Annotated in this window: 60 protein-coding genes, 2 tRNA genes, 1 other RNA gene and 1 other annotated feature (1 of these 64 running past the window's edge); of the genes, 53 read left to right on the plus strand and 10 right to left on the minus strand. The window is 38.3% G+C overall.

Features of this window, described 5'->3' with window-relative positions; translation table 11 throughout:
* Positions 1–139 precede the first annotated feature (139 nt).
* From yaaA to CWR45_RS19890, 7 genes are all read left to right on the plus strand, one after another.
* Positions 140–361, plus strand: a complete 222-nt coding sequence (gene yaaA / locus CWR45_RS14405) for a S4 domain-containing protein YaaA (RefSeq protein ID WP_114914789.1) — start codon at positions 140–142, stop codon at positions 359–361.
* 5 nt (positions 362–366) lie between these two features.
* The gene (recF, locus tag CWR45_RS14410) at positions 367–1,479 is read left to right on the plus strand and encodes a DNA replication/repair protein RecF (protein ID WP_115750555.1); all 1,113 of its coding nucleotides are present in this window, start codon (positions 367–369) and stop codon (positions 1,477–1,479) included.
* 23 nt (positions 1,480–1,502) lie between these two features.
* On the plus strand, positions 1,503–1,784 hold the full coding sequence (gene remB / locus CWR45_RS14415) for an extracellular matrix regulator RemB (RefSeq protein ID WP_115750556.1): 282 nt from the start codon (positions 1,503–1,505) through the stop codon (positions 1,782–1,784).
* A gap of 143 nt (positions 1,785–1,927) precedes the next feature.
* On the plus strand, positions 1,928–3,853 hold the full coding sequence (gene gyrB, locus CWR45_RS14420) for a DNA topoisomerase (ATP-hydrolyzing) subunit B (RefSeq protein ID WP_115750557.1): 1,926 nt from the start codon (positions 1,928–1,930) through the stop codon (positions 3,851–3,853).
* A 336-nt stretch (positions 3,854–4,189) separates the two neighbouring features.
* On the plus strand, positions 4,190–6,700 hold the full coding sequence (gene gyrA, locus CWR45_RS14425) for a DNA gyrase subunit A (protein ID WP_115750558.1): 2,511 nt from the start codon (positions 4,190–4,192) through the stop codon (positions 6,698–6,700).
* Between the two features lie 207 nt (positions 6,701–6,907).
* Positions 6,908–8,002 (plus strand): HD-GYP domain-containing protein, encoded by a 1,095-nt coding sequence (locus tag CWR45_RS14430; protein ID WP_115750559.1) that lies wholly within the window; start codon positions 6,908–6,910, stop codon positions 8,000–8,002.
* A gap of 284 nt (positions 8,003–8,286) precedes the next feature.
* On the plus strand, positions 8,287–8,445 hold the full coding sequence (locus tag CWR45_RS19890) for a hypothetical protein (protein WP_170138874.1): 159 nt from the start codon (positions 8,287–8,289) through the stop codon (positions 8,443–8,445).
* Here the strand turns inward: CWR45_RS19890 and CWR45_RS14440 are convergent.
* Positions 8,431–9,375 (minus strand): YaaC family protein, encoded by a 945-nt coding sequence (locus CWR45_RS14440; RefSeq protein WP_115750561.1) that lies wholly within the window; start codon positions 9,373–9,375, stop codon positions 8,431–8,433. The two genes, CWR45_RS19890 and CWR45_RS14440, sit on opposite strands and share 15 nt — an antisense overlap.
* Positions 9,376–9,625: 250 nt before the next feature.
* Here CWR45_RS14440 and guaB point away from each other — a divergent pair, with 250 nt between their 5' ends.
* The 4 genes from guaB to CWR45_RS14460 all read left to right on the plus strand — a co-directional run bounded on the left by guaB (position 9,626) and on the right by CWR45_RS14460 (position 15,143).
* Positions 9,626–11,098 carry an IMP dehydrogenase gene (gene guaB / locus CWR45_RS14445; RefSeq protein WP_115750562.1) on the plus strand — a complete coding sequence of 491 codons (1,473 nt, stop codon included), beginning with the start codon at positions 9,626–9,628 and terminating at the stop codon, positions 11,096–11,098.
* Between the two features lie 258 nt (positions 11,099–11,356).
* Positions 11,357–12,694: a serine hydrolase gene (locus CWR45_RS14450; RefSeq protein WP_245975428.1), complete on the plus strand. Its 1,338-nt coding sequence runs from the start codon at positions 11,357–11,359 to the stop codon at positions 12,692–12,694.
* Positions 12,695–12,947: 253 nt separating this feature from the next.
* Positions 12,948–13,173: a binding site (T-box leader), on the plus strand.
* Positions 13,174–13,225: 52 nt separating this feature from the next.
* On the plus strand, positions 13,226–14,500 hold the full coding sequence (serS, locus tag CWR45_RS14455) for a serine--tRNA ligase (RefSeq protein ID WP_115750563.1): 1,275 nt from the start codon (positions 13,226–13,228) through the stop codon (positions 14,498–14,500).
* Positions 14,501–15,050: 550 nt separating this feature from the next.
* Positions 15,051–15,143 (plus strand) — tRNA-Ser (locus tag CWR45_RS14460).
* 57 nt (positions 15,144–15,200) lie between these two features.
* Here CWR45_RS14460 and CWR45_RS14465 read toward each other — a convergent pair.
* Positions 15,201–15,932, minus strand: a complete 732-nt coding sequence (locus tag CWR45_RS14465; protein ID WP_115750564.1) for a GTP pyrophosphokinase — start codon at positions 15,930–15,932, stop codon at positions 15,201–15,203.
* A gap of 239 nt (positions 15,933–16,171) precedes the next feature.
* Between CWR45_RS14465 and proC the strand changes: the two genes are divergently transcribed.
* Complete coding sequence (gene proC, locus CWR45_RS14470; protein WP_115750565.1) at positions 16,172–16,984, plus strand: pyrroline-5-carboxylate reductase; 813 nt, start codon at positions 16,172–16,174, stop codon at positions 16,982–16,984.
* 101 nt (positions 16,985–17,085) lie between these two features.
* On the opposite strand, the gene CWR45_RS14475 is transcribed toward proC, so the two are convergent.
* Entirely contained in the window at positions 17,086–17,766 is a 681-nt protein-coding gene (locus CWR45_RS14475) for a deoxynucleoside kinase (RefSeq protein ID WP_115750566.1), read from the minus strand.
* Positions 17,767–18,017: 251 nt separating this feature from the next.
* A complete protein-coding gene (locus tag CWR45_RS14480; RefSeq protein ID WP_115750567.1) occupies positions 18,018–18,638 on the minus strand; it encodes a deoxynucleoside kinase in 621 nt (206 codons plus the stop codon).
* Positions 18,639–18,781: 143 nt separating this feature from the next.
* Between CWR45_RS14480 and CWR45_RS14485 the strand changes: the two genes are divergently transcribed.
* The 4 genes from CWR45_RS14485 (at position 18,782) to CWR45_RS14500 (ending at position 23,430) form a co-directional block, all read left to right on the plus strand.
* Positions 18,782–18,854: transfer RNA gene (locus CWR45_RS14485), tRNA-Arg, on the plus strand.
* 155 nt (positions 18,855–19,009) lie between these two features.
* Positions 19,010–20,239: a dicarboxylate/amino acid:cation symporter gene (locus tag CWR45_RS14490; protein ID WP_115750568.1), complete on the plus strand. Its 1,230-nt coding sequence runs from the start codon at positions 19,010–19,012 to the stop codon at positions 20,237–20,239.
* Between the two features lie 653 nt (positions 20,240–20,892).
* Positions 20,893–22,608, plus strand: a complete 1,716-nt coding sequence (gene acsA / locus CWR45_RS14495; protein WP_115750569.1) for an acetate--CoA ligase — start codon at positions 20,893–20,895, stop codon at positions 22,606–22,608.
* A 315-nt stretch (positions 22,609–22,923) separates the two neighbouring features.
* Positions 22,924–23,430 (plus strand): hypothetical protein, encoded by a 507-nt coding sequence (locus CWR45_RS14500; RefSeq protein WP_115750570.1) that lies wholly within the window; start codon positions 22,924–22,926, stop codon positions 23,428–23,430.
* A gap of 33 nt (positions 23,431–23,463) precedes the next feature.
* Here CWR45_RS14500 and CWR45_RS14505 read toward each other — a convergent pair whose 3' ends face one another.
* Complete coding sequence (locus tag CWR45_RS14505; RefSeq protein ID WP_115750571.1) at positions 23,464–23,787, minus strand: DUF4870 domain-containing protein; 324 nt, start codon at positions 23,785–23,787, stop codon at positions 23,464–23,466.
* 77 nt (positions 23,788–23,864) lie between these two features.
* On the opposite strand from CWR45_RS14505, the gene CWR45_RS20340 reads away from it, so the two are divergent.
* Both CWR45_RS20340 and CWR45_RS14515 read left to right on the plus strand, forming a co-directional pair.
* Entirely contained in the window at positions 23,865–24,080 is a 216-nt protein-coding gene (locus CWR45_RS20340) for a hypothetical protein (protein WP_281271859.1), read from the plus strand.
* Positions 24,081–24,152: 72 nt separating this feature from the next.
* The gene (locus CWR45_RS14515) at positions 24,153–24,668 is read left to right on the plus strand and encodes a type 1 glutamine amidotransferase domain-containing protein (protein ID WP_115750572.1); all 516 of its coding nucleotides are present in this window, start codon (positions 24,153–24,155) and stop codon (positions 24,666–24,668) included.
* A 241-nt stretch (positions 24,669–24,909) separates the two neighbouring features.
* Here the strand turns inward: CWR45_RS14515 and CWR45_RS14520 are convergent, their stop codons facing one another.
* Complete coding sequence (locus CWR45_RS14520) at positions 24,910–26,196, minus strand: glycoside hydrolase family 18 protein (RefSeq protein ID WP_115750573.1); 1,287 nt, start codon at positions 26,194–26,196, stop codon at positions 24,910–24,912.
* A 67-nt stretch (positions 26,197–26,263) separates the two neighbouring features.
* On the minus strand, positions 26,264–26,797 hold the full coding sequence (locus tag CWR45_RS14525) for a cysteine hydrolase family protein (RefSeq protein ID WP_115750574.1): 534 nt from the start codon (positions 26,795–26,797) through the stop codon (positions 26,264–26,266).
* Positions 26,798–26,986: 189 nt separating this feature from the next.
* On the opposite strand from CWR45_RS14525, the gene tadA reads away from it, so the two are divergent.
* From tadA to rsmI, 18 genes are all read left to right on the plus strand, one after another.
* Positions 26,987–27,445: a tRNA adenosine(34) deaminase TadA gene (gene tadA / locus CWR45_RS14530; protein ID WP_115750575.1), complete on the plus strand. Its 459-nt coding sequence runs from the start codon at positions 26,987–26,989 to the stop codon at positions 27,443–27,445.
* A 57-nt stretch (positions 27,446–27,502) separates the two neighbouring features.
* Positions 27,503–27,768, plus strand: an RNA gene (gene ffs, locus CWR45_RS14535) — signal recognition particle sRNA large type.
* A gap of 450 nt (positions 27,769–28,218) precedes the next feature.
* Positions 28,219–29,907, plus strand: a complete 1,689-nt coding sequence (gene dnaX / locus CWR45_RS14540) for a DNA polymerase III subunit gamma/tau (protein WP_115750576.1) — start codon at positions 28,219–28,221, stop codon at positions 29,905–29,907.
* A 106-nt stretch (positions 29,908–30,013) separates the two neighbouring features.
* Complete coding sequence (locus CWR45_RS14545) at positions 30,014–30,328, plus strand: YbaB/EbfC family nucleoid-associated protein (RefSeq protein ID WP_115750577.1); 315 nt, start codon at positions 30,014–30,016, stop codon at positions 30,326–30,328.
* Positions 30,329–30,468: 140 nt separating this feature from the next.
* A complete protein-coding gene (recR, locus tag CWR45_RS14550) occupies positions 30,469–31,065 on the plus strand; it encodes a recombination mediator RecR (protein WP_115750578.1) in 597 nt (198 codons plus the stop codon).
* A 78-nt stretch (positions 31,066–31,143) separates the two neighbouring features.
* Complete coding sequence (locus CWR45_RS14555; protein ID WP_115750579.1) at positions 31,144–31,356, plus strand: YaaL family protein; 213 nt, start codon at positions 31,144–31,146, stop codon at positions 31,354–31,356.
* A gap of 385 nt (positions 31,357–31,741) precedes the next feature.
* Positions 31,742–32,005: a pro-sigmaK processing inhibitor BofA family protein gene (locus tag CWR45_RS14560; RefSeq protein WP_115750580.1), complete on the plus strand. Its 264-nt coding sequence runs from the start codon at positions 31,742–31,744 to the stop codon at positions 32,003–32,005.
* Between the two features lie 67 nt (positions 32,006–32,072).
* Positions 32,073–32,264: a sigma factor G inhibitor Gin gene (locus CWR45_RS14565; RefSeq protein ID WP_115750581.1), complete on the plus strand. Its 192-nt coding sequence runs from the start codon at positions 32,073–32,075 to the stop codon at positions 32,262–32,264.
* Between the two features lie 136 nt (positions 32,265–32,400).
* A complete protein-coding gene (locus tag CWR45_RS14570) occupies positions 32,401–33,903 on the plus strand; it encodes an aminotransferase class I/II-fold pyridoxal phosphate-dependent enzyme (protein WP_115750582.1) in 1,503 nt (500 codons plus the stop codon).
* Positions 33,904–33,916: 13 nt separating this feature from the next.
* Complete coding sequence (gene tmk, locus CWR45_RS14575) at positions 33,917–34,546, plus strand: dTMP kinase (protein WP_115750583.1); 630 nt, start codon at positions 33,917–33,919, stop codon at positions 34,544–34,546.
* Positions 34,547–34,604: 58 nt separating this feature from the next.
* Entirely contained in the window at positions 34,605–34,934 is a 330-nt protein-coding gene (locus tag CWR45_RS14580) for a cyclic-di-AMP receptor (protein WP_115750584.1), read from the plus strand.
* A gap of 103 nt (positions 34,935–35,037) precedes the next feature.
* Positions 35,038–35,472, plus strand: coding sequence for a YaaR family protein (locus CWR45_RS14585; RefSeq protein ID WP_115750585.1), 435 nt, complete (start codon positions 35,038–35,040; stop codon positions 35,470–35,472).
* Between the two features lie 67 nt (positions 35,473–35,539).
* Positions 35,540–36,529 (plus strand): DNA polymerase III subunit delta', encoded by a 990-nt coding sequence (gene holB / locus CWR45_RS14590; RefSeq protein WP_115750586.1) that lies wholly within the window; start codon positions 35,540–35,542, stop codon positions 36,527–36,529.
* A 7-nt stretch (positions 36,530–36,536) separates the two neighbouring features.
* Positions 36,537–37,370, plus strand: coding sequence for a PSP1 domain-containing protein (locus CWR45_RS14595; RefSeq protein ID WP_115750587.1), 834 nt, complete (start codon positions 36,537–36,539; stop codon positions 37,368–37,370).
* A 6-nt stretch (positions 37,371–37,376) separates the two neighbouring features.
* A complete protein-coding gene (yabA, locus tag CWR45_RS14600) occupies positions 37,377–37,733 on the plus strand; it encodes a DNA replication initiation control protein YabA (protein WP_115750588.1) in 357 nt (118 codons plus the stop codon).
* A 262-nt stretch (positions 37,734–37,995) separates the two neighbouring features.
* Positions 37,996–38,742: a tRNA1(Val) (adenine(37)-N6)-methyltransferase gene (locus CWR45_RS14605; RefSeq protein ID WP_115750589.1), complete on the plus strand. Its 747-nt coding sequence runs from the start codon at positions 37,996–37,998 to the stop codon at positions 38,740–38,742.
* Entirely contained in the window at positions 38,729–39,022 is a 294-nt protein-coding gene (locus tag CWR45_RS14610) for a GIY-YIG nuclease family protein (protein WP_115750590.1), read from the plus strand. Before CWR45_RS14605 ends, CWR45_RS14610 begins: the two co-directional genes overlap by 14 nt.
* Positions 39,000–39,872 (plus strand): 16S rRNA (cytidine(1402)-2'-O)-methyltransferase, encoded by an 873-nt coding sequence (gene rsmI, locus CWR45_RS14615; protein ID WP_115750591.1) that lies wholly within the window; start codon positions 39,000–39,002, stop codon positions 39,870–39,872. Before CWR45_RS14610 ends, rsmI begins: the two co-directional genes overlap by 23 nt.
* A gap of 249 nt (positions 39,873–40,121) precedes the next feature.
* Here rsmI and CWR45_RS14620 read toward each other — a convergent pair whose 3' ends face one another.
* Positions 40,122–40,397 (minus strand): AbrB/MazE/SpoVT family DNA-binding domain-containing protein, encoded by a 276-nt coding sequence (locus tag CWR45_RS14620; protein WP_115750592.1) that lies wholly within the window; start codon positions 40,395–40,397, stop codon positions 40,122–40,124.
* A 451-nt stretch (positions 40,398–40,848) separates the two neighbouring features.
* Between CWR45_RS14620 and metG the strand changes: the two genes are divergently transcribed.
* The 8 genes from metG (at position 40,849) to CWR45_RS14660 (ending at position 49,297) form a co-directional block, all read left to right on the plus strand.
* Entirely contained in the window at positions 40,849–42,876 is a 2,028-nt protein-coding gene (gene metG / locus CWR45_RS14625) for a methionine--tRNA ligase (protein ID WP_115750593.1), read from the plus strand.
* Positions 42,877–42,970: 94 nt separating this feature from the next.
* On the plus strand, positions 42,971–43,753 hold the full coding sequence (locus CWR45_RS14630; RefSeq protein WP_115750594.1) for a TatD family hydrolase: 783 nt from the start codon (positions 42,971–42,973) through the stop codon (positions 43,751–43,753).
* A gap of 255 nt (positions 43,754–44,008) precedes the next feature.
* Positions 44,009–45,241: a resuscitation-promoting factor gene (locus tag CWR45_RS14635; protein ID WP_115750595.1), complete on the plus strand. Its 1,233-nt coding sequence runs from the start codon at positions 44,009–44,011 to the stop codon at positions 45,239–45,241.
* A gap of 424 nt (positions 45,242–45,665) precedes the next feature.
* Complete coding sequence (rnmV, locus tag CWR45_RS14640) at positions 45,666–46,235, plus strand: ribonuclease M5 (RefSeq protein ID WP_115750596.1); 570 nt, start codon at positions 45,666–45,668, stop codon at positions 46,233–46,235.
* On the plus strand, positions 46,225–47,106 hold the full coding sequence (gene rsmA / locus CWR45_RS14645; protein ID WP_115750597.1) for a 16S rRNA (adenine(1518)-N(6)/adenine(1519)-N(6))-dimethyltransferase RsmA: 882 nt from the start codon (positions 46,225–46,227) through the stop codon (positions 47,104–47,106). Before rnmV ends, rsmA begins: the two co-directional genes overlap by 11 nt.
* 441 nt (positions 47,107–47,547) lie before the next feature.
* The gene (gene yabG / locus CWR45_RS14650; RefSeq protein WP_115750598.1) at positions 47,548–48,417 is read left to right on the plus strand and encodes a sporulation peptidase YabG; all 870 of its coding nucleotides are present in this window, start codon (positions 47,548–47,550) and stop codon (positions 48,415–48,417) included.
* 277 nt (positions 48,418–48,694) lie between these two features.
* Entirely contained in the window at positions 48,695–48,961 is a 267-nt protein-coding gene (gene veg / locus CWR45_RS14655) for a biofilm formation stimulator Veg (RefSeq protein WP_114914833.1), read from the plus strand.
* Between the two features lie 153 nt (positions 48,962–49,114).
* Positions 49,115–49,297, plus strand: coding sequence for a small, acid-soluble spore protein, alpha/beta type (locus CWR45_RS14660; RefSeq protein ID WP_115750599.1), 183 nt, complete (start codon positions 49,115–49,117; stop codon positions 49,295–49,297).
* A gap of 94 nt (positions 49,298–49,391) precedes the next feature.
* Here CWR45_RS14660 and CWR45_RS14665 read toward each other — a convergent pair whose 3' ends face one another.
* Together CWR45_RS14665 and CWR45_RS14670 are read right to left on the minus strand one after the other, a co-directional pair.
* Positions 49,392–49,670 (minus strand): hypothetical protein, encoded by a 279-nt coding sequence (locus CWR45_RS14665; protein ID WP_115750600.1) that lies wholly within the window; start codon positions 49,668–49,670, stop codon positions 49,392–49,394.
* Positions 49,671–49,889, minus strand: coding sequence for a helix-turn-helix transcriptional regulator (locus tag CWR45_RS14670; RefSeq protein ID WP_115750601.1), 219 nt, complete (start codon positions 49,887–49,889; stop codon positions 49,671–49,673).
* A 290-nt stretch (positions 49,890–50,179) separates the two neighbouring features.
* Between CWR45_RS14670 and ispE the strand changes: the two genes are divergently transcribed.
* The 9 genes from ispE to mfd form a co-directional block, all read left to right on the plus strand.
* Positions 50,180–51,031, plus strand: coding sequence for a 4-(cytidine 5'-diphospho)-2-C-methyl-D-erythritol kinase (gene ispE, locus CWR45_RS14675; RefSeq protein ID WP_115750602.1), 852 nt, complete (start codon positions 50,180–50,182; stop codon positions 51,029–51,031).
* A gap of 65 nt (positions 51,032–51,096) precedes the next feature.
* Positions 51,097–51,912 (plus strand): pur operon repressor, encoded by an 816-nt coding sequence (purR, locus tag CWR45_RS14680; protein WP_115750603.1) that lies wholly within the window; start codon positions 51,097–51,099, stop codon positions 51,910–51,912.
* 161 nt (positions 51,913–52,073) lie between these two features.
* Positions 52,074–52,367: a septation regulator SpoVG gene (gene spoVG / locus CWR45_RS14685; RefSeq protein WP_114914837.1), complete on the plus strand. Its 294-nt coding sequence runs from the start codon at positions 52,074–52,076 to the stop codon at positions 52,365–52,367.
* Between the two features lie 255 nt (positions 52,368–52,622).
* Positions 52,623–54,002, plus strand: coding sequence for a bifunctional UDP-N-acetylglucosamine diphosphorylase/glucosamine-1-phosphate N-acetyltransferase GlmU (gene glmU / locus CWR45_RS14690; protein ID WP_115750604.1), 1,380 nt, complete (start codon positions 52,623–52,625; stop codon positions 54,000–54,002).
* 16 nt (positions 54,003–54,018) lie between these two features.
* Positions 54,019–54,972, plus strand: a complete 954-nt coding sequence (locus CWR45_RS14695) for a ribose-phosphate diphosphokinase (protein ID WP_115750605.1) — start codon at positions 54,019–54,021, stop codon at positions 54,970–54,972.
* Positions 54,973–55,117: 145 nt separating this feature from the next.
* Positions 55,118–55,732, plus strand: a complete 615-nt coding sequence (locus CWR45_RS14700; protein ID WP_115750606.1) for a 50S ribosomal protein L25/general stress protein Ctc — start codon at positions 55,118–55,120, stop codon at positions 55,730–55,732.
* A gap of 376 nt (positions 55,733–56,108) precedes the next feature.
* Entirely contained in the window at positions 56,109–56,669 is a 561-nt protein-coding gene (gene pth, locus CWR45_RS14705; RefSeq protein ID WP_115750607.1) for an aminoacyl-tRNA hydrolase, read from the plus strand.
* Positions 56,670–56,845: 176 nt separating this feature from the next.
* Positions 56,846–57,076 carry an anti-sigma-F factor Fin gene (gene fin, locus CWR45_RS14710; RefSeq protein ID WP_115750608.1) on the plus strand — a complete coding sequence of 77 codons (231 nt, stop codon included), beginning with the start codon at positions 56,846–56,848 and terminating at the stop codon, positions 57,074–57,076.
* A gap of 75 nt (positions 57,077–57,151) precedes the next feature.
* Positions 57,152–57,671, plus strand: the 5' portion of a protein-coding gene (gene mfd, locus CWR45_RS14715) for a transcription-repair coupling factor (protein ID WP_115750609.1). 3,008 nt of this gene lie beyond the right edge of the window; 520 of the gene's 3,528 nt are visible here — the first part of the coding sequence; its start codon is at positions 57,152–57,154; the stop codon falls past the right edge of the window.

A 57,671-nucleotide genomic window follows, 5' to 3' on the forward strand; every position in this document is an offset into this window, starting at 1 on the left:
AAGAGGGTAATCCTTCCCTAAACGTAAAATCTTTAGTAAAATAGGTATATATAACTTTTAAAGGTTAATTACTTTAAAATAAAGTTCAAGCCAAAAAATAATATTCTCTTTAAAAATCAAACAGAATCTGGTGATAAAAATGCAAGAAGAAGTGAAGATCAATACGGATTACATTACATTGGGACAATTTGTGAAATTGTTAAACATATTGGAGTCAGGTGGAATGGTGAAATCTTACCTACAGGATGTTGGCGTAATCGTAAATGGAGAATTAGAACATCGCCGTGGAAGAAAACTCTATACAAATGACGTGGTAGAGATAGAGGATGTAGGTTCTTACGTTGTTAAAAAAGAGGATTAATCTGCATGCACATTGAACAATTGAATTTAAAAAACTACCGAAACTATGAGCAACTCGAAGTTTCATTCGATGATAAGATAAATGTGATTATTGGTGAAAATGCTCAAGGTAAAACAAACCTAATGGAAGCAATCCATGTTTTAGCTTTTACAAAGTCCCATCGAACGACACATGAAAAAGAACTTATCCAATGGGACAAAGAATATGCTAAAATAGAAGGTAGGGTAACTAAACGACAGCAAACGATTCCGTTAGAAATCGTCATCTCTAACAAAGGGAAAAAAGCGAAATTAAACAGATTGGAACAAGGCCGCCTCAGCGACTATATTGGTGCGGTCAATGTAGTCATGTTTGCTCCTGAAGATTTGAACCTAGTGAAAGGTGCGCCACAGATCAGAAGAAGGTTTATCGATATGGAGCTTGGGCAAATTCAACCAACCTATATCTATCACTTAGGACAATATCAAAAGGTATTGAAACAGAGGAATCATTTATTAAAGCAAATGCAACGAAGTGGTAAGCCGGATAAAGTCATGCTCCAAGTATTAACGGATCAATTAGTTGAACATGCTGCAATCATATTAGAAAAACGGTTTACATTCTTAAAATTACTGCGTACTTGGGCAAGTCCTATTCATTTCGAAATTAGTCGAGAACGAGAAGAGTTAGAAATTAAGTATCAAGCTACGATTGAAGTATCAGAAGAAGTAACAAAAGAAAAAATAGAAACGATCTATTTAACTAAATTTGAAGAGATGCAAACAAAGGAAATAGAACGTGGCACCACGCTTATCGGCCCCCACCGTGATGATCTGCTTTTTTCAGTGAATAAGAAGGATGTACAAACCTTTGGATCCCAAGGACAACAGCGAACAACTGCCTTATCGGTCAAACTGGCTGAAATTGAACTTATCCATAAAGAAATAGGCGAATATCCAATTTTACTTTTAGATGATGTATTAAGTGAACTGGATGATCATCGTCAATCTCATTTATTAAATACCATTCAAGGAAGAGTGCAAACCTTTGTCTCTACTACGAGTGTGGATGGAATTAACCATGAAACCTTAAAAAAGGCTGAGTTAATTCGTATTAGTAATGGAGAAATCGTGAATTAGTCCAAATTCCAAGGGGGTCCAAGATGTTTATTCATATCGGCAATGCCAACGTTATTCGATCCCAAGATATTATTGCAATTATTGATTATCAAATGATTGCCGAATCCGCCATTATGGATGAAATGATTGAAACATCTTCAACTAGAAATAATATTGTAGGACCGACTGTAAATGCGAAATCAATTGTGATCACTGAAGATATGATTTATTACACTACGATATCGGTAGCGACATTACAGAAGCGGGCTAATATGATGTCGACAATTAGCAAGCTAGAAGATTATTCGGATCAAATGTCCCCCTAATCGGTAAAATACCCTTTTTAAGGTTAAATATATTGTTTGATAAACAGATAAAAATCTTGTCTGTATAAGTAAGGTGGAGACCGTCTAGTCATAATAAATGCTGGGCGAATCCTAAGTTTTCTAAAAGAAATGAGTGTGAGAAAATGTCAATGGATGACAAAGTTTCAAATAATGCAGCATATGATGCAGACCAGATTCAGGTTCTTGAAGGATTGGAAGCGGTTCGTAAACGTCCAGGGATGTACATTGGATCAACGAGCGAAAAGGGATTGCATCATCTTGTCTGGGAAATCGTTGATAATAGTATTGATGAAGCACTAGCGGGGTATTGCGATCGAATCGATATCATTATCGAGAAAGATAATAGTATTACAGTGAAGGATAATGGACGTGGTATTCCAGTTGATATCCAGAAAAAGACAGGAAGACCAGCAGTAGAAGTTATTATGACCGTTCTCCATGCAGGAGGAAAATTCGGTGGTGGCGGATATAAAGTTTCAGGTGGACTCCATGGTGTTGGGGCATCTGTTGTGAATGCCTTGTCTAGTAGCTTAGAAGTATATGTACATCGAGATCAGAAGGTCCATTTCTTAGGTTTCCAACGAGGAAAAGTAACTGAAGAACTTAAAGTTGTTGGTGAAACGGAAATAACTGGAACAATCACCCATTTCTCTCCAGACCCAGAAATATTCACAGAAACAATAGTGTATGACTATGACACATTAGTTAAGCGCGTTCGTGAATTAGCCTTTTTAAATAAAGGATTAACACTTACTCTAGAAGATAAACGGACGGATGAAGAGATGGATACATTTCACTATGAAGGTGGAATAAAATCATACGTAGAGTACATTAATCGAACGAGAGAAGTATTACATGAACCATTCTACGCAGAAGGTGAAGATCAACAAATTTCAGTAGAGGTTTCCATTCAATATAATGATGGATTTGCTAGTAACCTTCTTTCATTTGCTAATAATATTCATACGTATGAGGGTGGAACCCATGAGGTCGGTTTTAGAACAGGGTTAACTCGAGTAATTAATGATTATGCAAGAAAAAGTAATTTAATTAAAGAAAATGAAACGAATTTATCGGGTGATGACGTACGTGAGGGGATGACTGCAATTGTCTCCATCAAGCATCCTGACCCACAATTTGAAGGACAAACGAAAACAAAGCTTGGAAATAGTGAAGTACGTACAATAACGGATTCTATTTTTAGTGATTTACTTTCAAAATTCCTATATGAAAATCCAGCTGTTGCTAAAATTATTGTTGAAAAAGGCTTAATGGCATCAAGAGCGAGAATGGCTGCTAAAAAGGCTCGAGAGCTTACGCGAAGAAAAGGTGCTTTAGAGATTTCAAGCTTACCTGGGAAACTTGCTGACTGTTCATCTCGAGATGCATCTATAAGTGAACTTTATATTGTTGAGGGAGACTCTGCAGGTGGTTCTGCGAAATCTGGACGAGATCGTCATTTCCAAGCAATCCTTCCATTACGTGGGAAAATTTTAAACGTTGAGAAGGCTCGTCTTGACCGAATTTTATCCAATACAGAAATACGCTCGATGATTACAGCACTTGGTACTGGTATTGGAGAAGACTTCGATATAACGAAGGCACGTTATCATAAAGTTGTTATTATGACAGATGCCGATGTTGATGGTGCGCATATTCGTACCTTACTATTAACATTTTTCTTCCGCTATATGCGTCCATTAATTGAGCATGGTTATATTTATATTGCACAGCCACCACTTTACCAAGTGAAGCAAGGGAAAACCGTGCATTATGTTTATGATGACAAACAATTAGATGCGTTATTAGCAGAGATACCTAAGGCGCCGAAGCCTGGTATTCAACGCTATAAAGGTCTAGGGGAAATGGATGCGACACAGCTATGGGATACGACAATGGATCCAGATCAACGAACATTGCTTCAAGTTGAATTAACCGACATGGTTGACGCGGATCAGGTCTTCGATATGCTGATGGGCGATAAAGTGGAGCCGAGAAGAATCTTTATTGAAGATAATGCACAATACGTTCAAAATTTAGATATATAATCAAAATTTCAGGAACGGCCGTCAGAATTAGATGATTTTATCTAATATAATAGGAATTTATAAAAATTTCCTATTCCATTTATGTAACAAGAGAGGCCACGGCCAGCTCCAGCGCCCAACGACTAGCGAGACTTCCTTCACCTACGTACGATAAGTCAACATCGATTCGCTTACGCTTATCGTGTTTCCTTTATCTCCTACGAAGGTATGTTCGACACGTCGAACCACCCCAAACTGCGGGGCGCAGTCCGTACGTCGCTAAACGGGCGCTTGCGCTTTTGTTCATTTGACATCTAGAAAAGCACAGATAGTGATTTTCTTTTAGGAGGTATCAGGATGGCAGAGGAAGAACGCCAAAGTGTTCAAGAAATAAATATTAGTAAAGAAATGCGTACATCTTTTCTTGATTATTCCATGAGTGTTATTGTCTCAAGGGCATTACCAGATGTACGTGATGGTATGAAGCCAGTACATCGGAGAATATTATATGCAATGAATGATTTGGGAATGCACTCTGATAAAGCACATAAGAAATCAGCACGTATTGTCGGAGAAGTAATTGGTAAGTATCACCCACATGGTGATTCAGCGGTATATGAGACAATGGTTCGGATGGCTCAAGATTTTAGTTATCGCTATATGCTTGTCGATGGTCATGGTAACTTCGGTTCTGTAGATGGTGACTCAGCAGCGGCAATGCGTTATACAGAAGCAAGAATGTCAAAGATCGCGATGGAGCTTGTCCGTGATATCAATAAAGAAACAATCGATTACCGTGATAACTATGATGGTTCAGAACGGGAACCAGTCGTATTCCCTGCCCGATTCCCTAATCTACTTGTTAATGGAACGTCGGGAATTGCTGTTGGGATGGCGACAAACATTCCACCACATAACTTAGGAGAAACGATTGATGCCGTTCTAGCGGTCAGTAAAGATGCTGAGATTACGGTTGATGAGTTAATGGAAAGCTATATTCCTGGGCCGGATTTCCCTACTGCGGGAATTATCATCGGGAGAAGCGGCATACGTAAAGCATATGAAACGGGTAAAGGTTCGATTACGATTCGAGCTAAAGTAGAAATTGAAGAGCATGCAAATGGCAAGTCAACAATTCTTGTTACGGAATTGCCTTATCAAGTTAATAAAGCGAGATTAATTGAAAAAATTGCTGAGCTTGTACGTGACAAACGTATTGAAGGTATTACTGATTTACGAGATGAATCAGACCGTAATGGGATGCGTGTCGTGATGGAACTACGTCGTGATGCTAATGCTAATGTCGTATTAAATAATTTATATAAATATACGTCGATGCAAACAACATTTGGTATTAATATGCTTGCTCTAGTTGATGGACGCCCTAAGGTGCTAACAATTAAGCAATGTTTAGTGCATTACTTAGATCATCAGAAGGTAATTATTCGACGTAGAACGGAATTCGAGCTTCGCAAAGCTGAAGCACGTGCACATATTTTAGAAGGATTGCGAATAGCTCTCGATCATCTTGATGAGGTAATTTCATTAATTCGTAATTCGAAAACAACGGATATCGCAAGAAATGGGTTAATGGAACGTTTTAATTTATCTGAGAAACAAGCACAAGCAATATTGGATATGCGTCTCCAACGATTAACTGGTTTAGAGCGTGAAAAGATAGAAAATGAATATAATGAGTTACAAGCGCTTATTTCAGAATTAAAGGGGATTCTAGCGGATGAAGAAAAGCTTTTGGAAATCATTCGTGAAGAGCTTCTTGAAATTAAGGAACGCTTCAATGATGACCGTCGTACAGAAATTGTCGCTGGCGGCATAGGATTCTTTGAAGATGAAGATTTAATTCCAGTCGAAGATATTATTGTTACACTTACACATCAAGGCTATATTAAACGTCTTCCGGTATCGACCTATCGTACGCAAAACCGCGGTGGTCGTGGAATTCAAGGAATGGGAACGAATGAGGACGACTTCGTAGAGCATTTATTATCGACTTCAACCCATGATACGATTCTTTTCTTTACAAATAAAGGGAAGGTTTATAAGGCTAAAGGATATGAAGTTCCTGAATTTAGCCGTACAGCTAAGGGAATCCCTATTATTAATATGCTGCAAATCGAAAAGGGAGAATGGATTAATGCTGTAATTTCTGTAAATGAATACAGAGAAGATGCATATCTCATCTTTACAACTAAAGAAGGAATCACGAAGCGTACGTCATTATCTATGTTTGCCAATATCCGCAAGGGTGGAATTATTGCTGTTGGTCTGCGCGATGAAGATGAGCTTATTTCCGTGAAACTAACAGATGGTACGAAGGATATTATGATTGCAACACAGAATGGTTACCTCATTCGTTTTGAAGAAACACAAATTCGTTCCATGGGACGAACAGCTGCAGGGGTAAAAGGTATTTCGTTACGTGATGATGATATTGTTGTTTCCATGGAAATTATCGAGACTGACTCGAAAATTCTGCATGTTACTAGTAATGGATATGGAAAACAAACACCAGAAGCTGAATATCGCCGAATAAATCGTGGTGGTAAAGGCGTATTTACAAGTAAATTAAATGAGAAAACAGGTCATGTTGTAGCGGTTAAAGCTGTAACAGGGGACGAAGACCTAATGCTTATTACAATTGCTGGTGTGTTGATTCGTATTCCAGTTAAAAGTATCTCTGAAACTGGGCGTAGTACAATGGGTGTTCGTTTAATTCGCTTACAAGATGGCGAGGAAGTAGCGACAGTTGCAAAAATTGAGCACGAACAAGAAGCAGTTGAAGAAGCGGTTGAGAATACAGAAGGAACGACAGATTTAGCAGTACATCAAGATACAGACGAAGAATAAAGTGAATAACAGACAAGGTGGCTTACTTTGAGTTTTTGGGGTGGTCACCTTATCTAATGTTTACATATGTGCAAATAAGGGCGTCATATAAACGTCAAAGACAAACATGTTTTCTAAGCAGTTAAAGCAAGTTTAGTAACCTCTTCACTATAGGCTGTCACTTAAAAGGTGGCAACCAAGTTTTCTATAATAACTGGGGGAAATAATATGTTAGTAGAACCATCACAACTTATTCCAGGATGCGTTTTATTAAGAGACGTTAAGGGAAAGTCAAATCGACCAATCATACCAGAGAGTACGGTTTTAACAGAAGAACATATTATGGTTTTACAGAAATACTTAGTCCAAACGGTGGCTGTTGCGACAAAACTTGCCACAGGTGATACATATGTACCAAAGGCGATTGAACAAAAAAAAATCATTAAACAGAAACAAATAGAGGCAGAGCAAAACCTATCGTTCTCTGACCATTTTACTGAAGTGGTAGCCGATTATAAGCAGCTATTTATACAGTGGCAAAATGGAATGCCGATTGATATTCCAGCTGTAAGAAAACTTATTATTCCACTGTTAGAAAGAATTGAAAACATTAATACGGAAGCATACACCCTCCATCATGAGACAACAAAGTCAGAGTATATTTATTACCATAGTGTAGCAGTTGGCATACTTTCCGCATATATAGGGAAAAAGCTAGATTATTCTAAAGGCGAATGGTTACAAATTGGGCTTGCTGGATTTCTAAGTGATAGTGGAATGGCTAAGATAGATTCTAACATTATTTCCAAAACGGGCTATCTCACGGATTCCGAATTTGCCGAGATTAAGAAACATCCAACATTCAGCTATCGCCTGCTGGAACATCTTCCAGCGATTAATCCTGCTGTGAAGCTTGCTGTTGTACAGCATCATGAACGATTAGATGGCAGCGGCTATCCATTAGGAATTGCGCAAGATAAAATCCATATTTACGCAAGAATTATCGCGATTGCCGATACGTATTATGCGATGACAAGTGACCGATTATATCGAGAAAAAAAATCGGCTTTTCAAGTAATTGAGGAAATACAGAAAGAACAATATTCGAAGTTGGATTATCAGATTGTAAAGGTGTTTATAGAACACCTGCTTAATATTGCAACAGGCACAAAGGTCATGTTATCCAATGGTCAGACAGGTAAAATTGTATTTACCAATCCCGATAACCCAACACGACCGATGATTCAACTCGATACAAATAATGAAATTATCGTCTTAAAAGATAGACCAGATTTGTATATTAATGAAATAATGAAGGACTAGCCTGATGGTTAGTCCTTTTTACTTTTATGGTCTTTTCTTATTTTATTGACGCTTATTATATAAAATTCGAAGTAAGTAGGCTTAGAGTTGAATTCAGTGAAACTGTTGCTATTCAAGCAAGAGTCTCCCGTCCTCTGTTACAATCAACTACCATAAGAGATGGAAAATTTGCATAATCCTGCGAAATGTAATATCGGATTAGCAAGATAGTCTGTAAAATAATAGTAATAGCGCAATCCCAGCGAACGAAATACACGGAGACTCCTGCGGGAGGAAAGGCCTCGGTGAGACTGCGAAGTGCGGTAGCACAAGCAGGCTCACCAGCCGCCCGCGGAAAGCGTAGTGTATTTCTGGAGCGAATAGCCTGTGAGAAATTCTCCTCCCAAGTTATATCGCTGTTTAGATCGACATATACTTCTTCCGTTCCACTAGTTTCTGTATAGTTCACGCTCAAGCATCATTGGTATCTTCTCAGCAGCAATCTGAAGAAAATGTGTGATGAATGGATAATCCTGATCAGGTTTTAATTGCAATAGCTCGCCCCACCACTCTGTTTCATAACGGCTTAACATACTTAGATTATACAAAAGCAAATAGTGAATAATAATTTCAGAAATTGGATAATATGATTCCCGGTGGATTGGGAAATAAATGGTCTGGTCCTTCATATGAAAGAATAAGGGCCCTGCTGCCGATGGGTTAAGCAACGAATTTAATTCGATGTAAATGGTAGTCTTATCATGATTGATTTGCTTAATACTTGGCAAGTGGGCTTTAATTCGGTGTATAAAGGCATTCTCTGTTAAATAATAGGTATCTAATAGGTGCATTGGAAATTGTAAATGTGGAGAGTGACAGGAACCAACAACCACCATTTTTGCCTGCGCATCGTATGTAAAGTAGGAATCCATCTCAGGGATTAAACCTAGTAGTTCTCCCATGCTAATCTTCTCAAATGGCAATTTTTTCATAGACAATAAATGTTCGGAGAAATATGGCAGTAGTCCATTATGCTGTACCTTTACTTCATCCTCCATAAAGCTATAATTCTTTTTCTTTCGCTTTCTTGCTGTTACACCATGGGCTAAATTAGTAGTCGATTCAGGGTAATCCGGTCGTTTTGTTAAAAGGCATGCTTTTAGTAAATGGGTCATCCCATAAAAATACAAAATTGGACGCGCAAAAAGATCGAGTTGCTTTCCGCTCTCGAAAAATCGGTTCCCATGATTAAGATAATAAATAAACGTATTGCAATTTTCGTAGCTCTTTGATTCTGCCTCTGCGATTCCGTTTTCTTTATAACGATGGAATAGGTATTTTTGCGCGGTTTGTTGTGATTGCAGATAAGTATAGAATTCATTAAATTTTTTCATTATTTTACCTCAGATTGATATTTCAGAATCTACTTTCTTTTCCGTTTCCAATAAACTCTGGTTGAAATATGGGGTAGGTTCGCGTATTGTATATAAAAATAGATATGCCTACCTAGTTTTATCTTTTTACTTCATAACATACATTAGAAAACTTGGAAGTCACCAAGTCTTTCGGTGACTTCCTTAGTTGCACTTATGAGTAAAAAAGTTTTTATACTTTCTTAACTACTAAATAAAAGGAGGACTAATAATGCGTGAAGATAAGTTTACGAAAGAAGGATTAACATTTGATGATGTGTTGTTATTACCCGCAGCATCAGAGGTTTTGCCGAGGGATGTTAATCTTAGTACAGATTTATCACTGAATTTAAAGCTGAAGACACCGCTTATAAGCGCGGGAATGGATACTGTTACAGAAGCAGAAATGGCGATTGCAATGGCTCGTCAAGGTGGTCTTGGTGTTATACATAAGAACATGACAATCGAGGAGCAAGTAGAACAGGTTGACCGTGTGAAACGTTCAGAGAGCGGCGTTATTACGAATCCATTTTTCCTAACTCCTGAGCATCAAGTATATGATGCAGAGCATTTAATGGGGAAATTCCGTATTTCTGGTGTTCCAATTGTAAATTCAATTGAGGAGCAAAAATTAGTAGGTATTCTAACCAACCGGGATTTACGATTTATCCAAGATTATTCAATTTCGATTGCTGAAGTAATGACAAGTGAAAATCTTGTTACAGCCCCAGTAGGAACGACATTAGAAGAGGCTGAAAATCTTCTGCAGCAATATAAAATCGAAAAGCTGCCATTAGTAGATGATAATAATATTCTCAAAGGGTTAATCACAATTAAGGATATTGAAAAGGTAATCGAATTTCCAAATGCAGCGAAGGATAAGCAAGGAAGACTAATTGTTGCAGCGGCAGTAGGTGTTACTGGCGATTCTGTAAAACGAATTGAACAATTGGTCAACGCTGGTGTAGATGCGATTGTTATCGATACGGCACATGGACATTCAAAAGGTGTATTGGATCAAATTAAAGCAATTCGCGATATATTCCCTGATTTAGATATTATTGCAGGAAATGTAGCAACTGCTGAAGGTACAAAAGCTCTAATCAAAGCTGGTGCTACAATAGTGAAAGTTGGTATTGGTCCTGGATCAATTTGTACGACACGTGTTGTGGCAGGTGTTGGTGTTCCGCAAATAACTGCTGTCCATGATTGTGCGGTAGCCGCAAGTGAATATGGCGTTCCAGTCATTGCGGATGGTGGAATTAAATATTCTGGTGATATCGTCAAGGCGTTAGCAGCAGGTGCACATGCTGTTATGTTGGGTAGCATGTTCGCAGGAACAACAGAAAGCCCTGGGGAAACGGAAATCTATCAAGGAAGAAAATATAAAGTATATCGTGGAATGGGTTCATTAGGAGCAATGAAAGCAGGCTCGAAGGATCGTTACTTCCAAGAATCATCTGATAATAAGAAACTTGTTCCAGAAGGTATTGAAGGAAGAGTTGCATATAAAGGATCTGTTGCTGATACAGTACATCAATTAGTTGGTGGATTACGTTCAGGAATGGGCTATTGTGGTACAGGTACAATTGAAGCATTACGTAAGGATAGCCAGTTTATCCGAATTACGAATGCTGGATTGCTTGAAAGCCACCCACATGATGTTCAAATTACGAAAGAAGCGCCAAACTATTCTATCCGATAGTTTGGAACAAAAGTGCAAGCATCTGGTTAGCAACGTACGGAAGTGAGGGATGTCTCTCGCTAGTCGCTGGGTGTGAAAGCTAGATATGGCTTCTCTTGTCACTTGAATATTAGTTAAGAAATTTTTTTACACTTTCTTAACTATCAAAAAAGGTAGATGGGGATTTTCAACCTCCCGTCTATTTTTTTGCCTTCTTCTATGTTAAAATAGCATGGTGCATATTATTATTGTACAAAAAATTGTTGGAGGTACGGAAAGTTGACACGAAATATCAAGAAAGGACTGTCATTTTTACTTATAGCTTTAGTTTTGATGACGTCACTAATAATACCATCATTTTCTGCACAAGCAGCAGGAACGTTAGATCTTAACGCAGAATCAGCAATATTAGTAGATGCTGAAACAGGGAAGGTTTTGTATTCTAAAAACGCCGATATAGCTCTTCCTCCAGCAAGCATGACAAAAATGATGACTGAATATCTAGTACTTGAAGCGATTAATAATGGAGATATTAGTTGGGATACGACTACACAAATAAGTGATTATCCATATAAAGTCTCTGCAAACCCGTCATTTTCTGGTATTGGATTAACACAAGATAAAGATTATACAGTTCGGGATTTATACAACGCTATGGCGGTTTTCTCCGATAATGGTACAACAATTGCACTTGCAGAACTTATTTCTGGTTCTGAAGCTGAATTTGTAAAGTTAATGAATCAAAAAGGGGAAGAAATGGGTCTTCCTGAATATAAATTTGTTAATGCGACAGGTATCGATAATGCCGACCTTGTTGGCATTAATCCAGATTTAGAAGATGAAAATGGCAGTAACTTATTATCAGCGAAATCAGCTGCATTACTAGCCTTTCATTTAATTAATGATTATCCAGAAGCATTGGATATATCGAAACAAACGACAGTACAATTTGAAGGATATACAGTAGAGAATCTTAATTGGATGCTTCCACATGATGCTACAAACTTTAAGCAATATTATTATGAAGGTATGGACGGGCTAAAAACGGGCCATACGATTCTAGCAGGATATACGTTTACAGGAACATCTGAACGTAATGGCAGTCGATTGATTTCAGTTGTAATGAAAACAGCTAGTGAAGATGAACGCTTTAAAGAAACAGCTAAATTAATGGATTACGGTTATACACAATTCCAATCAACGGAATTATTCCCGAAAGGCTACAAGCTGGAAGGTGAATCTTCTATCCCAGTTGCAAAAGGGAAAGAAGACACGGTTGAAGTTTCCCTAAGTGAAGGAATAACATTACCAATTAATCCAGATGATGCAGACAAGTATCATATTGAATACAATATTGATAAAGATAAACTAAATAAAGATGGGGAATTAACAGCACCGATTGAAAAAGGTGAAGTAGTTGGTACAGCAACCCTGGCATTTGACGGTGAAAATGACTTTGGTTATATTTTCCCTGAAAGCGAATCTACCTTCGATTTAGTAACTGACAATGCAGTAGAGAAATCAAATTGGTTCATGCTTACATTAGGGGCAATTGGTGATTTCTTTGCGAATCTATTCACTACTTCTGTAGATTGGATTAAAGGTTTATTCAGCTAATTTTAGTAGCTAAGAAAGTATAAAATATCTCCTGTTTTAATTCTTGTGATAGGAGAGGCAAAGTCCAGCTCCAGCGCCCGTGCTCCTAGCGAGACTTCCTTCACCTCCGTACAATAAGTTAACATCGATTCGCTAGGTGAAAGGAAGTTCAGTTAAAAACGCGACAGGACGTCGCTAAACAGGTGCTTGCGCTTTTTGTTCTAAGCACTTGCATTCATTTAGAAAATTGATTAAAATAGACTGTAATTAAATGCAAACAGTATTGATAGGAACTAGTAACAGCATCTCTATCATTAGAGAGTCGGTGGTTGGTGCAAATCGACGTTAGAATGTTGTGAATCCATCCTTGAACTGGTTTATGGAAAAGACCTGTATCTTAGTAAATAAACCCGGTATCGTACCGTTAATACGTCTGAGCCGGAAGAGACAATTCTCTTCAACAAGGGTGGCAACGCGGGAAATATACTCTCGTCCCTATTTATTAGGGACGGGAGTTTTTTGTATTCTAAAACACTATAAGGAGGAATTTCTATGTTAGACATGAAGTATTTACGTAACAATTTTGAAGAAGTAAAAGGAAAGCTTACCCATCGCGGTGAGGATTTATCTGAGCTCGATCATTTCGAAGAGTTAGACAGTAAACGAAGAGAACTAATTATCCAAACAGAAGAGTTAAAGGCGAAGCGAAATGAAGCAACAAAACAGATTTCTGTGTTGAAGCGAGAGAAAAAAGATGCAGAACCAGCAATCAAAGAAATGCGTGAAGTTGGTGATCAGATTACCGTACTCGATCATCAGTTAAACGAAATTGAAGAGCAATTACAACAAATTATGCTCTCTATCCCGAACATTCCACATGAAAGTGTACCAGTTGGTGAGGATGAAGAGGATAATATTGAAATTCGTAACTGGGGTGTACAGCCTGCGTTTGATTATCAGGAACAAGCCCACTGGGATATTGCATCTAACCTAGACATTCTAGATTTTGAGCGAGCAGCAAAGGTAACAGGGAGCCGCTTTGTATTTTATAAAGGACTAGGTGCAAGACTTGAGCGTGCACTAATTAATTTCATGATGGAGCTGCATGCAGATGAACATGGTTATGTAGAGATGCTTCCGCCAACAATCGTGAATCGTACGAGTATGACTGGTACTGGACAGCTTCCTAAATTTGAAGAGGATGCATTCAAGCTAGAAGGCTGGGATTACTTTATGGTTCCGACTGCAGAGGTTCCAGTAACAAACTATCATCGCGATGAGATTTTAGCAGGAGGAAATTTACCAATAAAATATGTTGCATTTAGCGGAAGCTTCCGTTCTGAAGCTGGATCTGCTGGACGCGATACACGTGGATTAATTCGTCAACATCAATTCAATAAAGTGGAACTAGTTCATTTTGTAAAACCAGAGGATTCTTATGAAACACTAGAAGTCCTTACTGGGCATGCTGAAAAGGTATTGCAGCTTCTAAACCTACCATACCGTGTAATGAGCATGTGTACAGGTGATTTAGGGTTTACAGCAGCGAAGAAATATGACATCGAGGTTTGGATGCCAAGCCAAGAGAAGTATCGTGAGATCTCTTCTTGCTCTAATTTCGAAGATTTCCAAGCAAGACGTGCGGGCATTCGCTTTAGAAGAGAAGCAAATGGCAAGCCTGAATATGTGCATACATTAAACGGATCAGGACTGGCAATTGGTAGAACAGTTGCAGCCATCTTAGAAAATTACCAACAAGAGGACGGCTCTGTAATCGTACCAGAAGCATTACGTCCATATATGGGTGGCAAAGAAGTTATTAAATAGTTTCGAGACAAGGCAGTGAGCAGAAATCGCTCTCTGCCTTTTTCTTGTATTAGGAAAGCTGTTTTGTGAAGGAATGTCACAAAAACTAGACTAATAAGAAGTGCTAATGATTAGCTAATATAGGGTGCAAACTAGTGACAATTGTAATTTTTAATTAACATCTATTGTAAGCGTCAAGCTTCTCTTTTATATATGATTCCTCATAATCCCAGCGTAAGAAATACACGAAGACTCCTCGAAAATAAAGAGCGATTTTCTTCGTGCGATGTAATGCTGCCGAAGCCTTTCTTGTTCTGCGGGGAGAAGAGCCTAGATGAGATAACGAAGCGCGATAGCACAAGTTGGCTCACCAGCTCCCCGCGGAAAGCGAAGTGTATTTCTGGAGCGAGACGCCTGAGAGCAAATGCTAAACAATCTAGTTCGCACTTTATACAAAATAACAACAAACATGAAAAAATAATCCATAAGGGAAAGTGAATAATCAGGGGAAAAATGTCGAAAAAATATTGACAACCGAAATTTGACATGATATATTATATTTTGTCGCTACGGAGGTATACCCAAGTCCGGCTGAAGGGATCGGTCTTGAAAACCGACAGGCGGGTCAAACCGCGCGGGGGTTCGAATCCCTCTACCTCCTCCATTAAACGAATTAAATTACTTAAATAGATAAAAACCGTTACAGTTTGTAACGGTTTTTTTACTTTTTCTTTAGGAAAGAGTCTAGAAAATGCTTTGGTATTTGTAAATTCCCCTCATCAATTTCCAAGTAGTTATCATGATCAGATGCTTCTTGTTTCTTAATATAAGCTACTTCCTTATAAAGCCGTTCCATCTTCAAATCCAATTCATTTGCAGCTGTTGCTGCATTCGTTAATTCCAATTCTAAGTGATTCGGAATAGATTTATTATATTTATAATAAATCTTATGCTCGAGGCTAGCCCAGAAGTCCATTGCCACTGTACGGATTTGGACTTCAACATATACCTGTTCTTCCCGGTCAGACATAAATACAGGAATAGCTAATACTAGATGCAGACTTTTATAACCATTTGGTTTTGGATTCTTTATATAATCTTTGCATTCAATTAACGTAATATCCTTCTGTTTTTGGATCATGTCACTTATCTTATAAATATCTGTATTAAAGGAACATACAATCCGAATACCGACGATATCTCTTATATTTTCCTTAATCGAATCTAACGACATCTCAATATTTTTACGGTGGGCCTTTTGCAAAATACTTTCTGGTGACTTAATCCGCGATTTGATATGTTCGATTGGATTATAATCATGAAAATGCTGGAACTCCTCTTTTAAAATCGTTAACTTTGTATCCATCTCCCGTAAGCCAAATTTATATGTCATCATGAATCGTGTTAATTCATCTCTGATTTCCTTTAACTGCTGTACATAATCCTGTTCCATCTCTAGTTGTCCTTTCTTACTTATAAATAAAGCTAAGTAAATTATATCAAAAATTGAAAAGCAAAGACGGTTTTATCCCTTTCTTCATCTTGACAAAAAAGGGATGAACGAATATAGTTCAAAATAATCAGTTATACATAATAATGGATATTCATTTCATCTTTTAAATGAAATAATGTTATTGACAATCAATGAATTAACCAATTTGAAGGAAGTTTACTAGATGGAAGAGGGATTTGATGGATAAGAAAATAGCCTTCCTAGGGGCTGGATCGGTTGCGGAAGCGATTATTTCTGGAATGATACGATCCGAAGTAGTAAATCAGGAACAAATTATTGTTACGAATAGAAGTAATCAGGAACGACTAGAGCAAATGAAAAACGATTATAGGGTTCAATGTACGACTGATAAGAAAGAGGCATTTCGATATGCTGACATTGTTGTGCTTGCTGTAAAACCAAATAATGTCAAGGAATCACTAGAGTCAATTAAAGCTTATTTGAATCCAAATCAATTAATCATTTCAGTCATCGCTGGTGTGACAACTGAATCGATTAGAACTAAAATAGGAATTGATGCAGCTATTGTACGCGTAATGCCAAATACGTCAGCATCGATTGGCTATTCAGCAACTGCAATTACTGCAGGAAAATTTGCCTCAGAGCAACAAGTTAGGCTCGTTGAGTCAATCTTTCAATCGATTGGTATTACTACCATTGTAGAAGAAGATGACATGCATATTGTGACAGCAGTATCTGGAAGTGGACCAGCATATGTCTACTATCTAGTAGAAGCAATGGAGAAGGCTGCTATTGAAGCAGGATTAGAGAAAGAGATCGCATATAAACTAATTACACAAACGATTCTTGGTGCTGGTGAAATGCTGAGGCAGTCTGGAGAAACTGCTGCTGGGCTACGGAGGAAAATAACAAGTCCGGCAGGAACAACAGAAGCTGGGATTAAACGATTAGAAGAAAAGGATTTCCAAACAATTGTCATTGATTCTCTGAAACGTGCACGAGATCGCTCAATGGAATTAGGAAAAAACTAAAAAGATAGGTGCTCATAAAATTATAAGCACCTATCTTTTTATTGGTAGTAAAGAAAGTATATTCATATATCTTTCTACATAAGCGCAACTAGGCAATTCGCCTAAAGGCTCGGTTTTCTAATAAACTGTCTCGAATGTTGAATTAAATGTCCAACCTTTTCCAGTACTGGTTCAATTGAGTTTTCCTTTTTCATTAAATCATAATCGGAAATATTTACTCTAAGAACAGGGCAAGCATTGAAGTTATTAATCCAATTTTCATAACGCCCATACATTTCTTCCCAATAAGTAATTGGCGTTTCTTTCTCCATGTCACGTCCACGTATTTGGATTCGCTCTAATATTTCATCTAGTGACCCCTCCAAATATATCAGTAAATCAGGATGTGGAAAATAAGGAGTCATGACCATTGCATCAAATAAATTCGTATACGTTTCATAATCTGTTTCGGACATTGTACCATTGTCGTAATGCATTTTTGCAAAGATCCCGGTATCCTCATAAATTGACCGATCTTGAATAAATCCGCCACCATATTCAAAGATTTTCTTCTGTTCTTTAAAGCGTTCTGCTAAAAAGTATACTTGTAAGTGGAAGCTCCACCGTTCAAAGTCAGCATAGAACTTTTCTAAATATGGATTGGTATCTACCTTCTCAAAAGAGGTTTTAAAATTTAAAGCATTTGCTAATGCATTTGTCATGGTAGACTTACCTACCCCAACCGTACCAGCGATTGTAATGACACTATCATTTGGAATATGATATTTCTCACGAAGATTCATTTTTTTACTCCTTTATTCATTCGTATTCGTTACTTGGTTTATAATTTCTCCTGATAAGATAGGCCACGTCCAGCTCCAACACCCGTGCTCCTAGCGAGACTTAACTCACCTCCGTACAATAAGTCAACATCGCTTCGCTTACGCTCCCAAAGAGTTTCCTTTATCCCCTACGAAGGTATGTTCAACAAGTCGAACCACCCCAAACAGCGGGGCGCAGTCCGTACGTCGCTAAACTAGCTTTTAGCTTTAGGTTATAATTGCTTACTCACCAAGGTGATAATTTGATTTAAATCTGTCTGATGGCGTATAAAATCAACCTCGTCTCCGTTAATTCGAATGATAGGAATGTCAGGATGGAGTACTTCAAATTCATCCATATACTGCTCATAGTCCTTCGACAGCTGTTCTAGGTAGGTAACTTCAATATTCTGCTCAAATTCCCTTCCACGCTGCTTAATACGCTTTAAAAGGGTATCTAAACTAGCATGCAAGTAAATCATTATATTTGGAGTAGGCATATCTTCTGTTAAAATACGATAGATTTTCTCGTATTTCTCAAATTTATCTTTCTCCAATGTGCGTTTTGCAAAAATCATGTTTTTCGATATATGATAATCGGCAATGACCGGTTTATTTATATTTAAATATTGCTCCCCAATATCTTCTAATTGCTTGAATCGGTTGCATAGAAAGAACATTTCTGTTTGGAAGCTCCATGCCTCAATGTCATCATAAAACTTGCCAAGAAACGGGTTCTCCTCGACAATCTCTTGTAATAAATGAAAATGGAAATGGTTAGAAAGCTTCGTTGCAAGAGAGGTTTTTCCAATCCCAATTGGACCTTCTATTGCAATAAAGGGAACTCCTGCCATACCCACACCTCCAATCAATTCGTCATCTGAAATCAACGCTAAATATCTTAACATAGTTCGACAAGATATTCTATGAGAAAAAATGACACTTTTCTTTAATTCAGTTTTTCTGTATAATATACTTTATTATTAGAGAAAATTATGACCTCGTAGCTCAGGGGATAGAGCATTGGTTTCCTAAACCATGTGTCGCAGGTTCGAATCCTGCCGGGGTCACTTTTTTTAAGAAAATATTGAAAGCGTTTTAATTACGAGGGTGGTTTAGAAAAGGTGGAAAAAGGAAATAGAAAAATTACTGTATAAGCTCAGTTGGCTAATCCTAAGCTTCCACAGACTTAATATATAAGCTAATGAAGAAGGGAAGTTTGCAAATGGGTCTAACGAAAAAGATTCTTATAGCACTTGTTGCCGGGGTCATCGTTGGGGTTGGATTAAGTTATATTCCGACAAATATTTTTAGCGCTGTTAATACATATGTATTAGATCCAGTTGGTCAAATCTTTATTAACCTAATAATGATGCTTGTCGTACCAATTGTATTCGTATCGATTGTTCTAGGGACTGCTGGTTTAGGGGAACCAGCGAAATTGGGTAAAATCGGCATTCAAACAATCTCCTTTTTCCTTGTCACTACAGCGATTGCATTAACGATTGGCATCGGTTTAGCATTTCTTCTGGAACCTGGTCAACCTGGTGTCTTTAATACAGATACACTCGAATATGAAGAACAATCTGCACCACCAATAATGGAAACAATTATTAATATTATTCCAGATAATCCAATTTCTTCAATGGCTTCAGGCGATATGCTGCAAATAATCGCATTTGCTATTTTCATAGGAATAGGACTAGCCTTTCTAGGGGAGAAGACAGATGGGATTCATCGGCTGTTTGAACAAGCAAATGAACTGTTTATGTGGTTAATCCAGTCGATAATGAAGACTGCTCCTTATGGGGCTTTTGCCTTAATTGCATCTGCAATTGGGGAAGCTGGTCTGAGTGGAATTGGACCAATGGCAATGTATATGATTACCGTTATTTTAGGATTGGTCTTACATGCAGCGATTACATATAGTGCCGCAATTTGGGGCATTGGCAAGGCAAACCCATTAAAATTCTTTAAAGCATTTTTCCCTGCCATGTCAGTTGGCTTTAGTACTTCTAGTTCAAATGCTACGTTGCCGGTTTCTATGAAGGTTGCTCAGGAAAATCTAGGTGTGAAAAAAGAGATTAGCAGCTTTGTACAGCCGCTCGGAGCAACAATTAATATGGATGGAACGGCAATTATGCAAGCTGTTGCTACCGTATTTATTGCACAAGTATATGCTGAGACACTAGGATTCGCTGATATTATTATGATTATTCTAACTGCTACACTCGCAAGTATTGGAACAGCAGGAGTTCCTGGAGTAGGGTTAATCATGCTTGCAATGGTATTAAATGCTGTTGGATTACCTGTTGAGGGGATTGGACTGATTATCGGTGTCGACCGCATTCTCGACATGCTACGTACCTCTTTAAACATAACAGGCGATGCTGCATGTGCATTTATTATTTCTGAAAGAGAAAGACGTAAAGAACTTAAGGCAGAGAATGCTTAAATAACTAGACAGACCAGCCCTATTTTGATTGGCTGGTCTGTTTTAATATTAGACTGTTTTCTAAACTTGTAGGAATGCAGTTACTTGCCCCAGCGAAAAGTAGTTGCTTCGCCAAGTAAATCAACCCTATGTGTAGTAGATGTAAATTGCGACGTAATAGCAATATTGATTGGAGCAAACGGAAAGTCGCATTCTATAGGCAACTATACAGTTAACTGCACGTGTATGGGAGAGCTCATATTTAAGATAGCAATTGCTCAAAACCTGGCGTAGTGTATTTCCGCAGCGGTCGTTCCGGGAGACTTCTCATCGCCTAAGCTTACGTTACATTTATATAAATAATAAATTAATGGCGAATTGATTAGTTTGCTTTCACACCCGTGCATTGCTACTTGATGCAACGAAGCAATCACAGGTTGTTTTCCAGGAGTTGTATTACCATATACAAAAATATACAAAAAAGTACGCTCAGTAGAAATCAATATTAAGTATTGTTGAAGCTTAAAATTCCTAGTCAAGAAGTTTTATTTTGTAAACAAATACTTTGAATTTGTCGCATAATGTTTTAAAATAGATTATAGTTACCAAAATGTTTTAATTATTTCGCTAAGTATATTTTTGTAAACGATTTCAAAATTGGATGGAGTGATTGGATGGATATGCAAGTCATACCAGCAAGAGAAGGAAATCATAATTTACATGACTACGAGAAAACGAGGGAAAGCTTTTCATGGGAAGATATGAAGAAGGACTTCAGCTGGAATGAAACAGGGAAAGTGAATATCGCGTATGAAGCAATCGATCGCCATGCGAAGAATCCAAAGAAAAAGGATAAGGTTGCACTAGCATACTCTTCACCAGAGCGTGAAGAAAAGGTAACTTTCGAAACGTTGAGCAAGGAGAGTAACAAGTTTGCTAACGTACTAAAGAAATATAATACAAATAAAGGTGATCGGGTATTTTTATTTATGTCAAGAAGCCCAGAATTCTATGCTGCTTTCTTTGGTATATTAAAAATCGGTGCAATAGCTGGTCCATTGTTTGAAGCGTTTATGGAGCAAGCAGTGCGGGATAGATTACAAGATAGTGAAGCCAAAATACTAATTACAACACCTGAATTGATTGACAGGGTGCCACAGGATGAATTGCCAAATTTAGAAAAAATTATTATCATCGGCAACAATGTTGAAAATAAGGAAAGATATATTGATTATTATCAAGAAATGGACGCTGCATCTGAAGAATTTTCGATTGAATGGGTCGATCTGGAAGATGGGATGCTCCTTCACTACACTTCTGGGTCAACTGGTAAGCCAAAAGGAGTTTATCATGTGCATAACGCGATGATTCAACATTATGCAACAGCCCAGTGGGTACTCGACTTAAAAGAGGATGATGTTTACTGGTGTACGGCCGATCCAGGCTGGGTAACCGGAACAAGCTATGGAATTTTTGCTCCATGGTTGCTTGGGGTGACAAATGTAGTACGTGGTGGAAGATTTACGCCAGACGATTGGTATCAAACATTGGAGGAAAATAAAGTAACGGTCTGGTATACTGCGCCAACAGCACTTCGACGTTTAGTAAGCTGTGGGCAAGAAGTACTGGATAAATATGATTTGTCACAGTTGCGTCATCTGCTTAGTGTTGGGGAGCCACTTAACCCTGAAGTTATTACGTGGGGAATGAAGGCATTGAATTTACGCATCCACGATACATGGTGGATGACGGAAACGGGAGCACAGCTTATTGTAAATCTTCCGTCCCTTGAAATTCACCCTGGATCAATGGGCAAACCAATTCCTGGTATCGAGGCATCAATTGTTGATAATGAAGGGAATGAAATACCACCGAATCAAATGGGTAATTTGGCAATTAAAGCACCATGGCCAGCGATGATGCGTAAGATCTGGAATAACCAGAGTAAGTATGAGAGCTATTTTATAAATGGCTGGTATGTTTCAGGTGATAGTGCATATAAAGATGAAGATGGTTATTTCTGGTTCCAAGGCCGACTGGATGACGTCATTAATACTTCTGGGGAGCGTGTTGGTCCATTCGAGGTTGAAAGTAAGCTGTTAGAGCATCCTGCTGTTGCTGAGGCAGGTGTAATTGGAAAGCCAGACCCAGTACGTGGGGAAATCATTAAGGCGTTCATTACGCTTAATGCCGGCTATGAGAATTCAGAGGAATTATTGGAAGATATTCGTAAGTTTGTTAAAACAGGACTGAGTGCACATGCAGCACCACGTGAAATGGAAGTGAAGGATTCCATACCTAAAACGCGCAGTGGAAAAATCATGCGTCGATTACTTAAATCATGGGAGCTCGGATTACCGACCGGAGATACTTCTACACTTGAGGAATAGTATTAAGACAATTGACTTTCGCCTAAACATGGCGAGAGTCAATGTTTTTCTATATTATAGGAAAGTACAAAAAATCTCCTGTTATAATTCTGATGACAGGAGAGGCCACGCCCAGCGACTAGCGAGACTTCCCTCACCTACGTACGATAAGTCAACATCGATTCGCTTGAAGGGGAAGTTCGGTTAAAAACGCGACGTCCTGTCGCAACACCGACCACCCCAAATCCTGTGGGACGCAGTCCGTATGTCACTAAACGGGCGCTTACGCTTTTGTTCTATATGATAAAAGTGAAAGATTTTCGAGGTGAATGTGAGATGTTCCATCCAGAAGCAGATGACTCTGTTCCTCTATATCCAGACACAACCATAAAGATGCTCCCTGGTGATGTGCTTTATTCACATAAACTTGCATTTTCCTCTGTTATTGTCGGTCACGTTGGAATGGTAGGGGAAGATTGCCGAATATATCATGTAAATCGATGGGGGAATAAAGGACATGCTGACCGTATGTCCGTATATCTTAGCAGACATAAAAAGGGAGAAAAGCTTACGATTTTAAGATTTTCCGATAAAAAAATTGCCAAGGAAGCAGCTTGTTGGGCAAAGGCTAATATCGGTAGTATTGAAGCCTATAAATACACAAGAGATTTGGCAGATATAAAAATAAACTATTGCTCGAAATATATCTGGCAAGCCTATTACTTTGGAACAACTCTAAATGTAGATCTATTAGGGAATAATCTGGATGCTGAAAAGAAGCGGTACATCACGCCCTCTGGGATCTTTCGTCGTTTAGAAGTAGTGGGGAGCTTCCAAACATGAGAATAAAAAGAAAAAAGCGCTGAACCCAGCACTTTAACCGAAAAATCGCATAGATAGAGGAATTCGGTAATGTTCTCCATTATAAGATTTTATTGCTGCTAGTATCGTAAAGACGAAAGCCATAATTCCGAGAATCGGTAGTAAGATAATACCGATTAAAACGAGGACTAGTATCCAAGCGATAATTCCATAAATTGCGTAAGAGATTAAAAAGTTAAAGTAAGCCTTTCCGTGGAAATTAATAAATTCCGATTCATTTTTCTTTATTAACCAAATAATAAGTGGCACTAAAATTGCAGATGGAAAGCTAAGTAAATAAATGAGAAGCGTGAGTGTTCTTTCTTCACTTGATGGCATTTGCCAGATTCCTCCCTAATAATAAATACGATTGTTGAACTCATGTATATGTTACCAAAGATATTTTAGGATTCAAAATGATATTTAAGTATGAAAGCCTCTACCGGATGTACGAGCTTAAAGCAAAAGGAGACCTGTACATAGGTCTCCTTACGAATATTTATGCTGTAATGTCAGTAGCTGGTCCAAATACTAAGGCATTACACGCATTTTTTCAAGTGCTTGAACAATATACGGTGAAGGATTTAATTAACAATGAGCATGAATTGCGGGAGCTCATGGGGATAGAGTAAATATGTTTTATTTTTACCTAGTAGGGAAGAGGTATTAATGTATCTACTATCTACTAAAGGAGAGATTCTTATATGGGTAAAAAGATAGCAACGGTAATCACAGATATGTTCGAGGATATCGAATTTACAAATCCAGCAAAGGCATTTAAGGATGCAGGACATGAAATTATCACAATTGCGGATGAAAAGGGGAAACAAGTGGTAGGAAAGAATAAAGAAGCTACCGTTACAATAGATAAAGGTATTGATGATGTAGATCCGAATGATTATGATGCATTGTTTATCCCAGGTGGTTTTTCACCGGATCAGTTGCGTGCAGATGATCGATATGTCGCATTTGCAAAACACTTTATGGATGAGAAAAAACCTGTTTTCGCAATCTGTCATGGTCCGCAACTGTTAATTACTGCAAAAACATTAGAAGGCCGCGATGCAACAGGGTATAAGTCAATCCAAGTTGATATGGAATATGCCGGAGCGAAAGTGGCGGATGAGGAAGTTGTAGTTTGTCAGAATCAGCTCGTTACAAGTCGCCAGCCAGATGATATCCCGGCATTTAACCGAGAGTCGCTAAATCTGTTGAAATAGAGAACAAAAGCGGAAGCGCCCGTTTAGCGAAGTACGGACTGGACTGAGCCGTAGGAGATAAAGGAAACACGACGATCAAAGGGAGTCGATGTTGACTTATCGTACGAAGGTGAGGGAAGTCTCGCTAGGCGCTGGAGCTGGACGTGGCTGTTTCGATAATTATATTATTCACAGCATTCAAATATTTTATCGAGCAATAAAAAAAGTGCGCTAAGACAATGAGTCTTAGCGCACTTTTTTCTTAAAGCTTTGTAATCTCAAATTGATCATTCAATAGTAACCAATTTTGGGGAAACGCCAATCCGAGTTTCCAATAAGCAATTCCGCGTAAATTTAATTCACGAATCAGATCAAACTTCGCTTGGATTGAGCGAGCATCCTCAAACCAAACCTCATGCTGAACGCCTTCATTAGTTGTGTAGCGAAAAAATGGTGCCTGTGCTGTTGTATTGTACTCTATTGCAACATTGTTCTCTCGCGCAATGGCGATTGCTTGTTGCGGACTGACGGCACGCGCGGCCTTGCCCCCCTCAACAAAAGGAAGGGTCCAGTCGTACCCGTATAAATTTTGCCCTAATAAAATTTTCTCTGCGGGCATTTCTGTCAGTGCATATTCGACAACTCTTCTCACCTGATCTAACGGAGACACTGCCATTGGCGGTCCATAGCTATAGCCCCATTCATAGGTCATTAGGACCACGAAATCGGCTATTTCGCCAATTGCCTCATAATCATGTGCTTCATATAGTGTGCCGGACTGTGTGGCGCTCGTTTTCGGTGCCAGGGCAACAGACATTAGTAACCCAGCCTGTGAGAATCGCTCTTTCGCTTTCCGTAAAAATGTAATATAAGCGTCACCATCTGCAGGGGGAATGAACTCAAAATCAAAGTGTATATCGGTAAATCCCTCTCTTGACGCTGTATTGACAATATTATCAAGTAGTTTGTTTTGCACTGCTTGAACGGTTAAGATGATATGGACTAAATCGGAATTAAAGGATCCGCCCTCCAAGTTTGTAACAACAAGCATTAATGCCGTATTATTTCTATCAGCAATTGTCTTTAAGTTTCCTAATGGCGGTGCATTTAAACTGCCGTCTCGATTGACGCTATAGCTAAAGTGTGCAAGATAGGTTAAATATGGGGTTGTTTTTGCAGCGGCATTTTCAAGTGTCGCTGAGACAGTATCGCCAGTTGGTTCAATATAGGCATTGGATGTAATCGATCGTTTAGGCAAGGCTGGAATATATATTCGGAATCCGACTGATAGCGGATTGTTTATCCCGATATTGTTGACCCGGGCTAGTTCTTGAACGGTCATTCCGAATCTGCTTGCGATGGAGTACAGCGTATCGCCAGGCTGAACAAAATAATATTGTCCAACAATCGGAATAACTAATGCTTGCCCAACGACGAGCTCACTCGGGGTATCTAGTTCATTGGCATTGATGATACTAGTGACAGGTGTATTATATGTATTGGCAATTTCAAATAAGGTATCCCCCTGTGCTACTACATGAATTTGCAAGATTCTCCCCCCTTTATAAAGGATGCTTTACTATCAACTTATGATACAAGGGGATAAGATATGCCAGTTAAAATGGGCTAATATTTGCCTTCATCACGGATTGCATTAAATGTAGTGCGTAACGATTATTATCCTTGTCTTCTGATGCCATGCAATTTTCAGGAATAGACATGGTCAATTTATACATGTAGGCATCTTTTGCAGTAAATAAAACGCAAATGTCACCTGCAATTCCGGCGATGATTAAATGGGTCTTTCCCAATTCCGAAAGTAAGGATTGTAGTGGTGTTTGGAAAAATGCAGAATGCTGTGGTTTAATAAGTAAATAATCATCATGTTTAGGTGTTAGTGCATCAATTATTTCCTGGCTTCGGTCATTTTTACAATGCTCGATGATTTTATGAAAGTCTGCTTGCCATATTCCGTAATGATCATTAACATAAATGAGTGGAAGATTATTTTCCCTTGCAAATTCTTTCAATTTGATGAGATTTGGTAAAATTTCTTTGGTGTTCTGTAATAAATTATCGCCACCATCAAAATCAAAATCATTGATAAAATCGATAAATAAGACAGCAGTATTTTCAAGTGAAGTATTCATATATATTTCTCCTTAAATAAAATTAATCATTAGGCTTAGGTAATAATTGTATGTTGTAATATTTGAGCGATGTTATTTCCAGTGATTCGCCCGTGAGCAATTGACAACCTAAGTTAATCCTCGGTTTATTTAAAAGACAGTCTATATAACTATTTCCTATTAAAACTATAATGAAACGTTGTGATAAAAATGAATGATGAAAAATTTATGATGGCTGCAATTGAAGAAGCAAGGAAGGCACAGGAGATAGATGAGGTTCCAATTGGGGCGGTGATTGTGTATCAAGATGAGATCATTGCTTCTGGATATAATATTCGCGAAACCTCACAGACAACCTTGTCCCATGCCGAGCTCATTGCAATTCAAGAAGCGAATCAAAAAATTGGCAGTTGGCGTTTAGAGGATTGCACACTTTATGTAACCCTTGAGCCTTGTCCGATGTGTGCAGGTGCAATTGTTCAATCACGAATCAAGCGGGTAGTATTTGGTGCACCAGATCCAAAGGCAGGATGTGCAGGCACACTAATGAACCTATTGGATGAATCGCGGTTTAACCATCAAGTCGAGCTTGCTAGCGGAATACTTGTGGAAGAGTGTGCAATGTTGTTAACCAATTTCTTTCGGGAACTAAGAAAAAGGAAAAAATAGTCGAAATCCTGTTATTTCCATTGCATTTTTATTTTATAATCGATATAATGGTAACTACCGTGCTAAGCGGGGAGGTAGCGGTGCCCTGTACTCGCAATCCGCTATAGCGAGGCTGAATTCCCATCTTAGGTGGGGCGATTTTATGGTCTGCCTTAAGGGATTGGTGTTGACGTTTAGGTCCTGCGCAATAGAGACCCATGAATCCTGTCAGGTCCGGAAGGAAGCAGCAGTAAGTGGATATCTCTGTGTGCCGCGGGATAGCCTAGGCCGAGCCATGAACTTAAGTAACGCATAGGGTCGTCACATCGACGATGGGTGCACGGCATACATAGTCTTTTAACCTCTTTGTCATTCATATTGGCAAAGGGGTTTTATTATATTTACAGAATAGGAAAGTATAAAATTTTTTTATTATTTGAATACCCGTGACAATAGAGGCCACGTCCAGCGAAAGTGCCCGTGCTCCTAGCGACACTTCCCTCACCTCATGACACGATAAAGAAGCCTTGCCGATTGGTTACACATGAGGCTTAGTCGCACTTATACCCTTGGGCTGAAAGTTAACATCGATTCGAATAGGAAGTTCAGTTAAAAACGCGACGTCCTGTCGCAACACTGAACCACCCCACGTCCTGTGGGGCGCAGTCCGTACGTCGCTAAATGGGCACTTTCGCTTTTGATCCAAAAAAATAAATTGTTTTCTTCTAGGCAGTTCACATTCACAGTAAAAATCGGGTATAATTAGAAGTAGATCATAGAGGAGAATCTGTAAAATGAGCTATCAAGCTTTATACCGCGTATATCGTCCTAGAAAGTTCCAGGATGTTGCAGGACAATCACATATTACACGAACATTGCAAAATGCAATTGTGCAGGAGAAGTTCTCGCATGCTTATATTTTCTCTGGTCCAAGAGGGACAGGGAAAACGAGTGCTGCGAAGATTTTTGCGAAGGCGATTAACTGTGAGCATGCACCGGTAAAAGAGCCATGTAATGAATGTGATGCATGTCGGGGCATCCAAGATGGTTCTATTTCGGATGTCATTGAAATCGATGCTGCATCTAATACGAGTGTGGATGACATTCGTGAAATTCGCGAAAATGTAAAATATGCCTCAAGTGTTGTTCCTTATAAAGTATATATTATTGATGAGGTACACATGATTTCGAACAATGCGTTTAATGCGTTGCTGAAAACATTAGAGGAACCACCGAAGCATGTCGTATTTATATTGGCAACAACCGAACCACATAAAATTCCACTGACGATTCTATCCAGATGTCAGCGTTTTGATTTTAAACCGATCTCGAATCAAGCGATTGTTGATCGTATGCAAACCGTTATTGATGCGGAAGAGGTTTCCGTAACACCTGAAGCCCTAGAAACGATTGCAATAGCAGCTGAGGGTGGAATGCGTGATGCATTAAGTATTCTTGATCAGGCAATATCATATAGTGATGATACCGTTGAATTGGATGATGTATTAGCAGTAACAGGTGGCGTTTCTCAAGGTGTTTTAACGGATATTGTTAAAGCAATGTACGAGAAAGATGTACAGCATGCCATTGAGCTATTGGATAATATTATTCAAGGTGGTAAAGATCCGGGACGTTTTGTATATGATCTGATATACTTTATGCGTGATTTATTATTATTTAAAAGTGCAGCGTCATTAGAAAGCTTGCTTGAAAGAGCAAGAGCAGATGAGCATTTTCAAGCGCTAGCAGGAAATGTGTCTATTGGCTGGATTCAAGACGCAATTATGCAATTAAACCAGTGCCAACAAGAAATTAAATGGACGAATAGTCCTAAGGTTTTTATTGAAATTACAATACTAACCATTACGAATCGCTATCATGAACAGGATCAAACCGATTCCATCGTTCAATCTGATGTGGTAATGAAGCTAACGCAGAAATTAACTCAGCTTGAAAAGGAACTTACTCAATTAAAAGAAAATCCAGTTGTTCCCGCACAGCCAGTGGAAACAAGAGAAAAGAGAAGAGCACCAGCAAGGTCCTCGAAAAATGGCTATAAGATTCCGTTTGAAAGAATCCGTGAAGTATTAAAAGCTGCGGAAAAACCAGCACTGAAAAATGTTCAGTCTAACTGGGCAAGCTTTTTAAGTAAGTTAAAAACGATGAATGCACCTGCACATGCAACAATACAGGATAGTAAACCTGCGGCTGCCTCATCAAGTGCACTTGTCGTTTCTTTTAAATATGAAATCCATTGTTCGCTTTTCCTAGAGCATCGGGAAACCGTCGATTCTGTATTAGCAAGTGTAATGGATAAGCAATTAACAATCATTCCAATTCCAGAAAGAGAATGGACGGAATTGCGCAGTGAATATATTAATAGTCATGAGAAGCCAGCAGAACAACAAGAAAATGAAGCCAATCCCGTTGTAGACGAAGCAAGAAAGCTATTCGGTGATGACTTACTGGAAATTCATGAATGACAAAGAAAAGTAAAGCGGGCTTGCCCACGCGATACTAGACAAAGAAAAGTAAAGCGGGCTTAATAAAAGAATAAAACTAATATATATATACAAGGAGGTATTTTCCATGAAGGGAAATATGAATAACATGATGAAGCAAATGCAAAAAATGCAAAAGAAAATGATGCAAGCACAGGATGAACTTCATGAAATGACATTTGAAGCAACATCTGGCGGCGGAATGGTAACTGTTTCTGCTAATGGTAAAAAGGAAATTACAGATGTTCAAATTAAAGAAGAGGTTGTCGATCCAGACGATATCGAAATGCTACAAGATCTTATTGTTGCAGCAGTAAATGATGTGATAAAGCAAGTAGATGACAAAACAAATGATACGATGGGACAATTTACAAAAGGGCTTAATGTCCCAGGAATGTTCTAATCTAATCATCGTATTCGCTCGATAAGTGTGGGGATTCTATTATCATCCACATATCGTTTCAGGCGCCTAGCGACAAATGAATCGAAGGTCCATTTGTCGCTGACGAGGCGTTTCTGCTTTATCAGTAGGAGGTTTATTGAATGTATTATCCAGAACCAATTTCAAAACTAATTGATAGTTTTACAAAGCTGCCAGGGATTGGGCCAAAAACAGCCGTCCGACTGGCATTTTTTGTAATAAACATGAAAGATGATGATGTGTTCAATTTTGCAAATGCATTGGTAAATGCAAAGCGTGAATTAACTCATTGTAATGTATGCGGTAATATTACTGATCAGGATCCATGTTTAATTTGCCAGGATAATTCTCGAGATAATTCAATTATTTGTGTTGTGCAAGATCCGAAAGATGTTATTGCAATGGAAAGAATGAAGGAGTTCCGAGGGAAGTACCATGTGCTTCACGGTGCAATATCACCAATGGATGGAATTGGACCAGAGGATATTAATGTTCCTGCATTACTTAATCGCCTAAAGGATGAAGAGGTAAAGGAAATTATCTTAGCAACCAATCCAAATATTGAAGGAGAAGCGACTGCAATGTATATTTCCCGTCTAGTTAAACCATCAGGAATCAAGGCAACGAGAATTGCCCACGGATTACCTGTAGGCGGAGACTTGGAATATGCGGATGAAGTGACATTGTCTAAAGCGTTAGAAGGAAGAAGAGATTTATAGAGTTTAAGTTGATACAATTAAAGCTGTAGTCTAAATAATAAAGACAGCTAAGTTTTCTAAAAGTTAGGGGAAGCTTGCATGGCTAAGAAGATTAAGAAAAGGGATGTTGATGAGGAATTATTAGATGCTATTCTTTCCTTGGAAAAGGAATGGAGACATATCGAGTCCATCGTTGAAATGAGCATTGAGCCAACACAGAGTGGGCTTGAACGAGCAAAGCTTGCACAGGCAAAATACTTATTCTTATTGCTTGAAGCTAGACATCGGAGAGTTAGTGCGCTAAGAGTCTAGCAATAGATTAGTAGAATTATCTATACGAACAATCGGACAAGGGCCAGCTTTATTTCTGGTTTCCTTGTTTTTTAAATTCCAGCTCCAGCGCTAAAGCGTTAGCGAGACTACCCTCACCTCACGCCATACAAAAGTGACTTGCCGATTGGTGAAACGAGAGGTTTAGTCGCACTTATACCCTTGTGGCGAAAATTAACCGCTTATGCTCCCAAAGAGTTTCCTCTATCTCCTACGAAGGAAAGTTTAACACGTCGTCAAACCACTCCTAACTGCGGGGCGCAGTCCGTTCTTCGCTAAACTAGCTTTAAGCTTTTGTTTTTTTAGTTCTTTTTTCTCTATTTTACTCATATGTACTAAGAGAGGATAGGAAAAGGGAGTTGATGTGTTGGGTTCTATGATTGTGATCGGTATTATGGTTGCATTAATTATGATTTTACTCTTTGTTGGTACACCTATAAAAGCAATGCGATTTATCGGACAAGCAATCGTAAAGTTAGGGATTGGTGTTTTACTATTGTTTTTCTTTAATGTGATTGGTGGTTACCTTGGTCTTCACATTCCTATTAATCTATTTACCGCAGTAGTTTCCGGATTCCTAGGGTTATTCGGCGTTGCGTCGCTTGCAGCTATTCATTTGTTTATTCTATAAATTCTTTCTGCTCCCTGTATAGATTCCGTTAGATTAGGAGATACTGTTTTCTAACGGAGGTGGGAAAATGAACGTATCTAATTCCATTAAAAGCTGTGGTATTTGCGATGAAGAGAAGCGAGATGGGATCCATTTATACAATTTCTTTATTTGCAGCGAATGTGAGCATAATATGATTCATACAGAGCCAAGAGAAGAGAAATATAATTACTACCTGCAAAAATTAAAGAATATCAGTCAACCAACATTATTTTCATAGAATATTCGTGGTCTTTGCTTGCAAAGGCTTTTTTTCTTGTTAGTTGAGATAGTATAAATACTTTCTTACTATAGGTGACAACTAAGTTTTCTAACGTTAATATAATGGTACATAATATCGAAGGAGATTTTTCAAATTGAAATTGAATCAAAATAAAGCACCACTTTTACATAAATTAAATCAATTTAAAGATAGTAACCCAATTTCCTTCCATGTACCAGGACATAAGAATGGAACGGTTTTTCCAGATTTTGCTCGTACTTCATTTGATTCAATATTATCGATTGATTATACAGAGCTACCTGGATTGGATGATTTGCATGCACCGACAGAGGCAATTGCGGAAGCGGAGGAGTTAGCTGCCGATTTCTTTCAAGCAGATCACACCTTCTTTCTCGTTGGCGGAAGTACTGCTGGGAATTTGGCGATGATTCTAGCAACCTGTACTGTAGGAGATAAGATTATCGTTCAACGTAACTGCCATAAATCGATTATGAACGGATTGGAATTAAGTGGCGCCAAGCCAGTATTCATTGCGCCGGTATATGATGAAGCCGTCCACCGATATACAAATCCAAACATCGCGACGTTAGAGGAAGCACTCAAGAAACACCCAGATGCTAAGGCAGTTGTGCTTACCTATCCTGATTATTTTGGGAAAACCTATGATTTAAAGCAAATGGTTGATTTAGCTCACTCATATCGACTCCCAGTTTTAGTTGATGAAGCACATGGGGTTCACCTTTCATTGGGAGATCCATTCCCATCATCTGCACTAACACTTGGAGCAGATGTCGTTGTTCAGTCTGCACATAAAATGGCACCGGCAATGACGATGGCCTCCTTTTTGCATTTCCAATCGTCGCTTGTATCTAAGGAGAAGATAGCTCATTATCTACAAATCATCCAGTCGAGCAGCCCTTCTTATCCTTTGATGGCCTCTTTAGATGTTGCCCGCTATTATTTAGCAACATTATCTCAGAAAGTGAAGGAAGCAACGATGCAAAGTGTGTCAGCGGTTAGGGATATTATGAGTAATTTTAAAGAGTGGGATATTTTACCGATTACAGAAAAGGATGACCCTTTAAAAATAACGTTCCACGTGAAACATCAAAATAGTGCAAAAGAAATAGCAACCCTTTTTGAAAAGGAACAGATTTATCCAGAACTTGTCACACATAACCAAATATTATTTATACATGGACTATCTCCATTTAAGGATATACCACGATTAAATAGCGTAGTGAACCGTGTAACAAAGCAATTAATTGGAGAGTTAGGGACAACTGAAAACGTTCAGCACACTAATAATGTCAATGTGTTATTAAATGGAGCTCACTGCAAAAAAGTAGCAAATCATGCTACAATAGATATAACAATACAAAATATCCAATTGATTCAGGAACTGGAATTATCCTATCAAACCATGAATCAATTACAATATGTGCAGGTTCCTTTCATGCAAGGAATTGGCGAAATAGCTGCTGAGGCAGTCATTCCCTACCCTCCAGGGATACCTCTAATCCTTAAAGGGGAAAGAATTACAGCAGCGCATGTAGAAATAATCGAGCAATTGCAAGAAAAAGGTGTTCGGATCCAGCAACGGGATCAGGGCATCAAGATATTTGGCACTAGATAAGGAGATTTATTACGTGAACGGACATTTTATAACATTTGAAGGTGGCGAGGGTGCTGGAAAGACAACAATTCTCCACTCCTTAAGTCAGAAGCTGGAGAAACAAGGTTTTGATGTGATTGCAACACGGGAACCTGGTGGAATTGAAATTTCTGAGCAAATTAGAAAAGTAATTCTCGATCCACAAAATACAAAGATGGAAGAACGGACAGAAGCATTACTATATGCAGCTGCACGGAGGCAACATTTAGTAGAAAAGGTACTTCCAGCATTAGAGCAAGGGAAGATTGTATTATGTGATCGATTTATTGATAGTAGTCTTGCTTATCAGGGGTATGCAAGAGGGCTCGGCATAGATGAAGTGTTTGCAATCAATCAATTTGCGATTAAAGATTGCATGCCGGCTATAACTTTATTTTTTGATATCACACCAGAAAAGGGTTTAGAGCGCATCGCGTCGAATAAAGATAGAGAGAGAAATCGCCTGGATTTAGAGAATCTCGTTTTTCATGAACGTGTTTATGAAGGATATCAAAAGGTTATCGAGAAATTTCCAAATCGAATTTCAACCATTAACGCCGATCAATCACTGGAAAATGTGGAACTAGACGCAATGGCTCGAATTGATGCATATCTTAAGAAATAAAGGTAATATCATGGAGATTAAAGATAGATTATTACAATTCTAAGGGAGATGATGGAACATGAAACTAATCATGGCAGTAGTCCAGGATAAAGATTCAAATCGCCTTGTGAACGCATTAGGGGAAGGGAATTTCAGAACAACAAAGCTTGCATCAACAGGGGGATTTTTAAAGGAAGGGAATACAACATTGATGGTCGGGTGTGAAGATGAAAAATTGGATAGCGCGTTAGCAATTATTAAAGATAATTGCTCACAGCGTGAACAAATGGTCGCACCAATCTCACCAATGGGTGGCAATGCAGATTCTTATATCCCTCAGCCTGTTAAAGTAGAAGTAGGCGGAGCAACTGTATTTGTCCTTCCAATCGAATCATATTTCCAGTTTTAGAATATATCCCAGTGTAGTGTATTTTCGGAGCGACTGTCTGGGATGACTTTACACCGCTGCAAACTGGTTTGCAGTATATAAACAAAGAAAGGGGACTGTCCATATGAAGATTACAAGTGAAATACAGGCAAAGACAGAACCAAAATATATTCGTCAACCTGCATCTGATACACAAGTATTTAATAAAATGGTACAGTCCCAAGTAATAAATTTAAAGCAGCAGGAATTAGAGCAATTAATGAAGAATATTACGATACAAGGAAACAAGCTTGCTCGTTTCCGTACATTTCGTGATTTAGCAAAGTTTAAACGAATGATTAAGGACTTTCTAGGAGAGACCGTATCAAGTGGATTAGAACTTCAGAAGAAGCATAGCTTCGGTCTAACTGGACATAATCAAAAATTAACAACTGTAAAAGAAATTGACGAGAAATTACTTGAATTAACAGAAGAAATTATGAATCAAGAAAAAAAGACAGTAGATATCCTTGGCTTGATAGGTGAAATTAAAGGATTACTGATTAATTTATATACGTAATTGACAATGAAGCAAGTAAGTTGTTTTCAATTGTTAAGATACATGGAAATATTGAGGACGGGTACTTATGAAAACATGGTCTGAAGTTGCTGAAGTCCAACCACTTGCAAGCAAAATTATTATGAATAGTATCAAGAAGGGCCGCATCTCTCATGCCTATTTGCTTCAAGGAGAACGAGGAACAGGCAAGGAGGCAATTGGCTTATTAATTGCAAAGGGCCTTTTTTGTGAACATAAAAATGGCATTGAGCCATGTAATGAATGTACAAACTGTAATAGAATCGCTACTCATAATCATCCAGATGTACATTGGATTGAGCCAGAGGGAGCGTCGATCAAGAAGGAACAGGTAGAGAACTTACAAAAAGAGTTTTCCTACTCGGGAATGGAATCCAATCAGAAGGCATACATCATTAAAGATGCTGATAGTCTAACCGTCAATGCATCCAATCGAATATTAAAGTTTTTGGAGGAGCCCAGTAAACAAACAACGGCAATTATGTTGACGGCAAACGGTCAGGCGATTATACCAACAATCAAATCCAGGTGCCAGGTGATTGAATTAAAACCATTAAACCCTAGTTCTTTTCAGCAGCAGTTAATTGAAAAAGGGATGGCGAAAGAAACGGCCGTTCTTATGAGTGCATTAACGAATAACTTGGAAGAAGCTATCGCTTGGAAAGAAGATGCGTGGTTTGCAGAAGCAAGAAAATTAATGGTACAATTGATTAAAATATTTACAGAGCAGCATCAAGATGTTTATCTGTTTATCCATAGTCATTTGCTGGCACATTTCAAAGAGAGAGCCGAGCAAGAAAGAGGACTAGATTTATTGCTTTTGGCTTTAAAAGATATTCTTTACTTTCATATTGGAAATGAAAAGGCAATGGTGTTCTTTAGTCCTAATGACGATTTGCTTGAGAAGGCGGCAATGATTTTTTCACAAGAGAAATTAATAGAAAGTTTAGATGCTGTCTTACATGCAAAGCGGAAATTGAAGCAGAACGTTCAGCCGACATTAGTGATGGAACAACTGATGCTTCAAATACAGGGGTGAAAGATTAATGATAGAAGTTATCGGTGTCCGCTTTAAAAAAGCGGGTAAAATATATTATTTTGATCCAGGAATGGACAATATAGATTTAAATAGTTATGTTATTGTTGAAACAGTACGAGGCGTTGAGTTTGGAAAAGTTGTAATCAAGAATAAGCAAGTGGAAGAAGAGGATGTTGTTCTCCCATTGAAGAAGGTATTACGGGTTGCTGATGAGAAGGACAAACTTGTAGTTGTTGAAAATCAGGAACAAGCAAAACGTGCATTCCAGGTTTGTACTAATAAGATTGTTGAACATAAGCTAGATATGAATCTAGTAGAGGTAGAATACACCTTTGACCGCAATAAGATTATTTTCTACTTTACTGCAGATGGTCGTGTTGACTTCCGAAACTTAGTAAAGGACTTAGCATCCATGTTCAAAACGCGAATCGAGCTCCGTCAAATAGGAGTTCGTGATGAAGCGAAGATGTTAGGTGGAATTGGTCCTTGTGGGAGAATGCTTTGTTGTTCAACTTTTTTGGGTGATTTCGAACCAGTATCAATTAAGATGGCAAAGGATCAAAATCTTTCCTTGAATCCAGCAAAAATATCTGGATTATGTGGTCGTTTAATGTGTTGTTTAAAGTACGAAAATGATGATTACGAGACAGCAAAACGAGAATTACCAGACATTGGAGAGGCTATTAAGACTCCATATGGTAAGGGGAAAGTTGTTGGCCTCAATATTCTTGAAAGACTCATCCAAATTGAAGTACCTGAAAAGGAACGCGTGATTGAATATACACTGGACGAACTAATTGAAGAAGGAATAGTAGCTCAGGGCCACAAAATGAAGAGGTGAGTGGGCGTGAACAACAGGCAAATATTTGATCAAGTATCTGATATGGAAAAGCAAATTGGTGAATTATATGAACAGCTTGGGGATCTGAAGGGGAGACTAAGTGCTTTACTGGAGGAAAACCATCGATTAGCCATGGAAAACCATAATCTAAGGAATCACTTGGATCATATCGAGGAAAGTAAAATAGATACGGCGAATGATGATAAAGCGCCTGCTAAAAAGAATAAATTACCGAGCGAAGGCTATGATAATTTAGCGAGATTATATGATGAAGGTTTTCATATTTGTAACCTGGAATTTGGTAGTCCGCGTCGAAATGAAGATTGTATGTTTTGTCTTGAATTCTTCGACAAAACGAAATAGTATGTTTAGCTGTCTCATAGGAATGGGACAGCTTTCTTTAGTAGGTAAGAAAGTTTAAAATTTGGCTAAATTTATTTTTATACTGGAACAGCCTCGTCCGGCTCCAGCGCCCAACAACTAGCAAACTTCGCACTCCTCCACTACGATAAGTCAACATCGACTCGTACCTCGTCGTGTTTCCTTTATCTCATTGTGGAGTACTCCAGTTTGTACGTTGCTGAACGGGCGCTTGCGCCTTTGTTCCATAGAACAGGAGAATCACATGGTACAGTTATATGATGATGAACGATTAGATTATTTATTAGCAGATGAAAGCATGCAAATTATCCAAAGTCCCACTGCCTTCGCTTTCTCCCTTGATGCAGTGTTGCTAGCGGATTTCGCCTCGATTCCATTAAAACGAGGCACTATTTTAGACCTATGCACGGGTAATGGTGTTATTCCACTACTTTTATCGAAACGAACCGTAGCAACCATAACTGGTGTTGAAATTCAGGAACGCATTTTCAATATGGCGGAAAGAAATATCGCGCTGAATCAGTTAAGTGAACAGTTACGGGTGATTCACGGTGATTTAAAAGAAATGCAAGATGTTATTGGCCATAGTTCATTTGATGTTGTCACATGTAACCCACCATATTTTAAGACGCCATCAGCAAATGAGTATAACCATAATGAATATTTAACGATTGCACGCCATGAAGTTCATTGTACGCTTGAGGACGTAGTAAAGGCATGTAAGCTCCATGTTCGTCCGGGTGGAAAGGTTGCTATGGTTCATCGTCCAGGAAGACTTGTTGATATTATTAGCATGTTCAGGCAATATCGAATTGAGCCGAAGCGGCTGCGGTTTGTCTATCCGAAAAAGGGAAAAGAAGCGAATATGTTGCTAGTTGAGGGAATCCGTGATGGGAAAGCAGATTTAAAGATTCTCCCTCCGCTATATATTTATAATGAAGATGGAACCTATACAGATGAAGCAAAGGAAATTATTTATGGAAGAAAATAATCATATCGTTTACATGTTAAAATGCAAGGACAATACACTTTATACCGGATATACTAATGATCTAGAGCATCGGTTAAAGATGCATACGGAAGGAAAAGGTGCTAAGTATACGAGAGGCAGGGGACCATTCCAGGTGGTCTATATTGAAAAGCATGAGGAAAAGCAAGTAGCCATGCAGCGGGAATACCAGATAAAACAATTAACTCGAAATGGAAAAATGCATCTCATTCGAAATTGGCTGAAAGAAGTGATACAAAATGAAAATACAAAAGAGCTTTGATGATGAAACATTAGGGACAATCTATGTTGTGCCAACACCGATTGGCAATTTAGAGGATATCACTTTTCGTGCATTAAAAGTTTTAAAAAGCGTGACGGTCATCGCAGCAGAAGATACTAGAAATACAAAAAAACTGCTCAATCATTTTGAGATTCAGACACCACTGATTAGTTATCATGAGCATAATAAGCTGAGCAGAGAGGAACAACTGCTTTCTCGTGTTGAAAGTGGCGAATCGATTGCGATTGTAAGTGATGCAGGAATGCCAGCAATATCTGATCCTGGATTTGAATTAGTTCAATCAGCAATTGAAAGAAATCTAAAGGTTGTCGTCTTACCAGGGGCAAATGCAGCTTTATGTGCTTTAGTTGGTTCAGGACTTCCAGCAAATGAATTCTATTTTTATGGTTTTTTGCCACGGAAGAAGAAGGATAAAGAGGCAGAATTAGAGCGATTGAAGCAACTGAAAGCAACACTACTATTTTATGAATCACCTTACCGAATAAAGGATACATTAAGTGCAATAAATACAACGCTCGGCAATCGGCAAGTTGTACTTGCTCGTGAATTAACGAAACGCTTTGAGGAATTTGCACGTGGTACAGCAGATGAACTCCTTACGTGGGCAAGTGATCACGAATTGAAGGGCGAATTTTGTATTGTTGTCCAGGGAAGCGACACTGATTTTGAAGAAGTAGATGATATTTGGTGGAGTCACTTATCCGTCGTGGACCATGTGAACTATTATATCGATGATAAACAATTATCAAGTAAAGATGCGATCAAGCAAGTCGCTGTTGAGCGAAAAATGCATAAGCGAGAAGTTTATCAAACATATCACGTGGAGTGAAACTTGATTTGCCAGCCTGTCTTAGCGACTTGAAATTACAGTTCGATTTCCTTCGCTGTAAGTAACATTGAGCAACGTTGCTATCACGTCTTAATATCACAGCTACAGTGGATTGAATAATTTGTGGCAAAATGAAAGAGAGCTGACGTGCTTGTGCAGGCGTCAGCTCTCCTTATAACTTAATGTTATCTTATTCTAACAGATATATTTGGTTCTTGTAAACATTATCATTATTCAGATAATATTCTTTTACTTTAATAGCTGCTCAAGTTCTTCCATTAATATCATTGCGCCTTTAGGACTTAGAACGATTTTCCCATCTGCTAGGGACATATTATCCTCAGAAACTCCCCCAGTTATATGGCATACCATATTTGGTTTATACTTTTTGAGAATAATATTATCATTCTCTACATAAATTTCTACTTCATCTTTTACATGAATATCTAGGGTGCGACGTAGTTCGATTGGGATTACAACACGACCAAGTTCATCAACTCTGCGAACGATTCCAATTGATTTCATTTCCAACCTCCCCCCTAAATAAGATACCTCATTGTTTTCAGAAAAATAAAAATTTCCATTTCCATCTTGAAATAGAATAGCAACATTGTTTTTTGATGTCAATGATTTACCTGAAAAATTAATCAATTTTAGTTGTGTTTTTACTAAATATGGAAAATCTCTCTATTGACCGACCGCTCGCTCCAGAAATAGCAACAAGAGTTATGCGATTTCTATCATTTTAATATCTCTATTAGATGAGATAGAAACACCTCTCATATGACCAATGGTTAGAGTGGGGGATAAGAAGACTCCCGCAAAAATAAATAAAAGTCAAAACATTGTTTAACGCTTATTTTTGCTGGCAATCATTAATATTATTATTACGCAGTATTTGGCAAATTACGTTATAATAGCTACAATAGAGATACCTTATTTAATAATGATGGATTGGAATTTAGGAGGTAAAAGAATGTCAGAAGATAAGAAAACATTTTATATTACGACACCGATATACTATCCAAGTGGAAAATTACATATTGGAAATGCTTATTCAACGATTGCCTGTGATGTGATGGCAAGATACAAACGAATGCAAGGTTTCGATGTTTTCTACTTAACAGGTAGTGACGAACACGGACAAAAAATTGAAAACAAAGCGAACGAATTGAATATTACGCCACAACAATATGTCGATAATATGGCAGAAGGTATGCAAAGCCTATGGGAGCTACTCGAAATTAGTAATGATAAATTTATTCGTACAACAGATTCTACACATAAAAAAGTTGTAGCGGATATCTTCGAACGCTTCTTAGAGCAGGGCGATATCTATTTGGATGAGTATGAGGGGTGGTATTCAATTCCAGATGAAACTTTCTATACTGAATCACAATTAGTGGATATAGAGCGTGATGAGGCTGGAAATGTTATTGGCGGTAAATCTCCTGATAGTGGACATCCAGTAGAATTAATTAAAGAAGAATCTTATTTCTTTAGAATGAGTAAGTATGCCGATCGTTTATTGGAATATTATAATACACATCCGGATTTCATTCAGCCTGAATCTCGTAAAAATGAAATGATCAATAATTTCATTAAACCTGGCCTAGAGGATTTGGCTGTTTCTCGTACCGTATTCTCTTGGGGAGTAAAGGTACCAAGTAATCCAAAGCATGTTGTATATGTTTGGATTGATGCATTATCTAACTATATAACGGCACTTGGCTATGGAACAGATGATACAACATTATTTGATAAATATTGGCCCGCAGATGTGCATATGGTTGGGAAAGAAATTGTTCGTTTCCATACGATTTATTGGCCAATCATGTTGATGGCATTGGATCTCCCGCTTCCTAAGAAAGTATTTGGACATGGCTGGTTATTAATGAAAGACGGGAAAATGTCGAAATCAAAAGGGAATGTTGTTTACCCTGAGATGTTAGTTGAACGTTACGGGTTAGATGCGCTCCGCTATTATTTGATGCGTGAGGTTTCCTTTGGCAGTGATGGTATCTTTACACCAGAAGACTTTGTTTCCCGTGTGAACTATGATTTAGCAAATGATCTAGGTAATCTACTAAATCGTACGGTAGCAATGATTAACAAGTATTTAAATGGTGAGGTTCCAGCGTATACTGGAAATATAACTGCTTTTGACGAAGACTTGAAACAGACAGCGGAGAAAGTAATCAAAGACTATCAAGTAGAAATGGAAAAGATGCAATTTAGTAGTGCACTTAGCCATGCTTGGACATTAATTTCACGTGCAAATAAATATATTGATGAAACAGAGCCATGGAAATTAGCAAAAGAAGAAGGAAAAGAAACGGAACTAGCAAGTGTAATGGTTCATTTAGCGGAAAGCTTACGTGTAGCTGCAATTTTATTACAACCATTCTTGACTCATGCACCGAAGGGAATTTTTGCACAGCTTGGTGTTGAAGGAGAGGCGGCGGGAGACTTCTCAACGGTTCATTTTGGAGGATTCCCACTGAATACAAAAGTTGTCGAAAAAGGCGTACCTATTTTCCCGCGTTTGGATATGGAGGAGGAGATTGCCTACATTAAAGAGCAAATGAATGGTGGTGCTACTCCTGGATCTGCTGACGATGAAGCAGCTAATCCATGGGATCCAACAGAAACAGAATTAGTTTCAACAAAGGAAAAACAAATTAAATATGATGATTTTGATAAAGTAGAATTAAAGGTTGCAGAAGTAATTGAATGCGGCAAAGTAGAAGGTGCTGATAAGCTGCTTAAATTCCGCTTAGATGCTGGCGATAAGGCACACAGGCAAATTCTATCGGGTATTGCTGAGTGGTATCCAGATCCAGAAGCATTAATTGGTAAGAAAGTCGTAATCGTTGCTAATTTAAAACCGCGTAAGATGCGCGGAGAGATTAGCCAAGGAATGATTTTGTCAGCTGAAAAAGATGGGAAGTTGCAAGTAATTGAAGCACCAGTTGAGGCGGAAAACGGCAGTGAGATTGCCTAATAAAAGAAAATGTAGGAAAATACCCTGCTAGTTATTTAGCGGGGTGTTTCCTGTTGTCTACAAGTACTGTTAACGATTGAGAGGATGTGCGTTTATGTTATTTGATACTCATACACATTTAAATGCAGAGGAATTTGCAGAAGAAATACCAGAAGCTGTTGAACGGGCTAAGGAAAATGGGGTTACCCATATGGCAGTTGTCGGATTTGATTCGAAAACAATTGAAAAGTCATTAGAGCTTAGCAAAGCTTATGATGGAATTTACAGTATTATCGGCTGGCATCCAACTGAGAGCTATTTATATACAGATGCAATTGAGGAATCACTCTACAAACAATTACAACAGCGAAAGATTGTTGCAATGGGGGAAATGGGATTAGATTATCATTGGGATACATCACCAAAGGATGTACAAAAGGATGTTTTCAGACGGCAAATGCGAATCGCCAAAGAATTGAAGCTGCCTATTAGCATCCATATGCGTGATGCCATAGAGGATACCTATCAAATTCTAAAGGAAGAACATGTAGAAGATATCGGGGGCATCATGCATAGCTTTAGCGGTAATGTGGAATGGATGGAGCGGTTTTTAGACTTAGGAATGCATATTTCATTGAGTGGCGTTGTCACGTTTAAAAACGCTAAGGAAGTGAAGGAAGTGGCAAAAGCTGCTCCTTTGGATAAATTATTGATTGAAACAGATGCACCTTATTTATCACCTGTACCATATCGAGGCAAACGAAATGAGCCTGCATATGTTAAATATGTTGCAGAGGCGATAGCTGAATTAAGAGGAATGCCAGTAGATGAAATTGGCAAAATAACTACCCAAAATGCCTTTCAATTATTCAGGCTTAATGAAGATTCAATTAAATAAATCGTAATAAAACTGGAATAAAAGAGGATAATAATGGAATTTCTGAGGGACTAGTGAATAGCTAGTCCTTCTTTTATTACAATTTTGTAACTAGGATAATCGTAATGGTACCAATGGATATGGTGTTTTATTCTGTGAAAATCCACCCGTATAGCAAATCGTGTAATGAAATTGTAAAGGAAACGTAAATGGAATAGCTTTGACTTTGTATATGCCACTTTATATAATCAAGGACATTAAGAGGAGGCAAGATGCATGCGAATTATTTCAAAGCTATTGCCGGCATCGAAAATGAAGCTGGTTATATCAGTAGTTGGTGTTTTAGTGCTTGTTTTGTTTTCAGGGTTAGTACTATTTGAGGCAACGAAGGCTGAAGTAGTAATCTCAAATAACGGTGATAAACAAACAGTCGACACACACATCAATACTGTAGGAGAACTACTTAACGAAGTAGGAATTGTTGTTTCCGAACACGACGAATTGTCTCATGCTAAGGATGAAGCAATTAAAAGTGGGATGACAATTGATTATAAGAGTGCAAAACAAATTAAAGTAACAATTGATGGCAACGACCATACATATTATACAACTGCAGATTCAGTGGGAGACTTTTTTATAGAGCAAGATCTTTCATTTGCAGCACATGATGTTATTTCACATAAAACTACAGATCAAACTGTAGATGGTTTACATATTCATATTGCCACTGCATATCAAGTGACGATTCATGACGGGGCTAAAAAGCGAATAGTATGGACGACAGGTGGGTCGGTATTCGATTTATTAAATAAAAATAAGATTAAGTTAAACGATCATGATCGGATTCAACCAAGTGTAGAAGAAGTGGTCAATGAAAACACTGCTGTTTCTATTGTCAGAGTTAATAAGGCTATCGATGAAGTAAATGAGAGTGTTAGTTATAGCACTGAAAGGCAGCATGATAGTACGCTTAACAAAGGGGAAGAAAAAGTAATTACCCAAGGGAAAGATGGAACTGTAGTAAAGAAATATGAAGTAACAACTGAAAATGGCAAAGAAGTAAGTCGTGAGCTTATCAGTGAAGAAACGAAGGAAGCGAGCGTCAATCGTGTCATTGCTGTTGGTACGAAGGAGCCTCAAGCAGAGCAAGGGCTTGTTACATTAGCGAGCACATCATCAGGAGAAAGTCGTGGTATCATGCAAACTAGCACTGGTGGAAAGTCATTAACGATGACAGCTAGTGCGTTTACATCCGATTGTAGTGGATGCTCTGGCTATACTGCCACGGGGATTAACTTAAGTGCAAATCCGAACATGAAAGTCATTGCAGTCGACCCAAATGTGATACCACTTGGATCGAAAGTATGGATTGAAGGATATGGGGTTGCAATCGCTGGAGATACTGGTGGCGCTATAAATGGCAATCGGATTGATGTCCATGTTCCTACAAAATCAGATGCATTTAGCTGGGGAGTTAGGACAGTTCAAGTGGAAATTCTTGATTTATAATGAATATAGGATATATGCTCTTACCATGATAATATGGTAAGAGCATATTTTTTCTGCAGACTCATTTTGTATTTTTGTTGTTATTTATATAAAGTGTGATGGATGGTCGCTCGTCTGATGGCAAGTGGGGATTTGGTAACGAAACATCTTTTTTCTACTATTCGCTGCGAATATTTACAACTCTAAGATAAGGAAATGCTATTTTTCCTTTAAAGAGAAAAAAGGACAGTATATACCCTCGCAAAACTAGCGTAGGAAAGATACGGAGACTCCTGCGGGAGGAAGGGCTCACCTAGCCCCCCTGCGGAAAGCGAAGTGTATTTCCGGAGCGGTTGGTCCGACGTCAAGACATCATCCCAAGTTAGTCCAAGAAAATTAATTTACTTTTATATTTAGAAGGAAGTAACCCGATGGAGGGAAATCATTGAAAATAAAAGAAGTTATTGTTGTTGAAGGTAGAGATGATACAGCTAGAATTCGTTTAGCGGTCAATGCAGATACGATTGAAACTAATGGATCTGCAATAAACAAAGAGACGCTAAATCAGATAAAACATGCAAAGGAAAAACGAGGCATTATCATTTTTACAGATCCAGATTATCCAGGTGAACGAATTCGTCATATTGTTGACCAAGCCGTACCTGGCTGTAAACATGCATTCCTCACTCAAGATCAAGCAAGAGCAAAGAATCCAAATAATAAAAGTCTTGGCATTGAACATGCTACAGTAGAAGCTATCCAGCAAGCGTTAGCTGATGTTTACGAGTTAACCGAAGTAAAGGAAAGTGAAGTAACGAAAGAAGACCTTATACACCATGGATTAATTGGTGGAAGGGAATCCGGTTTACGTAGATCGAAACTAGGGAGAATCTTGCAAATTGGTCATACGAATGGAAAACAGCTTTTAAAAAGGTTATCCTTATTTCAAATAACGAAGGAACAATTTGAAACAGCAATGTTGAAGCTTGAACAGGAGGAAGAAGATGGCGAATAAATATATTGCAACACCATCACAAACGAAGGAAATATTAAAGAAATATAGGTTCTCCTTTAAGAAAAGTCTAGGGCAGAACTTCTTAGTGGATGTAAATACATTGGAGAATATTGTTAAAAATGCAGGTGTTAGCAAAGAATCTGCTGCAATTGAGATTGGTCCAGGCATTGGGGCGTTAACCGAACAGCTGGCAATTCATGCCGATAAAGTGGTTGCTTTTGAGATTGATGGCAGGTTAATCCCAATCTTAAAGGATACGCTTGCCAGCTATGAAAATGTTAAGCTAATTCATCAGGATATTTTGAAAGCGGATGTTGCAGAGGTAGTGAAGGAAAACTTTGATTCGAATCAGGAAGTGCATATCGTTGCCAACCTGCCGTATTATATTACAACGCCGATTTTAATGAAATTGATTCGTGACAGATTGCCTGTAACAAGTATTACAGTCATGATTCAAAAGGAAGTAGCAGATCGCATGGCAGCTAAACCAAATACGAAGAGCTATGGGTCATTAACGATTGCAATTCAATACTATACGAATGCTGAAGTAGTCATGAATGTACCAAAGACTGTTTTTATGCCACAACCAAATGTTGATTCAAGCATATTGAAATTAGTGTTACGTGATGAGCCGCCAGTTCATGTAGATAACGAAGACTTCTTCTTTAGAATTGTCCAAGCAAGCTTTGCGCAACGAAGGAAAACATTACGGAATAATTTGACGAGTCATTTCGGTGATCAATATGATAAAGAGAAGATTTCGGAAATATTGGAGCGTGCTGGAATTGATGGCGGGCGTCGTGGAGAATCATTAGATATGGAAGAATTCGCCGTATTAGCTAACGCATTCTGGCAGGCGGAGAAAAATTGAGTTATTGTCAAACAATAGCTCTTTTTTTATAGAATAGAAATGTAAATAAAATGCCAATTTCAATTCCTGTGACATTAAAGGCCACGTCCAGCTCATGCGCCCGTGCTCCTAGCGAGACTTCCATCATCTCCGTACGATAAAGAAAACTTGGCGATTGGTTACATATGAGGCTTAGTCGCACTTATACCCTTGCGGTGAAAGTCAATATCGATTCACTTACGCTCTCAAAGATTTTCCTTTATCTAAAAGGGATAGGAGAAGTTCAACTAAGGTCGCCACAACGCGAGGTAACGTCGAACCACATCACATCCTGTGAGGCGCAGTCCGTACGTCGCTAAACGGGCGCTTCCGCTTTCGAATATTATTTCCGCACAGTTAGGCCGTTACCCTCATAATCTATATGAGATGCTTTCAATCTAATGGAGGCAGTGAGGTGAATGTATGGACATTACAGTTGGTACTTTGGTTTCTCGTAAATCTTATAATCATGATTTAATATTCCGGATGGCTTCTATAAAAAGTGGGATTGCCAATTTATATGGGGAAGCGATTCGTTTGGAAGCAGATGCACCGATTGACGACTTACTTGTAGTGGAGACGAGAGAACTGGAAAGAAGACGGCAAAAGATAAAAGAAAAGGAAGAGAATTCCTATCGCTTATTTCGACAAGATTATCAATTAGTAAAGGAAAAGCGCGAATATCAGGCAACGGATGGATATCAGGATTATGTGAAATATTTCCAATTACCGACGAAGGTTCTTCATTTAGATGGGGATCAAATGTACTTGAGAAAATGTATTTCCTTATATCAACGGATGGGCTTGCAGGTACATGGGGTACATTTACATGAGAAGGTTATGCCGACAGAGGTTGGCTCACTAGTTGAACGAATTCAGCCTAATATTGTTGTCATTACGGGGCATGATTCCTTTTCAAAGAATAAGGGTACAAAGGAAGACCTACGCGCATATCGTCATTCAAAATATTTTGTTGAAACAGTGAGAGAAGCACGCCGAATTAATCCGCATCTTGATCAAATGGTAATTTTCGCTGGTGCTTGCCAATCTCATTTTGAATCGCTAATTCGTGCAGGTGCAAACTTTGCGAGTTCACCTTTACGAATCAATATTCATGCACTTGATCCTGTCTATATAGCTGCAAAAGTAGCCTATACACCGTTCATGGAGAGTGTTAGTGTGTGGGAAGCATTGAAAAATACAATGACAGGCGAAAAGGGAATGGGTGGCATCGAAACTAGAGGATTGCTGCGAACAGGGATGCCATATTTGGAAGAAACAGCAGAAGAATGAGTATAATCCGCTCCTATGATATTGGGGCGGATTATATTTGAAAAATAATAAAATTATTTTATTATTTTGGAAGCAATATTGAGAATGTTTCTGGAATCCTTAGTATATATCTAAAAAAATACAAATAATCATACATAAAATGTTAACTTTTACAAATAATATCATAAATAGGCAAATTTTATTGTTGACATGAAAAAAGAACTCCTGTTATAATATAAAGTTTCATTTGACTATTGATCAAGCATATGCTATAATCAATTTAGTGAGGTGGAGTGTATTGGCTAAAACATTATTCGAAATTAAGCAAGGTCTTGAAGGTTATGTCGGAAAGCGGTTGGAACTTACAGCCAACGGTGGAAGAAGAAAGACAATTGTACGATCGGGAGTATTAGCAGAAACGTATCCTTCCGTATTTATTGTTGAGCTTGACCAAGACGAGAATGCATTCGAGCGTGTTTCATACAGCTATGCAGACGTTTTAACAGAAACAGTTGAATTGAATTTCCTAGATGAACGAAATAAGGGATTATTAGTAGAGCAATAGGCAGATGGTAGCCTATTGCTTTTTTATGTAGGTATTCTAGAGCTCCTCCTAAATTTTCCCTAGTTTACATATATCTAACTGGTGTTGATTTCTGTTTCTGACGCAAACTATTTGTGTCGTAATCATTTGAATTGCGAAAGGGGTTGTTCTTTCATGGCTAGACGTAGAGGGATTATGTCAGACCACTTGAAAGAAGAAATTGCCAAGGAATTAGGTTTTTACGACACGGTGCAACAAGAGGGCTGGGGCGGAATCAAAGCAAGAGATGCAGGTAACATGGTGAAACGTGCTATCGAAATCGCTGAGCAAAGCATGAATCAGAACGGGAATTCTTAGTAAAGAAACACCGGCAAATTTTAGGTTATCCTAAATTTGCCGGTGTTTTATTATATCGATGGCAGTAAAATACGATAAAGGATGAGGTCAAATCTTACATCTTTTTCTGTAATAGTATAATACTAATACTGTTGCTGCAAAAAATAACTGCCATCCAAATATATGTCATCGTTTTGACCTGGTCAACTGATGGATTTGAAAATTGGTAATAAAACCCTTGGAAAACAAATCCTAAAAGTATAAAGAGAAAAGCTATTTGACTCGACCTTGCGATGATTGCCTGCCCCCGTTCATCTTTACCTTGACCTGCTACGAAACTTATATAGACGCCTAAACTCATTGCAATTAAAATCACTGCTATTATAAATAACATTTACTTTTCCTCCTCATATTGAAATACGTTATCTATCCCTACACCAAAAACATTTGCGATTTCAAAAGCTAAAATTAAAGAAGGGGTATACTTGTTCTTTTCCATTGAAATTATCGTTTGTCTGCTAACCCCGGCTTTTTCTGCCAAATCTTTTTGTGTCATTTTATGCTCAGCCCTTAATACTGCTATCCTGTTAGATAGTGTTTTTTTCAGTTTCATTGTTATATTGCTCACCTCCCTAAGTAAGGTATCTTTTACATATAGTAACATTATTTTTACATAAAGTAAAGTTTGTTTTACATATTTTAATTAAGGCTATTATCACTTCAGATGAAAGAGGATATATATATTTTCCGGCTCTTGCTTATGCGTTCGCTTCTAAACAGTCGCCTCAGCTTTTTTATTATGTTACAATTTGTTTAGCATTTTACCTGAGGGTAATAGGGTATAGGGCCCACGGAGATTGGTCGGAAGGAAGTTTCACTTTTGTGACAAAGTAGGTGACGTGAATGGCACTTTTAGAGAAGGCGCCGGCGAAAATAAACTTATCGCTTGATGTGTTAGGGAAACGTAATGATGGGTATCATAATGTCGAGATGATTATGACAACGATTGATTTAGCAGATCGGATTGAATTAACCCCACTTGAACAAGATAAGATTATTATTTCCCTAGAGAGCAGGTATGTACCAAATGATGAGCGGAATTTAGCGTATAAGGCTGCAGACATATTTAAGAAAAAATATGGAATTACAATGGGTGTTCATATTAAAATTGAAAAAAACATCCCTGTTTCCGCAGGTCTTGGTGGCGGAAGTACAGATGCAGCTGCAGTACTTAGAGGAATGAATCGTTTATGGAATTTGAATATTCCACTTGCGGAATTAGCGGAACTAGGGGCTACAATTGGATCAGATATCTCCTTTTGCGTCTATGGTAATACGGCGATTGCAAGAGGATATGGTGAAAAGATAGAGAAATTAGCCCCTCCGCCTCCATGCTGGGTCGTATTGGCAAAGCCCGATATTGGTGTCTCTACAAGAACGATTTTTGCTCGAGTAAAGGTGGAAGAATTATATCATCCACATACGAATAATATTCTTGACGCACTGATAGAAAAGGACTTCTCTAAACTTTGCACAAATATTGGGAATTCGCTTGAACAGATTACGCAGCAACTTCATCCGGAGGTAAGGCACATTAAAGAAGCGATGCGGTCAAACGGTGCCCAGGGTGTACTGATGAGCGGAAGTGGACCGACTGTGTATGGCTTAGTTGAGCATGAAAATAAAGCAAAAAGAATTTATAACGGTATGCGTGGATTTTGCGAAGAAGTTTATTTAGTTCGATTAATTGGATAATTATTGCCTAAATACGTATAAAGATGGTATATTTTAAGTTAAATATACGGTTTTGAGGTGTGATGATGAAAAGAAGTAACAGATTAGTTGTATTGACTGATTTTTTTCTTGAGAATCCAAGAAAACATATACAGTTACCATACTTTGTAGATTTATGTAATACAACAAAATCATCCATAAGTGAGGATTTAGATATAATTAATACGGTTCTGGAAGAGCAAGGACTTGGTTATTTGCAAAGAACTACTGGTGCTGGTGGCGGAGTGAAATACATTCCGGAGTTTGACACAAGTAAAAGTGAATTATTTGTAGAAGAGCTTCGTCAAAAGCTGATGGATCCTAATCGAATTCTTCCAGGTGGCTATTTATACATGAGTGATTTACTTGGGGACCCTAAGATTGTTCGAGAAATAGGACGTGTATTTGCATCTGCCTTTTCAAAATTAGATATCGATGTCGTTGTTACAGTAGCGACAAAGGGAATCCCATTAGCATATGCAGTGGCATCTTTTCTGAATGTGCCAGTAGTAATCGCAAGAAGAGATCCGAAAGTAACGGAAGGCTCCTCTGTAAGCATTAATTATGTTTCTGGTTCATCACGTAAAATACAAACAATGGTGTTGACGAAGCGAAGTTTGAAGGCGGGGGCCAATGCATGTATTATTGATGACTTTATGAAGGCCGGCGGAACTATCAATGGCATGATTAGCTTACTGGCAGAATTTAATGCACATGTAAAAGCCATCGGAGTATTAGCAGAAGCTGATGATGAAGATGAAGAACGGGTCGTAACCAATTATACTTCACTAGTAAAAATATCGAGCGTTGATATGCTGCGAAAGACAATTGAAATTCAGCCTGGTAATATAGCGTCACTCTAGTAGTAATAAATAGTAAAAAAGAATGATATTAACTAATTTTTCCCTCAAAATAGAATTCTTGTGATTTTTTTATTTTATTTTGCAATTTTAGCAGGAATTTTATTTGTTTTGTTGAACTATCTAATATAGTAAGTTCAATAGGGAAAAGGTGGTGAAACATCATGGAAGTAACTGACGTTAGATTACGCCGCGTGAATACAGAGGGAAGAATGCGAGCTATTGCATCGATTACTTTGGACCAAGAATTTGTCGTCCATGATATTCGAGTTATTGATGGAAATAATGGATTATTCGTGGCTATGCCGTCAAAAAGAACTCCAGATGGGGAATTTCGGGACATTGCACACCCGATTAACTCTGGAACACGTGCAAAAATACAAGAAGCTGTACTTGGAGAGTACCATCGCGTTGGGGAAAATGAAGAAGTGGAATATGAAGAAGCTGGGGCTTCCTAATAAACATGATTAATACAGAGGGGTCTAATCTAAACAGATTGGACTTCTTTTTTTTTAGGCGGTGAAATCAAGTATATTAGGTGTTTTTAACTAGAATTCTGACATAATAGAGAGAAGGATAATGATGAAGTTTTCCTGATTCGTGAAAAAGGTAATCTATACCTACTATTAACTCTATGTTATCTATGTGTTGAAATCCTATGTTTTTTACGATATATTTTATAGTGGATAAATAGTAATGATGGAGGTTTCCTTATGACGAAACGGTATGCTGTAATTCTTGCAGCTGGGCAAGGAACGAGAATGAAATCGAAACTATATAAAGTGCTCCATCCAGTAATGGGACGTCCGATGGTTAAACATGTGATGGATCAACTTAATGCTATACAATTAGATAAAACGGTTACGATTGTTGGCTTTGGTGCTGAGAAAGTAATCGAAACACTAGGCGATGTATGTGAATTCGCAGTTCAAGAAAAGCAATTAGGAACAGGACATGCTGTTTTGCAGGCGGCCGATATATTAAAGGATTTAGACGGTACAACAATTGTCGTATGTGGTGATACACCTTTAATCACGGATGAAACATACAAAGCCCTCTTTGAACAGCATGAGAAAGAGGGAGCTAGCGCAACTATTTTAACAGCGAGTACTTCGAATCCTGCTGGATATGGACGGGTTATTCGTAACAAAGATAATGAAGTTGAACGAATTGTGGAACATAAAGATGCAAGTTCAGAAGAGCTATTAGTTGGAGAAATCAATACAGGTACGTATTGCTTCGATAACCAAGCACTATTCTCAGCACTGCAAGAAGTTTCCAATGATAATGCACAAGGTGAATATTACCTTCCTGATGTTATTGAAATTTTACGTGGACAAGAGAAGAAGGTAATTGCATTCCTAACACCTGATTTCGATGAAACATTAGGTGTAAATGATCGCGTTGCATTAGCACAAGCAGAAAAGACTATGAAATTGCGCATTAATGAGAGGCATATGCGTAATGGGGTTGCGATTATCGACCCGGATAATACATACATCCACCCAGATGTAGTAATTGAATCAGATGTAACTATCCACCCAGGAACAATTATAAAAGGCGCAACAACGATTAAGTCAGATGCTGAAATTGGACCAAACAGTGAAATATCTAACTGTTATATTGGTGAAGGAACGGTAGTGAAGCAAAGTGTTGCAAATGATAGTAAGATCGGTCAACGGGTAAAAATCGGACCTTTTGCACATATTAGACCAGATTCAACCATTGGTGATGATGCAAAACTAGGTAATTTTACTGAGATAAAAAAGACATCTCTTGGAAATGGAAGTAAGGTTTCTCATTTAAGCTATATCGGCGATGCAAATGTTGGCGATAATGTTAATATTGGCTGTGGTACAATCACAGTTAATTATGATGGAAAGAATAAATTTCTAACAACAATTGAAGATGATGCTTTTATCGGATGTAACTCTAATTTAATTGCACCAGTAACAATCGGAAAAGGGTCCTATGTTGCTGCAGGATCAACAATTACGAAGAATGTACCAGAAGATGCATTATCGATTGCTAGGGCAAGACAATCGAATAAAGAGGGCTACGCTACAAAGATCAAGAATAGAAAAAAAGATTAACGGAGGGTTATTATCCATGGCATCAAGTTATAAGGATTCAACGCTAAAGGTTTTCTCTTTGAATTCCAATCGTAGGTTATCAGAACAAATCGCAGAACATATTGGGACACCATTAGGTAAATGTACCGTTTCGAAATTTAGTGATGGTGAAATTCAAATTAATATTGAAGAAAGTATTCGTGGCTGTGAAGTTTATGTCATCCAATCCACATCTGATCCAGTTAACGATCATTTAATGGAGCTACTAATCATGATTGATGCATTAAAACGTGCATCAGCGAAATCAATTAATATTGTGATGCCATATTATGGATATGCAAGACAAGATCGAAAAGCACGCTCACGTGAACCGATTGCTGCGAAATTAGTAGCAGATATAATCGAACAAGCTGGTGCAAATCGTATGATTACACTCGATCTACATGCTCCACAGATTCAAGGATTCTTTGATATTCCAATTGATCATTTACAAGGTGTACCTATTCTATCTGACTACTTTGAAGGGAAAAACCTTGAGGATGTTATTGTTGTCTCCCCAGATCATGGTGGTGTAACTCGAGCACGTAAAATGGCAGATCGCCTGAAAGCACCAATCGGAATTATTGATAAACGCAGACCGCGTCCAAATGTTGCTGAGATTATGAATATCATTGGTAACATTGAAGGCAAGACGGCAATATTAATCGACGATATTATTGATACAGCAGGAACGATTACGCTTGCGGCCAACGCTTTAATTGAAAATGGCGCGAAAGAAGTGTATGCTTGTTGTACGCATCCAGTTTTATCAGGACCTGCAATTGAGCGAATCAATAATTCACAAATAAAGGAACTGGTAATTACGGATAGTATTCCGCTTCCAGCTGAAAAACAGGTTGATAAAATTACAGCCCTTTCTGTTGCTCCATTAATCGGTGAAGCAATAATAAGAGTACATGAGCAACAATCGGTGAGTGTTTTATTCGACTAAAAGGATTAAGTTTATACAATAACGGGTATAAATTATATTGATCGTTTTATACAGCTCCATTGCAACAACGACTAGTGAAGAAGATAGAAAGAATAAACTCGATCTTGAAATGAGCTAAGTGGTAAATAATTTGGAGGATGATAATATGTCAGTACAATTAAAGGCAAAAATGCGAGAAGATCTTACACGCTCTAACACGAAAGAATTAAGGGAACGTGGATTTATACCCGGAGTTGTTTATGGAAAGGCAAAAGAGTCTAAGAATATTGCTGTGGAGAATGTCACTTTACTTAAGACCGTTCGTGATGAAGGAAAAAACGCAGTAATCTCTCTGAATATTGAAGACGATAAGCCTGTTAATGTTATGCTTCATGAATATCAAGTAGACCCTATTCGAGATGCCGTAATCCATGTAGATTTCTATTTGATAGATCTATCTGAGGAAATGGATGTATCGGTAGCCCTTAATCTTCAAGGTGAAGCAAAAGGTGTAAAAGAAGGTGGCGTACTGCAACAACCATTATTTGAGGTTCAAGTACGTGCGAAACCAAGTGATATACCTGACGAAGTTGCATTTGATATTTCTTCCTTAGAAATTGGAAATGTGCTCATGATTGCAGACCTACCAAAAAGCGATACTTATGAATATCTTGATGATCCAGAAACTACCATCGCTACAATTCTACCACCTGGTGGAAATGAAGTAGAGGAAACGGTAGAAGAGGATGCAGAAACAGAAGCAGGAGCAAAAGAAGAATAATAAATGTATAGATAACAACAAGACCCTCCCAAAAGATGGTGACATCATATGCCCATTCTTATTAGGAGGGCTTATTGTATTGAGTTGTTTGGTGGCCTGAAATATTTAAGTCACCTCTTAAATAAGGTAAAACTGGACAAAAGTTTAAAGCTAGTTTAGCGACTTACGGACTGCACCCCGCAGTTTGGGGTGGTTAGATGTTGACGTTCACCACAAGAGTATAAGTGTGACTAATCCTCATGTGTAACCAATCCTTTAGATTGTCCTGAGGTGAGGAGCACGGGTGCTGAAGCTGGACGTGGACTTCCCCGTCAAAAGTATGGAAGCGAGAAATTTTTTATACTTTCTTATTCTATTAGAAAAGGGACGAATTTAAATGAAATGCATTGTTGGTTTAGGAAACCCTGGGAGAAAATACGAGGATACTCGTCATAATGTTGGTTTCATGGTGATTGATGAGCTCCTCAAACGCCATAATTGGAGTTTAGATAAAAAGAAATTTAATGGGCAGTATGCGATGGAACATCATCAAGGTGATAAAATCATCCTGCTAAAACCACAAACTTATATGAACCTTTCAGGTGAATCAATTCGCCCCTTAATGGATTTTTATAATCTTGATCTAGAAGATATACTAATCATTTACGATGATTTAGATTTGCCAACAGGGAAAATACGGTTACGACAAAAGGGTGGGCATGGTGGTCACAATGGAGTTAGATCTTCTATTGACCATCTTGGAACAAAAGAGTTTAAGCGGATTCGTATCGGAATTGGTAGACCTTTATCACCAATTCCAGTAGTGGATTATGTACTAGGATCATTCTCGAAAGACGAGCAGGGAGATGTTAGTGCAAGTATTAAATTAGCAGCAGATGCATGTGAAGCGTGGCTGAACACCCCTTTTATAGATGTAATGAGTGAATATAATAATTGATTGTTTCATATGTTGTATCGTAGCGCTGAGACGTATGGGTCATGTATACGAAGGGATTTTTCGGATAAACTATAATAATAGGATGTTCAAAAAGTCCGGTAAAACTGACACGTCATTTTTATCCTCCTTTTTGAACGGGAAATAGTAAGCTATTGTTTATTCGAGGAGGTTTACCGGTGTCAATCGTATACAAATGTAGACATTGTGGACAGGAAATTGCCAAGTTAGATCAGCAAGTGATTGATACAACGATGTTAGGGCTTGATCAATTATCGATAAAGGAAAAAGAAGAAATGATCCAATATAAGGATAATGGCGACGTTGATGTTCAGACTATTTGTGAGGATTGCCAAGAGACATTGGGACATCATCCGCACTATCATGAATTAGATTTTTTTATACAATAACATACGCAGAAAGAGCTTTGGTACCCAACCAAAGCGTTTTTGTGCTTAGAAAGCGAAGTAAGCGGGGGTCTAGTAATGAAAGGAATAAATCAATTTTTACAATCAAAGGAAGATATACAGTCCATTATCCATGGCATTGCGAATGGAATGAAGGAGCAGCTCGTAGCCGGACTTTCTGGTTCTGCTAGGAGTATGCTTGTTTCTGCTATTAATGAATCCATTAATAAACCCATTTTGTTAGTAACGCATCAGCTCGTACAAGCGCAACAGCTATATGATGATTTGTCAGAGTTCATGGATGAAAAAAATGTATATCTATATCCTGTTAATGAACTTATAGCATCAGAAATTGCAATTGCTAGTCCGGAACTAAGAAGTCAGCGGATTGAATCATTAATGGAATGGTCCAAGAAGAAGTCCGGTATTTTAATTGCACCTGTAGCAGCGTTAAAGCGGATTCTACCTCAGCCTGCTTATTGGGATAAATACCAATTACAATTTAAAGTTGGGGAGGATATTGAGATTGATACTTATCTCACGTCATTAATTGATATGGGTTATGAGCGATCGACAATGGTGACAACACCAGGAGAAT

The sequence above is a fragment of the Oceanobacillus chungangensis genome (assembly GCF_003369565.1).
GTDB lineage: Bacteria > Bacillota > Bacilli > Bacillales > Amphibacillaceae > Oceanobacillus > Oceanobacillus chungangensis.

Excerpts from the sequence above, each read along its gene's own strand:
- CWR45_RS14620 (WP_115750592.1), bottom strand. The coding sequence starts at position 40,397 with ATGAAATCAATTGGAATCGTTCGCAGAGTTGATGAACTTGGTCGTGTT.
- rsmI (WP_115750591.1), top strand. The coding sequence starts at position 39,000 with ATGAAAATACAAAAGAGCTTTGATGATGAAACATTAGGGACAATCTAT.
- serS (WP_115750563.1), top strand. The coding sequence starts at position 13,226 with ATGTTAGACATGAAGTATTTACGTAACAATTTTGAAGAAGTAAAAGGA.
- yabG (WP_115750598.1), top strand. The coding sequence starts at position 47,548 with ATGGACATTACAGTTGGTACTTTGGTTTCTCGTAAATCTTATAATCAT.
- CWR45_RS14595 (WP_115750587.1), top strand. The coding sequence starts at position 36,537 with ATGATAGAAGTTATCGGTGTCCGCTTTAAAAAAGCGGGTAAAATATAT.
- rsmA (WP_115750597.1), top strand. The coding sequence starts at position 46,225 with ATGGCGAATAAATATATTGCAACACCATCACAAACGAAGGAAATATTA.
- glmU (WP_115750604.1), top strand. The coding sequence starts at position 52,623 with ATGACGAAACGGTATGCTGTAATTCTTGCAGCTGGGCAAGGAACGAGA.
- recR (WP_115750578.1), top strand. The coding sequence starts at position 30,469 with ATGTATTATCCAGAACCAATTTCAAAACTAATTGATAGTTTTACAAAG.
- CWR45_RS14475 (WP_115750566.1), bottom strand. The coding sequence starts at position 17,766 with ATGAATCTTCGTGAGAAATATCATATTCCAAATGATAGTGTCATTACA.
- CWR45_RS14630 (WP_115750594.1), top strand. The coding sequence starts at position 42,971 with ATGTTATTTGATACTCATACACATTTAAATGCAGAGGAATTTGCAGAA.
- gyrB (WP_115750557.1), top strand. The coding sequence starts at position 1,928 with ATGTCAATGGATGACAAAGTTTCAAATAATGCAGCATATGATGCAGAC.
- CWR45_RS14580 (WP_115750584.1), top strand. The coding sequence starts at position 34,605 with ATGAAACTAATCATGGCAGTAGTCCAGGATAAAGATTCAAATCGCCTT.
- CWR45_RS14695 (WP_115750605.1), top strand. The coding sequence starts at position 54,019 with ATGGCATCAAGTTATAAGGATTCAACGCTAAAGGTTTTCTCTTTGAAT.
- pth (WP_115750607.1), top strand. The coding sequence starts at position 56,109 with ATGAAATGCATTGTTGGTTTAGGAAACCCTGGGAGAAAATACGAGGAT.
- CWR45_RS14545 (WP_115750577.1), top strand. The coding sequence starts at position 30,014 with ATGAAGGGAAATATGAATAACATGATGAAGCAAATGCAAAAAATGCAA.
- CWR45_RS14660 (WP_115750599.1), top strand. The coding sequence starts at position 49,115 with ATGGCTAGACGTAGAGGGATTATGTCAGACCACTTGAAAGAAGAAATT.
- purR (WP_115750603.1), top strand. The coding sequence starts at position 51,097 with ATGAAAAGAAGTAACAGATTAGTTGTATTGACTGATTTTTTTCTTGAG.
- CWR45_RS14610 (WP_115750590.1), top strand. The coding sequence starts at position 38,729 with ATGGAAGAAAATAATCATATCGTTTACATGTTAAAATGCAAGGACAAT.
- CWR45_RS14465 (WP_115750564.1), bottom strand. The coding sequence starts at position 15,932 with ATGGAACAGGATTATGTACAGCAGTTAAAGGAAATCAGAGATGAATTA.
- CWR45_RS14585 (WP_115750585.1), top strand. The coding sequence starts at position 35,038 with ATGAAGATTACAAGTGAAATACAGGCAAAGACAGAACCAAAATATATT.
- CWR45_RS14480 (WP_115750567.1), bottom strand. The coding sequence starts at position 18,638 with ATGGCAGGAGTTCCCTTTATTGCAATAGAAGGTCCAATTGGGATTGGA.
- holB (WP_115750586.1), top strand. The coding sequence starts at position 35,540 with ATGAAAACATGGTCTGAAGTTGCTGAAGTCCAACCACTTGCAAGCAAA.
- CWR45_RS14565 (WP_115750581.1), top strand. The coding sequence starts at position 32,073 with ATGAACGTATCTAATTCCATTAAAAGCTGTGGTATTTGCGATGAAGAG.
- CWR45_RS14515 (WP_115750572.1), top strand. The coding sequence starts at position 24,153 with ATGGGTAAAAAGATAGCAACGGTAATCACAGATATGTTCGAGGATATC.
- metG (WP_115750593.1), top strand. The coding sequence starts at position 40,849 with ATGTCAGAAGATAAGAAAACATTTTATATTACGACACCGATATACTAT.
- CWR45_RS14605 (WP_115750589.1), top strand. The coding sequence starts at position 37,996 with ATGGTACAGTTATATGATGATGAACGATTAGATTATTTATTAGCAGAT.
- CWR45_RS14670 (WP_115750601.1), bottom strand. The coding sequence starts at position 49,889 with ATGAAACTGAAAAAAACACTATCTAACAGGATAGCAGTATTAAGGGCT.
- dnaX (WP_115750576.1), top strand. The coding sequence starts at position 28,219 with ATGAGCTATCAAGCTTTATACCGCGTATATCGTCCTAGAAAGTTCCAG.
- spoVG (WP_114914837.1), top strand. The coding sequence starts at position 52,074 with ATGGAAGTAACTGACGTTAGATTACGCCGCGTGAATACAGAGGGAAGA.
- recF (WP_115750555.1), top strand. The coding sequence starts at position 367 with ATGCACATTGAACAATTGAATTTAAAAAACTACCGAAACTATGAGCAA.
- CWR45_RS14505 (WP_115750571.1), bottom strand. The coding sequence starts at position 23,787 with ATGCCATCAAGTGAAGAAAGAACACTCACGCTTCTCATTTATTTACTT.
- CWR45_RS14635 (WP_115750595.1), top strand. The coding sequence starts at position 44,009 with ATGCGAATTATTTCAAAGCTATTGCCGGCATCGAAAATGAAGCTGGTT.
- CWR45_RS20340 (WP_281271859.1), top strand. The coding sequence starts at position 23,865 with ATGATATTTAAGTATGAAAGCCTCTACCGGATGTACGAGCTTAAAGCA.
- CWR45_RS14700 (WP_115750606.1), top strand. The coding sequence starts at position 55,118 with ATGTCAGTACAATTAAAGGCAAAAATGCGAGAAGATCTTACACGCTCT.
- CWR45_RS14500 (WP_115750570.1), top strand. The coding sequence starts at position 22,924 with ATGTTCCATCCAGAAGCAGATGACTCTGTTCCTCTATATCCAGACACA.
- acsA (WP_115750569.1), top strand. The coding sequence starts at position 20,893 with ATGGATATGCAAGTCATACCAGCAAGAGAAGGAAATCATAATTTACAT.
- proC (WP_115750565.1), top strand. The coding sequence starts at position 16,172 with ATGGATAAGAAAATAGCCTTCCTAGGGGCTGGATCGGTTGCGGAAGCG.
- CWR45_RS14555 (WP_115750579.1), top strand. The coding sequence starts at position 31,144 with ATGGCTAAGAAGATTAAGAAAAGGGATGTTGATGAGGAATTATTAGAT.
- gyrA (WP_115750558.1), top strand. The coding sequence starts at position 4,190 with ATGGCAGAGGAAGAACGCCAAAGTGTTCAAGAAATAAATATTAGTAAA.
- remB (WP_115750556.1), top strand. The coding sequence starts at position 1,503 with ATGTTTATTCATATCGGCAATGCCAACGTTATTCGATCCCAAGATATT.
- CWR45_RS14490 (WP_115750568.1), top strand. The coding sequence starts at position 19,010 with ATGGGTCTAACGAAAAAGATTCTTATAGCACTTGTTGCCGGGGTCATC.
- ispE (WP_115750602.1), top strand. The coding sequence starts at position 50,180 with ATGGCACTTTTAGAGAAGGCGCCGGCGAAAATAAACTTATCGCTTGAT.
- yaaA (WP_114914789.1), top strand. The coding sequence starts at position 140 with ATGCAAGAAGAAGTGAAGATCAATACGGATTACATTACATTGGGACAA.
- guaB (WP_115750562.1), top strand. The coding sequence starts at position 9,626 with ATGCGTGAAGATAAGTTTACGAAAGAAGGATTAACATTTGATGATGTG.
- CWR45_RS14440 (WP_115750561.1), bottom strand. The coding sequence starts at position 9,375 with ATGAAAAAATTTAATGAATTCTATACTTATCTGCAATCACAACAAACC.
- CWR45_RS14430 (WP_115750559.1), top strand. The coding sequence starts at position 6,908 with ATGTTAGTAGAACCATCACAACTTATTCCAGGATGCGTTTTATTAAGA.
- CWR45_RS14665 (WP_115750600.1), bottom strand. The coding sequence starts at position 49,670 with ATGTTATTTATAATAGCAGTGATTTTAATTGCAATGAGTTTAGGCGTC.
- CWR45_RS14525 (WP_115750574.1), bottom strand. The coding sequence starts at position 26,797 with ATGAATACTTCACTTGAAAATACTGCTGTCTTATTTATCGATTTTATC.
- tadA (WP_115750575.1), top strand. The coding sequence starts at position 26,987 with ATGAATGATGAAAAATTTATGATGGCTGCAATTGAAGAAGCAAGGAAG.